This is a genomic window from Acinetobacter terrestris (assembly GCF_004331155.1).
Classification (GTDB): Bacteria; Pseudomonadota; Gammaproteobacteria; order Pseudomonadales; family Moraxellaceae; genus Acinetobacter; species Acinetobacter terrestris.
The window spans coordinates 57,672-115,342 of record NZ_SJNZ01000006.1 but is presented as its reverse complement, the minus strand read 5'-3'; the positions used below and the strand labels follow the sequence as shown (position 1 = coordinate 115,342).

The following is a 57,671-nucleotide window of genomic DNA, read 5'->3' as shown; positions in this document are numbered from 1 at the left end:
GCGAAAGTAAGAATGCCCCTGCGAAGATAATATTTAAAAGGACAGCTTTCAAACGAATATAAAAATCATCGCTGAGCATTAAAGTGACGCCACCAAAAATTACCGTCATAAACAACACAATCCATTGTTGTTTGTCTAAACGGAATTTTTGTATAACAAACAAAGCCCCATATACCACCAGCATGGAAATAATCAGGCCAGTGGTTGCAACCAAAATATTATTGTTATCTATACCGCCTGCAGAACCAATCAATTGAAGCAGCGGATGCTCAGTATCTTTGGGATCAACGGTTTTATATAAATAAAAGAAAATAATGAGTGGCACAAAGTCTAAAAGTGCTTTCATGTTAGAGTATCTAAATCTGATCAAATAAATGACGTAGTATAAGTGATGCAAGGCGTAGATTTACATACACACAGTAATATTTCTGATGGAACTTTGTCTCCAGAACAACTTGTGCATGCAGCCGTTGAAAAAGGTATTCATACCCTTGCGCTGACTGACCACGATACTATGGATGGCTTAAAATTAGCTGAAAAAGTTGCATTAGATTTACCATTGAACATTATTTCGGGTGTGGAAATTTCTAGTCAATGGTCACGGCCGGCAACTCAAAAAAGTTACGGGGTACATATTGTTGCCTTAAATATGCAAAATCCAGAGCCTTTGCAGATTTTACTGGAACAACAAAAACAGATTCGCGCCATTCGCGCAAAACAGATTTGTGATTTGCTCATTCCTTTAATAGGTCAGGATATTTATGCAGATGTGATTGCCAAAGTGGATGGTATTGCAGACCGTATTACCCGAACGCATATTGCCAAAACCTTAGTCGAAAAAAAGATTGTGAACCGCCCGCAACAGGCTTTTGATAAATATATTAAAGAAGGCAAAAAAGCCTACGTGAAATTTGATGGCTTGGGTTTAGAAGAAACCATCAAGGTGATTCATGCAAGCCAAGGCTATGCTGTGCTGGCACACCCAACCAAATATGATTTATCCGCCACCAATATTCGTTACCTCATTGAGATATTCGCCAAATTTGGTGGAGATGCCGTAGAACTTCCCCCTGCAATTGAACCCGCCTCTACACGTCAGATGGTGGATCGCATGATTGAGGAATTTAATTTAAAGGTTTCTGTGGGCAGCGATTTTCATGGCGACCATATGCCGTGGATTCGATTGGGCAATATTCCACGCCTTAAAGAAGGGCAAGTCGGGATCTGGGAGAGTTTTGTTGTTTAATATTTTAACCTCTCCCTAACCCTCTCCTGAAAGGAGAGGGAATTTCTCTCTTTTAAAGGCAGCAGTACTGCTGCGCAAGGAAGGATTCTATAGGAGGGAGGGGATTATAAAAGATTATTATCCTGCGCCTGAATAGGTGGAGGAGTCGGTTTACCGAGTGTTCCCAACAATTCAATTTCGATGGTACGAACCATGGCATCGAGCGGTAAGTCATTACTCTGCGTACCAAACGGTTCTTCAATTTCTGAACTTAAGGCATCTAAGCCCAAAAAGGTATAAGCCAAAATACCGACCATTAACGGTGTCGCCAAGCCTAGGGTCGAACCCAAACTAAAAGGCAGCATGAAACAGAAGAAATACACGGTGCGATTGAGCAGAACCGAATAGGCAAACGGCAAAGGGGTGGTCGCAATACGGTCGCAACCGGTTTGAACCAGACTCAGTTCAGCGACATGCTGGTTCATCTGCATATAAATAATATCGGAAATTTCACCGTCTTTCAGGGCTTGCATCAATTCCCACTGAATCAAACTCAAGGTGTATTGCGGTGCATTGGCCTGCTGGTAAAGTTGGGTTACAGCCTGCTGGCTCATGCCGCTGGTTTCAACCAATGCCAGGGGGTTCGCCGTTTGATGACGTAAACGGTCACGCAGGACATTGGCAAAGACAATGACGTGCTGGATCACACGTTCACGGCGGCCATGACTGAGCATACGGCAGTCGCGGTCAAAATGTCGGGCATTGGCAATCAGCATGCCCCAAAGTTTACGCGCTTCCCACCAGCGGTCATAACACGCCGTATTTTTAAATCCCAGAAAAATGGATAAAACGACACCAATTAAAGTAAAGCCAACCAGGGGAAGTTCTGGAAAATGAAAATACCCAATATAAGAGAGTCCGCCAATCAATGCGGAGATCAACATGACGACCCCTAAAGGCGGCAAAACCTTGGGCAGAATGGTTCCACGCCAAGAAAATAGCAGCTTGAATACACTAGGTTGATCACGAACAATCATGTTATTAGTATCATCAAAATTTTTATTGATCTTCAGTGTTAGCAGCACTGTTGTCAATATTTGTTACATTTATTATTGAGGCTGAATCAGCCCATGTTCAGCAAATGAACAGCTCCCTTCTGGGGAAATAATGCAATGGTCAGTCAGGTGGATTTCTAGTAAATCACAGGCCGTTAAAATACGCTGGGTTAGCTGAATATCTGCATTGGAAGGCAGTGGCATACCAAAAGGATGGTTATGGGCAATCACGATGCTACTGGCATGTTGATGAATGGCGTGGCGCAGCAATTGATTAATCGAAATTTCACACGAATTTAAGGAACCATAGAACATTTTTTTAAAGCTTATTTTTCTTAAATGGACATCCAGGCAAAGCACGGCAAAAACTTCTTGGGTTTCACCCAGCAGTTCAAATTTCAAAAAATCCAATAAAGCTTTTGAGTTGCTCAATTCAACTTTTTCCTGTTTTAAATATTGCGCGCTATAGCGCCGCCCCAGTTCCTTGACTGCCATCAGCTGGGCATATTTGCTTGCGCCAATACCATGAAACTGGTTTAAATCCTGAAGTCTGGCATCAAAAATAGGATTTAATCCACCAAAATGCTGCAGCAATATACGTGACAGTTCAACCGCTGAATGTTGTCTGGAACCGGAACGTAAAAAGATCGCCAGCAGTTCGGCATCTGACAAACTGGATGCACCCTGCTGAATCAGTCTTTCGCGTGGACGTTCTTGTTCTGGCCAATGTTTAATCGATGAATTCATTGTTGTTAGACTTTTTTATTATTAGTGAGAGTGATTAGGCCTAAGTGCTGACTTGGGCATGAGTTTATTTAATGATATTGTGAGCGCCACTGCAACACAAAGGTAGCCTGTTTGTGAGCTTCGATTTGAGTGTGATTCCAAATAAAAACATTGTTTTAGCTGTAACTGGCGGTATCGCGGCCTATAAAAGTGCCATTTTAGTTCGTCGTTTAAAAGATGTGGGCTTTAATGTCCGTGTGGTGATGACGCAAGGTGCGCAAGCTTTTATTACACCGCTAACATTCCAAGCCTTGTCGGGAAATCCGGTACACACTGAATTACTTAATCCTGAAGCCGAAGCGGGGATGGGGCATATTGAGTTGGCGCGTTGGGCCGATTTATTGCTGGTTGCACCTGCAAGCTGTAACACTTTAGCGAAATTTGCTGCAGGTTTGGCAGATGACTTGTTAAGCACTTTATATCTGGCGACTAAATCTCCGGTTTGGGTTGCCCCTGCCATGAATCAGCAAATGTGGGCCGCCAAAGCCACACAGCGTAATTTAAATACGCTGGTTCAAGATGGCGTACATGTGATTATGCCGGATGCCGGCTCTCAAGCCTGTGGTGATGTCGGTTTGGGCCGTATGCCTGAGCCGGAAGATCTGGCACGCCAAGTGACAGAATATTTCCATAAAGCACAACGTGCCATTGCCGAAAAATTTGGCATGCTGGCTGGCAAGCATGTGGTGGTGACTGCAGGACCGACCCGTGAAGCGATGGATCCAGTCCGTTATATTTCCAACCATAGTACCGGCAAGATGGGCTTTGCCTTGGCTGCGGCCTGTTATGCGGCTGGTGCGAAAGTGACATTGATTGCAGGACCGGTCAGCCTAGATACACCGAATGGTGTACGCAGAATGAATGTTTCCTCTGCGGTGCAAATGCTGGACATCAGCATGCAGATGCTGGATGAAGGTTGCGATATCTTTATTGCTACAGCAGCGGTGGCGGATTATCGCGTGGCTGAAGTTGCGGAACATAAAATCAAGAAAGCCGGTGATGAGCTGAATGTTTCGTTAATTAAAAATCCAGATATTGTGGCGACCATTGCACAGCAACAAAAACGTCCCTTTATGGTCGGATTTGCCGCAGAAACCCGTAATGTCGAAGAATATGCAGCCGGTAAACTGGTTGCGAAAAAACTCGACATGATTGCCTGTAATGATGTATCACGTGCTGACATCGGTTTTGCCTCTGATGAAAATGCCATGATTGTGTTCTTTGCCGAGCAGTATCACATGCAGAAGCGTGATCTGGAAAAAGCATCCAAACAAGAAATTGCGCAGCAACTGGTCGAAGCGATTCATGATGCCTTGCACCATGAAATAGAACCGGTTTAAAAAAGCTGAAGCCATTGATTAAAATGCAACGAATCCGTTGCATTTTTTATGGAATTTACATTATGTTTAATGCTTAAAATCAAATATTCAGAACAATTAAACCGCAACAATAACAACTGAACAGTAACCCCTGTAATAATAACCACTGAACAATAATCACAATTTTTAAATGGATCTTTAAAAGGACATCAACATGATCAAAAAAACTTTAACCACAGTGACACTGTCTGTCGCTTTATCGTTCAGCAGCCTGAGTTTTTCAGCCAAGCTTGAACAGAATATGAATACCCTTGCCAAAAACTTTAAAATGTTTAACAAGGCAGAAAATCAGAACGATGCTATGAAAGCGCTGGATCAAATGAAAGCTGCAGCTTTAGATGCAAAACGAGTGAAATTGAAAAACCATGATGCAAGCGCACCGACCTCAGATGCTTTATATGATCAATTGCTGGCAGAGATTGAGGAAACCAGATTATTGGTCCAAGACGGCAAATTAGATCAGGCCAAAGTGGAAGGCAAGAAAATTGCAGCGGTTAAAGAACAGGGACATGCTGTTTATAATCATCACTGATTTTATCCATATTTATTGTTCAGAATTAAGAAGGGTGAAAATCTAGATTAAGCTAAGCCAACAGTTTTTTTACTGATTGTCATAGCAAGCTGTATCAAACTTCTTTAATCAGCAGAATATAAAGGCAGCGCCTGAATCAAGATTCAAAAAAAATGCCAGCCCATTTCTAAATGGACTGGCATTGTTGCTCATGAATATATTCAATTAATTTGAAACCAGATCAGCCTGATTTTCTTTTAAATAATCTTCAGTGCGTTGCATGGCTTCCTGAATATTGATTAATGCCGTTTCCACATCTTTTAAAGTTTTGGCATTGCCGCCACTTAAAGCCTGACGCCATTTACGTGCACCCGGCAAGTTCTGGAACAAACCTAAAATATGACGGCTAATAATCGAAAGCGGTGCGCCTTCTTGCATGCGCTTGGCAATATACGGCATCATTTGCGCCATAATGTCAAAACGGTCTGGCGCTTCTAAATTCCAGAGTTGCCCCAGTTCAGCCAACAGGTAAGGGTTGTGATAGGCTTCACGACCAATCATCACGCCATCAACATGTTTTAAGTGTTCTTGAGTTTCAGCTAAGGTTTTGATTCCGCCGTTAATCTCAATCAGCAGGTTGGGACGTTCCTGTTTTAAACGGTAGACATCTTCATAACGCAACGGCGGAACATCGCGGTTTTCCTTAGGCGATAAACCCTGCAGCAGGGCAATACGGGCATGCACGATAAAGTTGTTGCAACCGGTTTTGGCCACGGTGTCGACAAAATGCAGCATTTCTTCATAAGACTGCATGTCGTCAATCCCGATCCGGTGTTTCACCGTCACCGGAATATCCACAGCATTACGCATTTCAGCAATACATTCCGCAACCAGGTCTGGCTCTGCCATTAAACACGCGCCAATTTTATTGTTCTGCACGCGATCACTTGGACAGCCGACATTCAGGTTGACTTCATCATAACCCCAGTCTTGCGCCATCTTGCTACAGGTGGCTAAATCCTGTGGATTTGAGCCGCCAAGCTGTAACACAATCGGATGTTCTTGATGATTAAAGTCCAGATGACGTTTAGCATCACCATGAATGATGGCGCCCGTGGTCACCATTTCGGTATACATAATGATGTTTGGATTAAACAGACGGGCAAAAAAGCGATAGTCACGAGTTGTCCAATCCATCATCGGCGCGACAGAAATGCGGGGCTGTAAAGATTGGAGAGCAGTCATGGCGTAAACCTGAAATGATGAAAAACCGAAGCGCGGATTATACGTGCTTTGTGATCAAAGCAACAACACAGCATAAAGGATAGGCGATACGCTATTTTTTTGTATATAGATTATCCAATATAAAACAATAAAGTATCTGAGTTCTTATCTTGTAAATTTTACAAAATTGAGTATGTTTAATTATGAGAAGAATAAAGTATGAGAACAACACATGATGCTTTTGGAAGAAATCTTTAAAAGTAAAAAAGCAGAACATTCAGATTACTTTAATCTAAGAATTCATCGTGGGTTAAGCTGGTTAAAAAAATCAATTGAACTTGATAGCGATCTTGATCTTAAATTTATGAGTCTCTGGATCTCGTTTAATGCCATTTATGCGCAGGATGTTGCCATTACCCAAGACAAACAGTCATTACGCCAGTTCTTATATTTAATCTGCCAAAAAGATCAGGAATTTAAAATTTATAATATTCTCTGGGATAAATTTAGCCATCCGATTCGCCTGCTATTGGAAAATCCTTACGTGTATCAAGGATTCTGGGATTTTCAAAATCAAAAAATCAGTCAGGTCACCTGGAAAGAAGATTTCGAGCAGGAAAAAAAGAAGGTACATCGGGCCTTACAGGAAAAAGCTTCGGTCGATATTCTGTTCGTGATTTTTAATCGTCTTTATACCTTACGCAACCAGATGATCCATGGCGGGGCGACTTATAATAGCTCGGTGAACCGTAAACAGCTTCAGGATGCCTGTAATATTCTGGCGGCATTGTTACCGATGTTTATATTGGTCTTGCTTGAAAATGCCCAGACGCTAGATTTGGGCAAACCGTTTTATCCGATGGTGCAAGTGTCTTAATGACTGATCTAAAACAATGAAAAGTTTAATTCACGCTGAGTAAGAGTCTCTTTAATAAGAGACTTTTTTAATCAGAGCAGCTGGACTTTGGCGTGATAACGCATATCCAGTAAAGCAAACAAGGCGGAACAGATCACCAGGCAGAGTCCTGCGATACAGGTCATGCTCCATCCACCATGGTGCCAGGTATAAACACCAAGTGCAGAACCGCAGGCACCGCCAATAAAATACAAGGTCATATAAAGTGAATTGACCCGGGATTTGGCATCCGGGCGTAAGCGAAAAATCACGTTCTGGTTACAGCTATGCGTGATTGCCAAGCCCAAATTAATCAGCCCATAGCCCAGAATATAACTCAGTAAAGACACTGCACCGAAATATAGAAACAGCCAGCTACCAATCAGGATAGAACAACCGATCCAGCTCAGTGTTTTGATATGGCCGCGATCGGCCCATTTACCAATCACCTGAGTCGAAAGCGCACCAAACACGCCGACCAGCGTGACCAGACCGACCATGACATCAGAAAGCTGAAAGGGTTTTTGGGTGAGCAACAGGGCAATGGTAGAAAACAGCATACTCATGGCAGCAAAAGCGCAGGCTCCTGTAAGCGAGCGCAACACCAGGCGTGGTTCCTGTTTTAATAATATGGCCATGGATTTAAAAATAGCTGCATAGCTTATTCTCAGACGTGGCAGACTCGGCAATTTACCTTTTAAATAGAAACTTAAGCCCAGCATGGCGATGCCACTGACCACATAGATCATTTTCCAGTGAAACAGGTCGGACAATAATCCTGCAATACTGGTCGAAAGCAGAATGCCGACCAGCAAACCGCTCATCAGGAAGCCGACCACTTCTCCGGTTTTTTCCGGTTTCACCGCCATGGTGGCCAAGGGAATCAGGATCTGTGCAGCCACAGAAAAAAGTCCCGCAATAATGGTTCCAATCCAAAGCATCGGCAGATTCACGGCACTGGCACAAATAAATAAGCCCACGGCTGCACCCAGCATCAGAAAGGGAATGAGTTTGCTTTTATTCAGCATGTCGCCCAAAGGCACAATAAACAGTAAACCCAATGCATAGGAGATCTGGGCAAAGGTAACGGTAAGTGCCACTTGGGATTCAGGAACCTGATAATACTGCTGGATGGATGAAATCAAAGGCTGGCAGTAATAGTTTGCTCCCGCACATAAACCACAAGCAATAGCCATTAGCCAGAGCAAAGCTTTATCTTGGCTAATGTCGAGAGAAGTGTTCATAAAAGTCCCTTGCTTAATGTGTTAGCGGCAATCAGTGGCTGCTTTATTTCAATCAGCAGGAGTATAGCAAGACACCGAACAGGAATGAGTATACAAGCAGGCGAAGCTTGATCTTTGCCATCGTATTCCATTGCCCGTATTCAAAACTGTTATTTTGCAGAAGGCTATTTGGGGAGACTATGAATATCTTCCTAAAAATTCTTAGAATTGTCGTATCCACAGCATTTTGCTGAATCCGTTTAGTGGGCGAGTTTCTTTTTCGATAAGGTAATCATCATCACACCGACAATATTCAAGCCACAGCCGAACCATTGAATTGCATTCATTTTTTCACCCAAGAAAAAGGTGGCCAAAATAATGGTCAGAATGGGACCAATTGACGCAATCATGGCAGATTGCGACGCACCTAGGCGCTCAATACTCTGCATCAATAATACGGTAGGTAAAACCGTGACCATAAAACCCAGTCCAACGCCATACCAGATGACGGCACTGGGTAACTGCGCAAGTAAGCCAATCGGATTCGGGATTGCAATCAAGTAATGGGTCAGTGTGCCAATACAGGCAATGCTCAGCGCAAGACCAGTAAAGTTCCATGAACCGAATTTCTGAATCAGTCGCGGCGTCAACAACAGGTAGCTTGCAAAGGCCACAGCACTGGCAAAAACCAGACTCGCACCCAGCCAGAAATTACTTTGATGCGGAACATTGCTTTGTTCCTGCAACATCACAATTACGGTACCGCCATAACTGAGCAAAATTGCAAACAGGCTTTTAAAGCTTAAGCGTTGTTTGTAGATGATGCTTGAAGCCAGAACCGTCATCGTAGGATATAAAAATAGAATAATCCGTTCCAGTGAAGCACTGATATACATCAGCCCGGCGAAATCCAGCCAGCTCGCCAGGTAATAACCGATCAAGCCTGCAAGGATCAGCAAGCCCCAGTCTTTACTGCTCAGGTTTTTACTCTGATGTCGGCTTAACCAGCAAATGAGCAGGAAAAAAGGCAATGCACTGGCCATTCTTAAAGCCATCAGCACGGTGCCATCCACCAGCGGGGAGAGTGCATAGGTCTGTTTAATAAAAATCGCTTTAGTACTAAACAAAAAGGCGGCACAAACAGCGAATAATGAACCTAATTGTGTTGTTGTTAGACTCAGTTTCATTTTACCTACTTGGGGCATGTTTTAAGTATCAAAGAGGCGGTGTAGAAATGTGAATTATAAAGTTTTTAACGGATGAGGTGAAATGCAAAAATATGATGGTCAAGATTCCAATTCGGAATGAATCCCTTTTTATGAATTTAATTTATTTCAACAAAGTAGCGATCACAGAAAGAGGCTGGACTCAATTAAGGCAAGATTCTTCGCAAAGATCCGATGAATGAGCTGAATGTAGTGTAGAAAAAAAGATAAAAGGCTGAAATTGGGTGGTTTTTATCAGTAGAAATAGCAATATTGGAGTAAATATCTACAATTCGCCCTAAAATGGTGCGAAAAACAGCCACTTAGTCAAAAATACGCTTAAATCATCATCAAGCGAAATGGTCAGCAAAAAAAAAATCAATATTTTTTTGATCTGATTAGACTTATGGCGAGTACAACTTGATTGACTAAAATAACAATTGAAATAAAGAACAACAGAGATTACTTGATCATTACTTTGTCGCTAATTTTTAGAAATGATCTTTTAAGAACAGACAGATTTTATGCTTAATCCGTCTGTACATTATGTCACTTTATCCAATTTTATTAAAAGTAGCGTTTAAATAGGCCGTTTTAGCCCCAAATCGGGGCATCTTCAAATCAAGGTTTTATTTAAAGAAAAAGTTTAAATTGTCAGAATGATCAATTCGAAATTTTTAAAATCATGTTAAAAAAATCGACAGCAGCGTCTAAATACAAAAAAATGGAAAGTGTTGCAATGACATTTAAGGGAATAAAAGCAGGTTTATTTAAAGCGAAACTCATAAATGCCCTATCGTATGATTATTTTTATGAATCACCAGTTCAGAATGTGGGTATTTATTAAATAAATATTGGGTGGTAATTTAAAAAAGTTCAATTAGAATCCAAAAATTCAACAAAAATGCATCTAGGGGGAAACATTGCTAAATGCAATGTTTACTTAAGAAAAATTAGCTTGAGGAAGGCTCATGCAGATCGGAATCCCAACCGAAACTGTTGTCGGTGAAAATCGTGTGGCAGCAACGCCAGAAACAGTAAAGAAGTTGATCAGTGCTGGTCATACAGTGGTCATTGAACGTAGAGCAGGTGTTAAAGCCGCTTATATTGACAGTGCATATGAACAAGTCGGTGCCAAAATTACCGATGATGCCTATACCGGCAGCCAGATTATTTTGAAAGTTCGCGCGCCTAAAGGCGAGGAAATTCAAAAACTTGCTCCAAACACCGCAGTAATCGCGATGTTTGATCCGTACCGCAATACTGAACTTGACCAATTTGCATCCACGCAGGTGTCTGCATTTGCTTTAGAGCTTTTACCCCGTACGCTTTCCCGCGCACAAAACATGGACGTATTGTCTTCGCAAGCCAACTTGGCCGGTTATAAATCGGTGCTTTTGGCTGCGGCAGAATACCAACGCATGTTCCCAATGCTGATGACTGCTGCAGGTACGGTTAAACCTGCCCGCGTGGTGATTATGGGTGTGGGTGTTGCAGGCTTGCAAGCGATTGCAACTGCGAAGCGCTTGGGTGCGGTAGTTGAGGCAACAGATTTACGTCCAACCGCTCGCGATCAGGTGGAGTCTTTAGGTGGTAAATGGTTAGACGTGCCAATGTCTGACGAAGAAAAGCAGAAAGCTGCCGATGCTGCTAAAAACGGTTATGGATGGATGCCAGGTGAACAATACATCAAAGACCAGGCAGCAATTGTTGACAAAGCCGTTTCCAATGCGGATATCGTGATTACCACTGCGCTTTTACCAGGCCGTGATGCACCGCGTTTAATCAAATCTGAAACTGTGGCCAAAATGAAACCGGGTTCAATCATCCTGGATATGGCGGTTGAATCAGGCGGTAACGTTGAAGGCTCTAAGTGCGGCGAAAATGTCGTGACCGATAATGGCGTGACCATTTTAGGCATTCCAAATATTCCGGCAACCGTGGCGACTGAAGCTTCAGCACTTTATGCACGTAATGTTTTTAATTTCCTGGAAACTCTTTTTGATCAAGACAAGAACTTTGTCATTAATCCAGAAGAAGAAATTCAGAAAGCGCTACTCGTCGCTCATGGCGGCCAAGTGCTGTTAAAGCGTGGTTAAGGAGATAGATCATGGTTGAAACGATTACAATTTTCGTCCTTGCCATCTTCGTAGGTTACTACGTAGTTTGGGGCGTAACACCCGCTTTACACACGCCACTGATGGCTGTGACCAATGCACTGTCTTCCATTATTGTGGTCGGTGCAATGATTCAAACTGTCGGCTTGCCGGTGATTGGTGTCGATGCCAACGTAGCTTTCCAAAGCATTAACATTGTGAGCATTTTAGGTGCTATCGCTGTGTTCTTGGCAAGTATCAACATTTTCGGTGGCTTTGCAGTAACTGCACGTATGCTTGAAATGTTTAAGCCGAAGCAAAAGAAAAAAGAGGGTTCATAAATGGAATTTATTCGAGACTATGCGGATTGGTTCTACTTGGTAGGCGCCGTTCTTTTTATCTTAACGCTTCGTGGCTTGTCTGGTCCTAAGACAGCGATTCAGGGTAACCGTTACGGCATGATCGCGATGGCGATTGCTGTGATCACGACATTCTTTGTTGCTGAGCATCCTGTGGTCTGGATGATTATTGGCGCGATGGTCCTTGGTGGTGTGGTCGGTATTGCACGTGCACGTACTGTTCCAATGACACAAATGCCTGAAACTGTGGCACTGATGCATTCATTGGTCGGTTTGGCAGCAGTTTTAATTGCGGTTGCCGCAATTCTACATAATAACCAGCTGACAGCATTGTTTACTCAAAATCAGACTGCTTTGGAAGCGGCTGGTGTTCAGCATGCACACATGAGCAAAGTTCATTTATTTGAATTGTTTGTGGGCTGTTTTGTGGGTGCAATTACCTTTACAGCTTCTGTATTTGCCTATGGCAAGTTGGCTGCGAAAAAATGGGCAAAAACGATTTCGGGTAGCTGGGTTAAACCGGTACAAGCGATCATTTTCCTTGCCATGCTCGGTTTCGGTGTTCAGTTCTTCTTAACGGGTGATATGACGGCATTCTGGGCAATGACGGGTCTTGCGCTCGCATTTGGTTGGGTATGGATTGCACCTGTCGGTGGCGGTGATATGCCAGTAGTGGTATCACTTTTGAACTCATTCTCGGGTTGGGCAGCAGCAGGTATTGGTTTCACGCTTGAAAATAACATGCTGATCGTTGCAGGTTCGCTGGTGGGTTCATCAGGTGCGATTCTGTCTTACATCATGTGTAAAGCGATGAACCGTTCCATCATCAACGTATTGTTTGGTGGTGCAATGGGTGGTACAGCAGTTGCAGCAGCAGATAATGGTGAAAAAGTTCAACGTAATCACCGTTCAGGTTCAGCAGATGATGCCGGCTTCCTGATGTCAAATGCAGACAGTGTTGTGATTGTACCGGGTTATGGTATGGCGCAAGGTCGTGCACAAAATGCAGTAAAAGAACTGTGCGAAATTTTGAAAGAACAAGGCGTAAAAGTCCGTTTTGCGATTCACCCAGTGGCAGGCCGTATGCCGGGTCACATGAACGTACTGCTTGCAGAAGCGGACGTGGCCTATGAAGACATCCTGGAAATGGATGAAATCAACACAGATTTCCCTGCAACTGACGTGGTTCTGGTGATTGGTGCAAATGACGTGGTTAACCCTGCGGCAAAAGATGATCCAACTTCACCAATTTACGGGATGCCAATTCTGGAAGCGCATAAAGCACGTACCATCATGGTGATCAAGCGTTCTATGGCAACGGGTTATGCAGGTTTGGATAATGACTTGTTCTATAACGAGAAGACCATGATGATCTTTGGTGATGCTAAGAAAGTTGTAGAAGATATGACCAAAGCAATTAATGGCGGCGGACACTAATTCTTAAACTTGAATGTCAAAAAACCACCTTCGGGTGGTTTTTTATTTTTTAAATGGAGAATTTTTAAAGCTATAAAGTAAATGAGAATAATGAGAGACTTCTTTAGAAATCGGTTAACTTTTCATCTTGTTTGGTGCGCTATTGCAGAAAGACATAGCTAAAATGCGTCATAACATGGCAGTTAAGTCTCTATTTTTATTTTTGATTTAAAAAAATTATGAAAGCTTATTCGCATAATGTAAAAACAACTTTAAAATTGGCCTGTTTAATAACATTTTAAAATAAAAAAATATTCCCCTTGAACTTGGCATTTCTTTTGCTAATTCGTAAATAGGTTTTAGGGGACTGTTCATGAAAATAATAAAGTATCTCGTATTGCTGTTATCGGTATTTTCATTGCCTGTATTGGCCAGTGAAGGTGCAACAAATACAGCCAATATTCAAGAAATACGGTTGTCGCTTGACAGCGTATGGGTAGTGATGGGCGGGATTCTGGTGTTCTTTATGCAGGCCGGTTTTGCGCTGATAGAAAGTGGCTCTGTTCGCAGTAAAAATACCATCAATGTTTTGATGAAGAATTATATGGATGCCTGTCTTGGGGGACTCGTGTTCTGGTTGCTTGGCTTCGGTTTGATGTTCGGGGTCAATGCTTCAGGCTGGATCGGCACCACTCATTTTGCACCCAATGTGATGGATGATTGGCATTGGAATTTATTATTCTTCCAAATGATGTTTGCTGCAACCGCAACCACCATTGCCAGTGGTGCCATGGCTGAACGAATCCATTTTGTGGCATATGTGGTCAGTGCTGCCGTGGTGAGTGGCTTGATTTATCCGGTCTTTGGCAGCTGGGCATGGGGCAGCATCTTTGAGGGTGCGGGCTGGTTAAAAGCTTTAGGTTTTATCGACTTTGCCGGTTCAACCGTAGTGCATTCAATTGGTGGCTGGGTGGCATTGGCAGGCATCATTGTGTTGGGCCCGCGTCTGGGACGTTTTGGACGTAATGGGCAAGTTCACCATTTGGCAGGACATAACATGCCCTTAGTTGCTTTAGGTGGATTTATCCTGTGGCTGGCATGGTTTGGTTTTAATGCAGCCTCAACAGTCAATGCCAATGTCAGTATAGGCCGAATTGCTTTGAATACCCATTTGGCCGCATGTGCTGGCGCTATAGCTTATATGCTCTATAGCTTAGTGCGTGGCAAGGCGATTCTCATAAAAACGACAATTAATGCCTCATTGGGTGGTTTGGTGGGAATTACAGCCGGTTGTGCAACCATGTCTCCAATCTTTGCAGTCGTGACCGGTACAATTGCAGGTTTGCTGGTAAGTATCTTGCCAACATTAATGGAAAAATTAAAACTGGATGATGTGGTCGATGCAGTGACTGTACATGGTTTTTGTGGGGCATGGGGCACTGTAGCTGCAGGCCTGTTCTTTGAAACCGATATGTTTAATTCACAAATTATTTCAATTCAGGTCTTGGGTGTAATGGTCGCATTTGCCTGGGGTTTTGGCATTGCCTTAATTGTATTCAAACTGCTGGACAAACTTCTGGGTGGTTTACGTGTCAGTACGCAGCATGAACAGCGTGGTCTGGATTATACCGAACATGCAGAATTATCTTATCCCGAATTTCAGCGCGATGTAACTTTTGAAACAGATGATATTACCAAACGCCATTAAGGAGTTTAGCCATGAGACATAAATTACTCAGTGTAATGCAAAAGAAACAAGCGATTGAACATGGTTTAAGTCCTTATATGCAAGGCACGGTACTGGACCGGGTGCTCCATTATTGGGAACAGGAATATGGAGATAAACCTTCTTTTGTACTTAACCGTTTCTTAAGTGAAATTTGTAATAGTGATGAATTGCGTTTCCATCGCAAAGAAATGCTTAAACAGGTTTTATCTGAAATGTCGGCGGTCGAAAAGCAAGTGTTACTCGATACCAAGCCGAAAGTACAAGCAGAAGTCCTAATTTCAGAAAACTTATCGGCAGCTTTTTTTGATTTTATTGATGCCGTGATGCTGACCGTGACTGATCTTAATGACTTCAATACGGAAGTTAAAGAGCAGCTGCAAGAGATGGGCTTGGCAATTATGAGTTCTGCAAAAATTAATCAGGCGGCATTTGTGGAGTTTTTGCCGCTGACCCGTTATGCGCAAGTGATTACCGTGATTTATCAATGTTATTGCGAGTTCTATGGGCCCGCCAAAGCCGATCAACTCTATGCACGGGTTAAGACCAGCATCAAGACTAAATATCCTGATGTAGATTTACATCAATTGTTATAAAAGGTGTGGACTTTAAGATATCAAGCTTCAGTCAGCTGAAATGGCTGAATCCTAAGAATAGAATGACCAAGATGAAAAAAGCGACCTTATGGTCGCTTTTTTTTGCTTTAAGCAGATTCTGGAGTAGCACGCCATAAGCTTTCAAGGTCGTAAAATTTACGCGCAGTTGGAAGCATAACGTGGACAACCACAAAACCGAGATCGATTAAGATCCATTCCGCATCACGTTCACCTTCAACGCCGATCGGGCGGAAACCCGCTTTACGTGCTTCTTCAGCAACATTATCTGCGAGGGCTTTAATGTGACGGGTTGATGTACCGCTAGCAATGACCATATAGTCTGCTACATTGCTAATCGCGCTGACATCAAGTTCAAGAATATCTTTTGCTTTTACATCTAATAGGGCTTCATGTACAACTTTTAAGCAAGCTTGTACATCTTTAGCTTGAGAATTCATTGTGTAATCGAGAGAATTAGAAGCGCTGGGCGATGGTTCTAAATTCATAAAGGGTTTTATTTCCGGACAATAACTCATCGTGTAATATAGCGGTTTTAGTGCCGAATTTCAATTCTGTTCATAATTTAACTTTGCGGATGTTTTACAAAATATTTATCTTTCCATGCAAAAGAATGGTTTGAATGCGATTGAGGGCGATATTCTGCAGCTGTATAGCCCGTATAGGTACTCTGGTTAAGCCATTGAAATATTTCTGCAAAATTAATCTGCGCCGTATCGGGTTCATGACGTCCCGGGCAGTCGGCAAATTGAATATGACCAATATCGTGAATATTTTCTTTTAACGCTTCAAATACCTCTTCACCCATCATGGCCATGTGATAACAGTCATATTGCATTTTCAGGGCAGGGTTTTGTACCGCTTCAAGCATTTCTTGCGCCTGTGCAATGTTCTGAACCAGAAAGCGCGGCATATCCGTGCCATTAATCATTTCAAATACCGGTTGAATCTGATGTTCACCCAGCATTGAACAGGCAAGTTTTAAATTTTTCGCCAAAGTATTTAAACAAGGCAAGAGGTCGGCATCAAGCGGTTGCTTGCCTGCTAAAATATTCACGCTCGGCACATTTAGTGCGGTGGCATATTGAATGGCTTGTTCTAAACCGCGATGAAACTCAAGTTCCATCCCTGGTACGCCAGCAAGACCATTGCCACCTTGCATTAAATCACCCGCAGGCACATTGATCAGGCAAAGGCTTAAGTCATGGATGGTCAGCTGGGTTTGAATTTGTTCAATGCTGAGTTCATAGGGAAACTGAATTTCCACATGTTGAAAACCTTGTGCATGAGCCAGAGCAAAGCGCTCAATCAAAGGCACTTCAGTAAAAATCATCGATAAATTTACAGCCAGCTTAATCATGCCTTACTCCTTGCTCGTTAGAACTTGCTCGTTAGAAAATGAGATGCTTAAGATTCAACAAGTTGAATTACAGTCGCAAGATCAGCTTCAGCATAGCCTTTATTTTGGTGCGTTTTCAATTGCGATAATGCCTGTTTTGCAACAGGGATATTTAAATTGAACTGTTCCGCCAGCAGAACTGCATTATTTAAATCTTTGGAGAGGGTTTGAACTTTCCATTGCACCGGTTCAAAAGTATGGGTTGCCATACGCGGGGTTAAAATCTGGAAAGGTTTCGAGTCGGCAAAACCACCGGCAAGTGCAGGGGCAAGCAATGTCGTGTCAACGCCTGCTTGCGCCGCTAAAGCCACTGCTTCGGCTATTAAAGTACTGTTGGCAGCCACAATTAACTGATTACAAATTTTGGTCGCTTGCCCAGTTCCTGTTTCGCCCATGCGGGTCACGCGTTGGGAAAGTACATTATAAATCAGCGATAAATTTTGGATGGTTTGCAGGTCACCACCGGCAAAAATGACCAAGGTTCCTTGTTCAGCACCTGCCGTTCCACCCGAAACAGGGGAGTCAATCCACTGTACCTGGCGAGTTTTTGCCTGCTCTGCCAAAGTCTTGGTTTGATCCACGGATAAACTTGAGAAATCCACAATCACTTGTCCAGTTTGTAACTGGTTCTGAATTTGGTCATAGACTGCTTGCACTGCAGCATCATCCGCCAGACAGGTCAAAATAACAGGATATTGTCCAATCTCTTGCAAGTCTAGGGCAGTGGCCCCCATATCAACCAGCACATCACAAGCTGATGCTGTTCTGTTCCAGACTGCCACTTCAAAACCGGCTTGAATCAGTCGGGTGGCCATTCGGCTGCCCATCAGTCCCATGCCTAAAAATGCAATTTTTGTATTACGATCAAAACTCATGTGTTTTTCTCTGCACAATCCTGTTATCGGGATATTTTACTTATATTGGCGCGGTAAAAACTGAACTTCCGGGTTCTTGTCTTTTTTACGCGCCAATTTACTGTTTTTACCCAACAGTAATTTCAGTTGCCAGATTTTCTCTAGGCGTAAAGATTTTTTCGGTTCATGTTCCATGGCATCGAGTACACGCTTGGCTGCAGTCAGTGCATCAGGAGAGCGTTGCAGCATTTCTTCAGCAAGGGCTTGGGCTTTGCTGATGGGCGATTCATCCAGATGCGTCACCAAACCAATGTCTTTGGCATAATTGGCATCGAAAATACGTCCGGTCAAGGTCAGCTCTTTTGCCAGATCGACATTAATAATGCCTTTAATAGATCGAGTCAGTCCCATGTCCGGCACCAGTCCCCAGCGGCTTTCCATAATCGACATTTTAGTTTCAGGATGCGCAATTCGAATATCCGCAGCCAGTGCCAATTGCATCCCGGCACCCAGGCAATATCCTTCAATCGCAGCAATCACAGGAACAGGCAGTTCCTGCCAAATCAAGAAAGCTCTTTGAAATAGGCTTTGCCCCGGTTTGATCAGTTCCCAAGCCGCATAAGCCGTGTTTTTCGGTGCATTTAAATCGGCAAGGTCAATCCCGGCGCTAAACACATGCGCTTCGCCAGTTAAAATAACGCAACGAATCGAGCGGTCTTTTTTGATGTTATTGGCCGCATTCACCAGTTCGCGTAACAAGGCAAAACTCATTGCATTGCGTTTTTCTGGACGGTTTAAAGAAACGGTTGCGATGCCATTATTTTTTTCGATGCGAAGTAACGTCATGTTGTATAGACCTGTAATTTTTTTCTATTGTTTTGAGCATAACACGGGCATTTCTTGGATACATGCCACGATCCATGACAGTAGAGTCACATCTAAAGATAGACGTGACTTCCATCATTCGAATAAGTCCGTTTAAGTATTCTGTTTGTTTAAAATCTGCTGCGATGCCTGTTCAACTTGCTGAATCACCGACTGCAATTCATCGAAATGATTCAGTGTTTCCTGAATAAAGGTTTCGTCGGCTTTACGGCGTTCTTTACGTAAAGAAGAAACAAACTGCTCAAATCCACCGGTGGCTTGTTGTAGGGTAGGCGCACCGACATAGCGGGTTGCACCATATAAACGATGCAGCACATGTTCCAGTTGCGGGAAATCTTCCATTTCAATCAACTGCTGCATCTCGCTCAGTTCTGTTGCAAAACTGTCGACCAGCATTTTCAGTAAATCGATCGCCAGATCTTCTTTGTTAGCAGCCAGTTGCAAGCTTTGTTGCCAATCTAAAATATTCGGATCAAGTGCTTCAATCAGGATGGCTTTATCAACATTCTTGGCCTTTTTAAAGGTTTCTGAGGTCAAATGAGTCAAAATTTGAGTGATCTGATCCATTTGAATCGGTTTGGTGACGTAATCATCCATACCAACCTGCAACAGCTTTTGTTTCTCATCTGCCAGTGCATGCGCCGTCAGCGCAATAATCGGCAAGCGTTTATGGTTCTCTAAAGTCGATTCTAGAGAACGGATGGCGCGAGTGGTATCTACTCCTGACATCACCGGCATTTGAATATCCATAAATATGACATCAAATGCAGGTAGCTCTTGTTCAATCCGGTTCTGAATGATTTCCAGCGCTTCTTGACCGCTTAAAGCCTTGGTGGTCTTGACATTGAGTTCACCCAAGAGTGCTTCCAACACAATCAGATTGGGTAAATGATCATCGACAGCAAGGACATGCAGGCCTTGGCCATTAAATTCTTCATGCACATCCTGCTCGAAAACCGGTTGATTGCTGAGCAGCTGGATTAAGGCACTACGGCTCAAGGGTTGATACAGCGGACGCGCGCGATATTCATTCAGCATGTTCGGATCGAGCGCCATCTGATAACCGTAAACTGCAATATTGCCATGATAACGGTTACGAATTTCTTTGAGCAAGGCTTCGCCATCGCCACTATGATCGACAATCAGCCAGGTATTTTCATCACTTTCCGAGAACTGATTCAGTTGGCTAAATAAATCCAGAATCGAGCTGGTTTCGACATGATGCACATCATAATTTTCCAGATAATGACGCAAGATATTGGCCGTTGCAGGATGGGCTAAATATGACACCACCTGCATGTTGTCGAAGTGAGGATGAACAATTTCAATCTCGTCATTTACAGCAAACCTGGCGCTAAACCAGAAGGTGGAACCTTTTTCAGTCGGTGCACGTTCCTGATTATCTTCAAAACCAATTTGCCCCTGCATCAAATGCACCAGCTGTTTGGAAATCGCCAGACCGAGTCCTGTACCTCCAAATTGACGGGTCACCGAAGCATCACCTTGCGAGAAAGATTCAAACAGTTTTTTACGGTCTGTGCCACTTAAGCCAATCCCGCTATCCTGCACGCTAAAGTGCAACAGACATTGCCCAATATCATCATGCTCCATACGGGCACGGACAATAATTTCACCGTCTGGAGTGAATTTAATCGCGTTGGAAATCAGGTTGGTCAGAATCTGTTTAAAGCGTAGCGCATCGCCAATGACTTGCGTTGGAATATTGTCGGCATAATAAAAAGCCATATCGATATGCTTTTGTGCCGCCAGAGGCGAGAGCATGTCCATCACATCGAAAATGGCTTCTTCCAGATCAAAGGGTGCAGTTTCCAGTTCCAGTTTGCCGGCATCAATTTTCGAGAAATCCAGTACATCGTTAATCAGGGCCAAAAGATGCGCCGATGATTTACGAATGGTTTGCAAATATAAATTTTGCTCGTTGCTCAGGTTGCCTTGACGCAGCAATAAATGAATAAAGCCATCAATACTGTTCAGCGGAGTCCGCAATTCATGGCTGATATTGGCCAGGAACACCGATTTGGACTGGTTGGCTGAAATCGCCTGGTCACGCGCCTGACGATAGGTAATGTTCTGAACTTCTAAAGTATCTAAGGTACGGCGTAAATCATCTTCGGTCTGTTCGGTATGTTCTTTGAGTTCTAAAAAGCTGAAGTGCAGGCGTTTGACCACATTGGCAATATCACGCTGCAGCAAACGCAACTCGCCAGTACTGTTAATGACCATGTGCTGGTCAAGCGTATCGGCATTCAAGCGTTGTAATTGCATGCGAATTTCGTACATCGGGGCAATCCAGCGACGCGAATAGAAATTCAGGCACAATAAAAGCAGCAATAAGGTCAGTAAGCCGGTTGCAATCAGCACCACCATCACCCGATAACGCGCAATTTCTAGCGGCTGGTTATCCAGTTCGATGACCAGTCGTGCAGGCGTTTGAGTGTGGTCATTAATTTTGAGCGCATAAATATTATTATCATGATACAGAATCGGGCCGACAAAAGCGGCTTTAGATTCAATCTTTGGCCAAGGCTCCTGATCCTGAAAACCAATACTTAAACGGTTTCTACCCTTTTCATCAATAATGGCGGCACGAATTAAATATTTTTCATTCAGCATGACCTGCATGGCATTACGTGCCTGATCATATTGCCATGGATAACTGCTTAATAAGTCGATTGCGGCTTCAGAGGTGAGCTGATAACGGGTCACAATGGCAATCGCCATTTGACGCTGCTGCGCACGCGATGCGTTCGAGGTTTCGGATAAAACCAGCAATGCCCCGACACATGCCAAAATCATAATCGGCACAAAAATCAGTGCAATGAGTTGTCCATATGCATGATTTAAGTGTAGACGTTTAAATAACTTTTTATTGATATTTGACATGATTAAAGCAGTTTATTTTCTATGCACGGAATATTAGCATGCTTTATTTAAAACTGACTGCGCTTTAAACACTTTCAATAAAAAGCCTGCTAAATGGGTGCAGCGGGGAGCATTTTTTCATACAATAGGTGCACCTCGATATAGGTGCAAATAATGAGTAATACCACCCCTGATTTTCAAGCAGACGAATTTTTGTTAGACCACTACGTAGGCAAAACGCCTCTGGTGCGTTTGCAACGTCTAGCAAGTCACACTCAAGCAACAGTATTGGCTAAACTTGAAGGAAATAATCCTGCAGGTTCGGTAAAAGACCGTCCAGCGTATAACATGATTATGCAAGCTGAAAAACGTGGTCAAATCAAACCAGGCGATACGTTAATTGAAGCGACAAGCGGAAATACAGGGATTGCCTTGGCTATGGTTGCCGCGATGCGTGGCTACAAAATGAAACTCATTATGCCTGCAGGTTCAAGTCAGGAACGTAAAGATGCGATGCGTGCTTACGGTGCTGAACTGATTGAATCTTCGAGCATGGAAGAAGCGCGCGATATGGCGCAGCAAATGCAAAAAGACGGTCAAGGCCTGGTTCTCAATCAGTTTGGTAATCCAGACAATGTTGAAGCACATTACCTGACCACCGGTCCTGAAATCTGGCAGCAAACCGGCGGTAAAATTACCCATTTCGTCAGTTCCATGGGAACGACCGGCACAATTATGGGGATTTCCAAATACCTGAAAGAACAAAATCCGGATATTCAAATTGTGGGTTTACAACCTGCTGAAGGTTCAAATATTGCCGGTATTCGCCGTTGGCCACAAGAATATCTTCCCACCATTTTTGACCCGAAGCGGGTTGACCGCATTATGGATATTCCGCAAATTGAAGCGGAAAAAATGGCACGTCAACTGGCGCGCAAAGAAGGCATCAGTGCTGGCACTTCATCAGGCGGTGCGGTTTGGGCTTCAGTTCAATTGGCCCAAGAAAACCCGGGTGCGGTGATTGTATGTATCATCTGTGACCGTGGCGACCGTTATCTTTCTACCGGTTTATTCTCTGTAAAAGATCCTGAATAAATCTCAATTTTTGTGAGTTAAGATGCGCTTACCTGTTTTAATTTTCGATATAGAAACCTTGACCGATTTAAAATCGGGAGCGCATTTGTATGGTCTGGATTTGCCCGAAGCAGATCTGGAACAGGCGTTGATTAAATTGCGTCGTCAAGAATCCGGCATGGACTTTCAACGCATGGCCCTGCATGAAATTGTCTGTATTTCCGGTTTATGGTTTGATGAGCAAGGCGGCATGAAGATGTTCTCATTTAGCCGGGAACAGAACACTGAAGCGGAAATTTTGAAGAAATTTCTCTCGATTTTTGACAAGCGTCATCCGACTTTGGTTAGCTGGAATGGCTCGCAATTTGATTTGCCGGTGATTCTGTTTCGCGCCATGTATCATGGGTTATCTGCACCAAGTTTATTCGATCAGGGCGAAATTGATCAGCAAAAGCGCTATAATAACTACCAGAATCGTTATCACCATCGTCATGTCGATTTAATGGATGTGATTGCGATGTTTAATGGCCGCCAATTTCAAAAGCTGGATGATGTCGCCCATTTACTCGGTTATCCGGGTAAGCGTGGTGATGGCGCCTATCATGTGCCTGAATATGTACGTCAGCAAGAATGGCAAAAACTCACCAGTTATTGCGAAGGCGATGTCATCAATACCTGGCTGATTTACCTGCGTTGGTCATTATTAAAAGGTCAGCTTTTACTCAATGATTATCGTGAGGCAGTTCAGCGCACCATCCAATTTTTATCGACTCAACCGCAACATGCAGATTTTTTAGCCGTATGGCGTGAAACTTCACAACGTACTGAATTTACCGCTACAGACTTTTTATCTCCCACACTCTAGGTATTCATGAAACATAGAACTAAGCCACGTCCAGCTCAACAGCCGATTTACACTTTTCAGGTTGAGTCACTTTCACACGAAGGACGGGGGATAGCGCACTATGGAACACATCCTGATCATCCAAGTGAGAAGCAAGGTAAAAAAGTATTTATCAGTTATGCCTTGCCTGGCGAGACTGTTAAAGCGCAAATTACCAATGTGGTCAAACGTTTAGAAGAAGCGGACAGTATTGAGCTGTTAAGCGCACCTGCTGCAACACGTATTGAACCGAAATGTCCACATTTTACCGTGTGTGGCGGTTGTAATATGCAGCACATTCAGCAAGATGAACAAATTCGCTTAAAACAGGATGTTCTAAAATCGCATTTAGAACATTTTGCCGGAATTCAACCTGAACAATGGTTAGAACCATTACGTTCGCAACGTGAAGACTACCGTCGTAAAGCCCGGATTGGAGTACGCTATATTCCAGCTAAAGACAAACTGGTGGTGGGTTTCCGTGAACGTCAAAGTAATAAATTGATTTCTATCGACCGCTGTATGGTGCTTGATCGTGAATTTGGATCGATCTCTGCGTTGAAACAGTTACTCGAAAGTCTAAAAGCCAAAGCAGCCATTGGTCATATAGAATTGGCGATGGGTGATGAAGATATTGCACTGGTGGTGCGTCATACTGAAAAATTATCAGCAGATGATGTCAACCAATTAAAACAGTTTACGTTAAACAAGCAGTGGCAATTGTATTTACAACCAGCCGGTGCAGATAGTTTACACCGTGTCGATGATCCGACTGCTGCAATGCGATTGCATTATGCTGTGGATGAATTTGATGTAAAGTTTGGCTTTAATCCGCTGGATTTTACTCAAGTGAATTCAACGATTAATCCGCAAATGCTGAAGCTGGCATGTGATTTGCTTCAGTTGCAGCAAGGTGAACGCGTTCTAGATTTATTTTGTGGTCTAGGAAACTTTTCTTTACCTCTTGCTCGTTGTGTCGGTGAAACAGGGCAAGTGGTGGCTGTTGAAGGAAGTGAAGAAATGGTTCAACGTGGTGCAGAAAATGCTAAAAATAACGCGATGACTCACGTACATTTTTATTCACAAGACTTAACAAAAGATTTTTCGCATCATTCTTGGGCAAAACAGGGATTTGATGCATTATTGATTGACCCTCCGCGCTCCGGTGCAGAGGAAATAATGCATTATGTGCCCAAATTTGGTGCAAAAAGAATCGTTTATGTGTCATGTAATCCTGCAACATTGGCACGCGATGCTGGTGTGTTGGCGAAACATGGCTATCGATTAAAAAAGGCGGGGGTGATGGATATGTTTACCCATACGGGACATGTCGAATCTATTGCCTTATTCGAAAAAGACAAAGAAATAAACGATTTAGAATATGATAAGTAAAGAGGTAGGAGAAGGGTATGGTCACAGTACGTGAACAACTTCCTGGACGTCTCAATGAGCTGTCCGAGGAAGCGACTGTAGAGCATGCCGAACAAGCTCGACACGATTTGGCGGAATGGCTGGATCGGGTTCGTGGCATATTAGATGACGCAGCGCTTAAACAACTCGAAGAAGTTGCTCATCTAACTTTACATAAAGAGTTGCAAACTACGGTTAATCATCGCTCCAATACCTTCTATACCGGTATTGAGATGGCGGATATTTTGGCGCACTTACATGTGGATGAAGACACCTTGTCCGCTGCAATGCTGTACCGAAGTGTGCGTGAAGGCGTCATGACGCTTGAAGAAGTTCAAGAACATTTTGGCGAGCAAGTGCATAGTCTGGTCCAAGGGACCTTGGCGATGGGTAAGCTTTCTGAGCTGATTGAAAAGAACAAGCGTCTGGAAGACCATTTTAATAACAATCAAAGAGAACATTTAAGCGGCATTTATAAAATGCTGATTTCCGTGACCGAAGATGTACGTGTGGTCTTGATCAAGCTGGCAGAGCGTACTTATGCCTTGCGGGAATTGACCCAGGCATCACGCGAGCGTCAGGAACGGGTTGCACGAGAAATTTTGACCATTTACTCACCTTTGGCGCACCGTTTGGGGATTGCCCAGCTGAAGTGGGAACTTGAAGATTTAGCCTTTCGTTATTTAGCCCCAGAGCGCTATAAAGAAATTGCAACCTTACTGAATGAAAAACGTTTAGAGCGTGAGCAATATATTCAGTTTGTGATTGATAAACTGAAAAATGAACTGGCAAGCTATGATATCGAAGCAGATATTACCGGACGAGTGAAACACATTTATTCGATTTATCGAAAAATGAAAAGTAAAAGTCTCAGTTTCGATCAGCTTTATGACATTCGAGCGGTTCGGGTATTGGTCAAAAACGTCCCTGAGTGCTATCACTCCCTGGGGATTGTGCATCAGATCTGGCGTCATATTCCGCATCAATTTGATGATTACATTACCAATCCTAAAGCCAATGGTTATCGCTCGTTGCACACAGCGGTCATTGCAGAGAACAAGTCACTTGAAGTGCAAATCCGTACCAAAGATATGCATAACGAGGCAGAGCTTGGGGTATGTTCGCACTTCAATTATAAAGAAGGTGCAAAAAATACCGATCACTCTTTTAACCATCGTTTACATTCCTTGCGTGCAGTACTTGAGCATTATCAAGAACGTAATGATGCCAGCGCACATAAATCAGAGGATGATTCCGAGAGTTTTGAACAGGTTCAAGATTTCGAAGGTTTTGAAAAGATCTATGTGTTTAGCCGTGATGGGGACATTAAAGAGTTACCGCGCGGTTCAACCGTCTTGGATTTTGCCTATCATGTGCACACTGAGGTCGGGAACAAGTGTTATGCAGCACGAGTAAACCAGCGCTATGTACCTTTAACCTATACCTTGAAAACTGGTGAACAGGTTGAAATCTTAACCAAAAAAGATCGTGAGCCGAATCGTGACTGGTTGGTAAACTCGCTGGGTTATATCAAGACCTCGCGTGCACGCGACAAATTACGTCACTGGTTTAGACAGCAAGATCGCAGTAAAAACCTGGAAGTTGGCCGTGAAATTCTGAATAAAGAACTTGTACGTTTAGCGATTCACCCAAAAAGTATTGATTTAAGTGATTATTGCAATCACTTTAATGTCAAGTTGGGTGAAGATATTCTGATTGGTTTGGTCAATGGCGATATTAGTCTGCATGCCTTGATCAATCAGGTCAACCGCCATATGCACATCGGTCAAGATGAACCTGAATTGGTACTCAAGCCGACATTGAATCCACGTGCCAGTCATACTTTGTCTGCACATGGCATTTTAATTGACGGTTTGGACAACGTAGAACTGCATATTGCACAATGCTGTCAACCGGTTCATGGGGAATCAATTGGCGGATATATCACGCTGAATCGTGGCGTCAGTATTCACAAGGTGGTGTGTTCGGACTATATTCGGATGATTTCCCAAGAACCTGAACGTGCTGTTGAAGCGGACTGGGAAATGCAGCCTACCCGTGGTCAAAGCGTACAGATTGTGGTGGAAGCTTATGATCGCCGTGGTCTGTTAAAAGACTTAACCCAAGTGATCTTTTCCGATCAAATCAATATTCGTCAGGTAAATACCATTTCCGAATCGGATGGTATTGCCAATATGAAGTTACTGATTGAAGTAAAAGGTCTGGCACAATTATCACGTTTGTTGGCGCGTTTAGAGCAGCAACCGGGGATTATTAGCGCACGTCGCCTGGTGCAAGGCAGCTAATTCAAGCCTTTAAATTAGTACTAAGAAACCAGCAACTTATGTTGCTGGTTTTTTTATGCAGGTAAGAATGACTTTAGTAGTTAGACTTTAAATGTATAAATAAATCAATGAAATACATTTATGTTGTTGAAAGTATACAGGATATTTTTTTGTGTAATTTTTATCACAAATGCTATAATCCGGCGAATAAAATGGCCTCCGAGCTAAACAATTTTTAGGGTATGGAATAATTCGGCGATGATTCAAATAAATGTATCACAACTGTATAACAGTCGTGCCGATGAGACCGTGCCCGCCTTAGAACAGATTCCGGCCATGCAGCGTAGACGCTTATCCGGAATTGCAAAACTGGCTTTAAATAGTGCCATTCATTCGCTGAATTCCAAATCAGTGGATTATATTGTTTGGGCATCGGAATATGGCGATGAACATAAAACCCTGAAAATTCTGGCAGATGTGCTGCAAGATCAAACGCCATCACCGACCCAGTTTTCGACTTCCGTGCATAATGCCATTGCCGGGCTGTATTCGATTTTATGTCAGGATGCGACACCATCGACCAGTCTGGCAGCATCGTGGAGTGAAGCCTTGATTGAGGCCTATGCCTGGCTCAAAACCACAGCAAAACCCAATGCACGTGTTTTAGTGGTGTATTACGATGAAGCTTTGCCAGAAATTTATCAGGAATTTCAGCCCTTCAGTGGTTTTGCCATGTCGGCGGTAATCAGCCTTGAAACGCCAAATTTAAAATTGGATATCAACGCATTAACGCATCATCGCCATAAATATCTGGATGCGCAAAATTTTTATGATTTTTGGCAGCAATCTGAACAGGATCAGGAATACCCTCAGGTTCAGGCATGGCAAAAATGTTAAAACGCGATCAAATTAAACAAAAAGCCAATTATCTGTGGCGTGTGGGCGCAACCGGTTTTAGTTTTGCCAGTTTCGGCATGGGTGGGGTAATTATTGGTGGGCTGGTTGCGCCATTGGTCAATCTATCGACCCGCAATCCGGAGTTGCGTCAGCAGCGCACGCAAAAAGCGATTAAGCATAGTTTCAAGGGTTTTACCGAAATGATGGTCAAGCTTGGAATTATGACTTATGAGATTGAAGGTCTGGAAAAATTACAGCACAGCAGGCAGGAACTGGTCATTGCCAACCATCCAACTCTGGTTGATGTGGTGGTGCTGATTGGTCTGATGGAACAGGCTAACTGCGTGGTCAAACAGGCTTTGTGGTCAAATCCATTTACCCGAGGCCCTGTGCAAAGTGCCGGTTATATTTTAAATGCAGGCTCTAAACAGTTTATTCAGGACTGCGTTGCAAAATTAAAGACAGATCAGGCTGCATCTTTACTGATTTTTCCTGAAGGTACACGTACAGCAAAAGGCGAGCTGCTGAATGAGTTTCAGCGCGGCGCGGCCAATATTGCGATTCGTGCCAATGTGCCGATTCGTCCGGTGCTGATCACCTGTACACCTTCTACTTTAACCAAGAATGAAAAGTGGTATCACATTCCTTCACGGCCCTTTCATATTCACGTGAAGGTGCTGGATGCCATTCACCTTGATGAGCTTTTAGATGATGTCACAGTCAGTCCGAAAAATGTGCGTCATCTGAACCATCAATTACACCAGTTTTTTAACCAAGAGTTATCTGAAAAATGAGCAATCTTGCTGATGAATTAAAGCAAATGATTATCGATGTTCTGGCCCTTGAGGACATCAGCATAGATGATATTGAAACCGAAGCACCGCTATTTGGCGATGGTCTGGGTCTAGATTCCATTGATGCCTTGGAACTCGGGTTGGCGCTGAAAAAACGTTACAACATTCATTTGAATGCTGAATCGGCAGAAACCAAGCAGCATTTTAAATCAATTCAAAGTCTGGTGGCTTTGGTTGAAGCACAGCAAAAGGCATAAGAGGTTGTATGTTAACTCAGGATCAAGTACTTGAAAAATTAAGAGAATGGATGGAAGATCTGTTCGAGATTAGCCCTGAAGATGTTCAGCTGAATGCGAATTTAGCCAATGATCTGGATGTGGACAGTATTGATGCAATTGACCTTGTCGTGAAAATTAAAGAGCTGACAGGTAAACAAGTGAATCCTGAAGACTTTAAAAATGTCCGTACGGTTCAGGATGTAGTGACTGTTATTCAGAACATGTCTGCTGCATGAAACTGATCTTCAAAGGGATAGTGGCAATTGGGTTAATGCTCTATCCCTTTTTAGTGGGTTATAGTCTGGCGCATGGGCAATATATCTGGGTCAGCAGTTTGCTGATTGTACTGGGCATCTTGCGCCTGTTTAGCAAGGGCAATGCCTTGCTTTGGCCACTCACCGGATTTGCGATTTTATGTGGCAGCTTGAGCCTGATTTTAAGAGATCATGCCTGGTTGAAGCTGTATCCAGTGTTGATGAGTATCGGTGCATTGATTATCTTTGCCTCGACTTTAATTCGTCCACCTTCCATGATTGAGCGTTTTGCCCGCTTGGCAGAACCCAATTTACCTGAAGCCGGAGTGATCTGGACCCGTAAAGTCACCATGGTGTGGTGTAGTTTTTTTGTGCTGAATGCCCTGATTGCATTGGCGACCGTGTTGTTTGCTCCAATGCAGGTTTGGGTGCTGTATAACGGTTTTATTTCCTATGTGCTGATGGGGCTATTACTACTGGGCGAATTTATCTTGCGTAAGCGACAGCAGCGCTTAAATCAATTTCAGGAATAAAGATAGATTATTATGTTGTGTCATTTTCAGAGCCATCTTTATTCACTGAAACCACTGTGTATTCAGTCTGATTTAAGCCAGATCCATTTTCAGGATTTTTGGCAGGATGTGATACAGCAAAGTCATGCAATTGAGTCGCTTTCACAGGAGAGTTGGGCACTTTGGGAAGCTGACAGTTACCAATTTTTAGTACTGCTATTTGCGGCACTGTTGGCAAAAAAACAGGTGCTGTTGCCACCGAACCGGGTCAGTGATCTGGAAAAAGAACTGGCTACACAAAACATATTTTTCTTACAGCGTCAGCCTGTATCTACGACCCAAAACCAGAAGATTGAACTGAATCTGGATGATGCCTTTTTAAATCAGGCACAAATCTATTTTTACACTTCCGGTTCTACCGGTCAGCCGAAGAAAATCCCGCGTACTTTGCGTCAGTTATTGAATGAAGTGCAGGGCCTGGATGCCAGTTTTCAGTTGCCTGAACAGGCGATTGCGATTGCCACGGTCAGTCACCAGCATATTTATGGCTTGCTGTTTAAGTTGTTATGGCCACTGGCGAGCGGTCGCTGTTTTTATCAGGCACAGCTGGCTTTCCCGGAAGATGTCGCCGATATTCAAAAAAAAATAGCCGCTTTCAAGATAGAAAATTATGTGATTTCCAGTCCGGCATTGTTAAAACGCTGGACTCGGGATGTGCTGTTGCAAGACTGCTTAAGCGTATATTCATCCGGTGGGAAACTGGAATCTGGTGTGCGCCCATATCTGAACCGACCCGTTACTGAAGTCTTTGGCAGTTCGGAAACCGGTGGCATCGCGCATCGAAAGCAGGATGACGCTTTATGGATTCCATTTGCCAATGTCGATATTCAGGCAGCTGAGCAGCAGGAACTTCAGGTGAGAACCAATCATGCGTTTAGTGAAGACTGGATTTTTACTGGCGATAAAGTTGAAGTAATTGATGTTGAAAATCTAAAAAGTCCATTCCGTTTGTTAGGACGTTTGGACAGGATTGTCAAACTGGAAGAAAAACGCTTGAGTCTGGATGCGATTGAACAGAAAATTGTCGAGCTGGATGATATGGTGCAATGCCATGTGCTGATTCTGGAACGGGAACATCGTCAGATTTTAGCCTGCGTTGCGGTATTGTCGGAGCAGGCCAGACAACAACTGCAAAACATCAACAAAGCCCAATATGTTGCAGCCTTAAAAAACCAATTGAAAGCCAAATTGGAAAGCATCGCCATTCCAAGACAGTGGCGGTTTTTGACACAATTACCGCAAAATGCCCAATCTAAGCTGAATAAACAATACATGAAATCCTTATTTCAACCTATGTTATTGCCTATTGTATTGGAACAACAAAATGAGTCAGATCAGGCGCTATATCGTCTAGAGTTTTCTCCCGAACTGGAATGCTTTAAAGGGCATTTTCCAGATTATCCAATTTTCCCCGGTGTGGGACAGATTAGATTTATTCAGCATTTTTCCCGTCAAAGCTGGGCAGACCTTGAGTGGTGTAATGGTTTTGAACAGCTCAAGTTTCAAGATCTGATCCAGCCTTATATGGTGTTACAGCTGAAATTGTCGAGAAAATTGCATAAAGTGAGTTTTGTATTAAGTCATGCAGATCAGACACTGGCATCTGGACGTTTGTTGTTTAAAACACAAACTGAACAGGCTTAGAAGAGGATGTATATGCAGCATTGTTTTGTGATTCCAGTTTATAACCATCCGCATTATATTGAGGCCTTGGTTGCTCATTTGGATCAGTTTCAGATGCCCATTATTCTGGTGAATGATGGCAGTGATGCCGCGTGTACAGCACTTTTACATGACATTGCAGCACAACATCCATTGGTCGAGTTGGTTGAGCATAGCCATAATCAGGGCAAAGGGCAGGCTGTGATTACCGGTTTACGTCATGCCCATGCTCTGGGTTTTAGTCATGCCTTACAGCTCGATTCTGACGGTCAGCACGACTGGCAGGATGTGGCAAAATTTTTAGAAATATCTAAACAAAATCCGGAAGCGATGGTGATTGGTCAGCCTATATTCGATGAATCGGTTCCTAAAAAACGCTTATATGGTCGTTATGCCACCCATATTTGGGTATGGATTAACAGCTTGTCTTTTGACATTAAAGACAGCATGTGTGGCTTCCGCGTTTATCCGCTTGCCAGTACGATTCAGGTACTGGATTCAGCAAAATTTCAGCCGCGTATGGGCTTTGATAGTGAAATTCTGGTGCGTTTGAAATGGGCAGATGTGCCTTTTATTAATGTACCAACCAAAGTGGTTTACCCTGAAAATGGAATTTCGCATTTCAATCTATGGCGTGACAATCTGGGCATGAGTCAGGCACATCTGCGTTTATTTGGCGGAATGCTGATTCGCTTGCCTCACTTGTTATCACAGAAAGTGAAAGGTTGATTCTGTGACTGAAGTGAACCCAATGAAATGGAATGACATCAAAGAACGGGGTGGGATGTTTTCACTGACTTTGATGTTAGCTTTCTATCGTCTCGGTGGTCGCTGGCTTTGTCGGATATTAATGTATTTTATCATTCTGTGGTTCTGGATTTTTTCAGGCACTGCACGTCAGGCTTCACAACTCTATTTAACCAAGTTGCATCATTTTGCAGGACTGAATTCCCCGTTTAAAAGCTCACCGGGTTTAAGTCATAGCTATATGCATTTAATGCAATTTGGCGAATGTATTCTGGATAAAATTGAAGGCTGGCTCGGTAAAATTCCGGAACAGCAACTGATTTTACAGGGCCATGAACATTTGCGTGACCATTATCAAAAGGGTGCGGTGATCGTGGTGTCGCATTTTGGCAATATTGAATTGCTGCGGGCGATTAAGTCGGAACATCCACAAAAAATTAATGTCTTGGTCTATCAAAAGCATGCCACCAAATTTAACCAGTTTCTAAAAAAGCTCAATGATCAAGCCGATGTCAATCTGGTTTCGGTGGATGAATTAGGTATTGAAACCGCGCTGATCCTGCAAGAAAAACTTGATCAGGGTGAATGGGTGATTGTTGCAGCAGATCGCGTACCCGTTCAATCAGATCGGGTACAGCCGATTTCATTTTTGGGTGAAGAGGCGAACTGGCCACAAGGAGCATGGATTTTAGCGAGCTTGCTGAAAGTGCCGGTACTTGCAGTGTTTTGTTATCGCGTTGCAAATAATTTTGAAGTACATATTCACGCGATTGCCGAGCAACTAAATTTCCCTCGAAAAAACCGCATACAAGTCATTCAAAATACCACACGCCAATATGTCAGCCTACTTGAGCAGCATTGTATTCGTGCGCCATATCAATGGTTTAATTTCTATAATTTCTGGAACAAAGATTAATGCAAGTGTTAGTTGTTGGGGAAACACCACTCTCGATTGAAGATGTGGTTGCGGTTGCACGTCAGGAAAAATCAGTGGCTTTGCCCGCATCTACCGCATGGCGTGATTTAATTCAACGCGGTGCAGATTTTCTGGATCAACTGTTACAAGATGAAGGCGTGATTTATGGCGTGACCACAGGCTATGGAGATTCCTGTCTGGTGGAAATTCCAGCCCATCAAGTCAATGAACTGCCTTTGCATTTATCCCGTTTTCATGGCTGTGGCTTAGGGCAGAATCTGGATTTAATCACGGCGCGTGCTGTAGTGGTGACGCGTTTATGTTCTCTGGCACGTGGCTATTCAGGTGTTTCGCATGCTTTGCTGGAACGTTTAGTGTGGATGCTGAATGAAAATGTCATCCCGGTAATTCCTTCGGAAGGTTCAGTCGGGGCGAGTGGTGATTTAACTCCGTTATCCTATATTGCTGGTGCTTTGGTTGGTGAACGTGATGTTTACTATCATGGACAAATTGTTCCAGTCAGTACGGTCTATGCTGAAAAAGGCATGCAGCCCTTAGTGTTACGTCCGAAAGAAGGACTGGCACTGATGAATGGCACAGCGGTGATGACTGCGATTGCCTGTCTGAACTATAAAAAAGCCGAACAGATCAGTTTGGCCAGTACCTGTATTACAGCCCTAAATGTATTGGCTCTGGAAGGTAATCCGAGTCATTTTGATGAAGTGCTGTTTGCACAGAAACCCCATCCGGGTCAGCAAAATATTGCCGCGCAATTGCGTGATTGGCTGAACAGTGAAGTGCAAACTGAACATCAAAGTTCACGCTTACAAGACCGTTATTCCTTACGCTGTGCGCCACATATTATTGGCGTATTTGAAGATTCTAAACCTTGGTTGCGCCAGTTTATTGAAAATGAACTGAATTCAAGTAATGACAATCCGCTGATTGATCCGGTCAATTTACGCGTGTTGCACGGTGGTCATTTCTATGGCGGACATATTGCTCAAGCCATGGACAGCCTAAAAATCATGATCGCGAATATTGCCGATTTAATGGATCGCCAATTTGCGCAATTGGTCGACTATAAAATGAATAATGGTTTGCCACGTAATCTGACCGGGGCAACAGCAGAACGTTTACCGCTGAATCATGGCTTTAAAGCCGTACAAATTGGTGTGTCGGCATGGACGGCAGAAGCCTTGAAACAAACCTTATCGGCTTCAATTTTTTCCCGTTCGACCGAATGTCATAATCAAGACAAGGTCAGTATGGGCACCATTGCTGCACGTGATGCTAGTCGTGTGATTATACTCACTGAACAGGTGATTGCAGCACTATGCTGTGCCAGTGTCCAAGCCATCCATTTAAAAGATTTAGATGAAAAATTAGCTGAAGTATTAGCTGCATTTAAAGCTTGGGTGTTGCAAACATTTGACTACGTGGTGGAAGATCGACCATTACAACACGAATTGCAGCAGCTGGTGGATCGTTTCGAAAATCTAGAATTATTAAGCAGTGAACTTGTTCGCTAAACATTTCAGGAAACAGATTATGCATGCCGATGTGATGATTGAAGTGCCATTTCATGATGTGGATGCTATGGACGTGGTGTGGCATGGGCATTATCTAAAATATTTTGAAATTGCACGCTGTAAGTTGCTGGATCAATTTCAATATAATTATATCCAGATGCGTGACTCTGGCTATGCATGGCCTGTGATTGAAAGCCACGTGCGCTATGCACATGGCATCTTGTTTGAACAGAAAATTCGGGTGCGTGCCATTTTAAAAGAATGGGAAAACCGCCTGAAAATTGAGTATCAAATTTTTGATGCGGAAACTGGAAAAAGACTCACCAAAGGCTATACCACTCAAGTGGCGGTACATATTGAAAGCCGTGAAATGTGTTTCCAGTCACCGCAAATTTTATTGGAGCGTTTAAACGCTTGGTCTGAGTTTAAGTCGGAGTAAAGCAGATGACATCGATCAATCTACAACGTGCAGTATGGCTGTTTTTAGCGAGTATGCTGTGTATCACATTTATGTTGCCGCAGCCTGTACATGCACAAAACCCGCAGCTCAGACAAATTTTTGGACAGCTCTCCGAAACTCCAACGGTACGTGCCAATTTTGAACAGCAAAAAAAACTGGCTTCAATGAATAAAACCTTTGTCTCTAAAGGCACGGTTTCATTTTCCAAATCGCAAGGGGTGATCTGGAAAATTCAAAATCCAGTCAAAGCCGACCTGATTGTGACCCCGCGTAAATTGGTGCAAAAAACTCAGCGTACGCATAGTCAGATTGAAATTGATAAATCACCTTATGGTTCGGTTGCAACCATGTTCTTGCAGCTGATGTCGGGAAATGAAGCTGCGATATCCAAAAACTTCAATATTGTTTCCGCAAGTTATACGCCAGCGCAATGGAGTGTGGCTTTAACGCCGAAAAGCAGATTGTTTAAAAAGTTATTTGTACGTGTGGATGCTCAAGGGCAGCGTTATGTCGATCGTATCGTGATTCGTGAGAAAGCCAACAACAGTACAACGATTCGCTTTAGTAAACAAACCACTCAACCCCAAACTTTAACGGCTGAGGAAAATGCGCTTTTCCAACTGGCAAAATAAATTTACCGTACTGTGGCTGATTGTGCTCAGCGTGATCGCCATCGCGCTGGGTACGGCTTGGCTGAAAAAAGATATTCACATTCAAACCAATATTTTTGCCTTATTGCCTGAAGCGAACCAAGACCCAAGGCTGGAACGGGCGCAGCAATATGTCAGTCAGCAATTGAATGACAAAGTCTTTGTGGTGCTGAATGCCAAAGATGATGCAGCCTTGACCCAAGCCACCAACAGCTTTAAACAAAGCGTGGCACAAAGTGATTTATGGCAGCCCTTAAATGCACAGCTAGACAGTGACAAGTTTGCGCAGGTGCTCTATCAGCATCGCGCTGGCTTGCTGACTGTTGATGATCAAAAACTGCTGCAACAACAGGATTATGCCTCCCTAACAGACCAAGGTTTATTGCAAATCATGAGTCCGGGGATGCCTGTGACGGCAGAGCTGTTGCAACAAGATCCGCTGCTGTTGTTCCCGCGTTATGCCATGGGCTTATCCAGTTTACAGAGCAATCCTGATATTGCGTTGGAAGACGGCTTTGCCACCATTCGAGATGATCAAGGGATTTCACGTTTATTGGTTTTAGAGCTAAAAAACAGTCCTTACAATATTGATTATCAGCAAAAAACCGCCATCTGGATTGAGCAGTTCAATGCAAAGCTAAAACAGATGCAGGTGCAGCCGCATTGGACAGGCACATTGCTGTTTGCCCAATTTGGTACGACTTCTGCTGAAAAAGAAATTTCCACCATTGGCTTAGGTTCGACCTTGGGGATTTTCCTTTTGGTGCTGTTTGGCTTCCGCTCGGTTCGTCCGATGCTGACTGAAATGATTGCCGTAGGGACCGGATGTCTGGTGGCATTTGCTATCACCCATTGGGTGTTTGGTGAAATTCACCTGATGACTTTGGTGTTTGGTGCCAGTCTGGTCGGGGTCTGTGTCGATTTTTCGTTTTACTTTATGGCGATGCAATCACAGCATCGACATCTCAACGGTTTTGCCGTATTAAAACCACTGTTGCCGAGCCTGTTTATGGGCTTGATGACTACATTGGTGGCCTATATTTTCCTCAGTTTCACCCCATTTCCCGGCTTTAAACAGATTGCAGTCTTTTCAATGGTTGGTCTGGCTGCAGCATGGATCACCAGCGTTTTATTATTGCCACGCTTACCGGCCTTAAATGCCGAACCGGCTATTCGCAGCTTAAGTTTTATTGGCAAAGCACGCAGCTTTGTACAAGCCAAAAATGGTTTGCGTTATGGCTTGATTGCGGTAATCGCAGTGGTCGCGGGCGGCAGCTTAATGTTGCTGCAAAGCAATGATGATATCCGTAATTTACAAAGTATGGATCAGAAGCTGAAGCAGGAAGATCAGTACGTACGTGAACGCTTTATGCAGCAGCAAAGCAGTGAATATTTTGTGGTACATGGCAATACGGCGCAGGAGCTTGAACAAAATGAACAGCAACTGCTGCAAAAATTGCAAGTGTTACAAAATGACGGGGCTTTAGAGACTGTTCAGGCTGTAGGACAATGGTTGCCATCTTTAGCGCAACAACAGCACAATATTCAGTTATTACAAGGCATTCCTGCCAGTGCCTTACAGGATTATGCTGCGGCTTTACAGCTCAATTCGGCCGATGTATTGGCTTGGCAAAAAAAACTCGACGAGCAGTCTTTACTCAGTCCTGCTGAAATGTCACAACATCCCTTGGCCTTTTTACAAATGAGCCCAACCGAGCGTCTGGTGCTGTTGCAAAATGTCCATGATGTTGCCGCTTTAGAACAACTGAATAGTCCGCAGGTACAACTGTTACGCCCGGTGAACCAGTTGTCTGAACTGTTTCAGCAGCACCGTATTCAGGCGCAGTGGTTATTGCTTTCAGCTTTAATTACCTTAGCCATTGGCTTGGGCATTATTTATGGCATCAAGTCAGTTTTGCCTTTGGTGCTGCCGGTAAGTCTGGCGTTGATGACCACCTTTGCCATTCAGGCCTGGCTGGGTGTTGAAATCAATCTGTTCAGCATTATGGGCACTTTCCTGATTATCGGAATTGGGGTGGACTATGCCATTTTCTACCGGCATGGACATGACCATCCGCAAGTGGTGGGCATGGCCTTATTCCTTTGTATGATGTCGACCTTGCTGGGTTTCGGGTTATTATCCTTTAGCCACACCTACGCGATTCACTGCTTTGGCTTGACGGTTTTATTTGGGGTGATTTTTTCATTTATTTACGCAACATTGTTTACATCTTCCGATGCCAAGCATGTTGTGCTTCAACAATATCAGTCAAAGAACTGAGAGATTAAGGTACAGTGCAATGAGCAGCATGCAACACACAGATGTATTGATTATCGGCGCGGGACCATCAGGCAGTTCGGCAGCAGCATTGCTGCGCCAAAAGGGCTATCAAGTTACGATTATTGAAAAACAATATTTCCCGCGCTTTTCAATTGGTGAGTCGCTGTTGCCACAATCCATGGTTTTCTTGGAAGAAGCAGGGCTGCTGGATACGGTACGTGAGCATGTTGGCGAGTTTGCCTTTCAGTTTAAAAATGGCGCGGCATTCCTAAGAGGCAAGCAGCGCAGTTTTTATGACTTTACCCAGAAGTTTAGCGAAGGTCCGGGCACTACCTGGCAGGTTCGCCGTGCCAACTTTGACCATTTACTGGCGCAACAAGCTGAAAAACAGGGCGCAGAAATTCGCTTTGGTCATGAAGTTATTGATGTTGATGTTGCGCCGGAACATCCGGTGTTGACGGTAAAAGATGAGCAGCAAAATGTTTATCAAATTCAGGCTAAATTTTTACTCGATGCCAGTGGTTTTGGCCGGATCTTGCCGAAGTTTCTAGATCTGGAAAGTCCATCCAACTTTCCGGTACGTCGTGCCGTGTTTAGCCATATTGAAGATGGCATTTTAGATGATCCCGATTTTGACCGCGAAAAAGTCCTGATTACCGTGCACGCTAAAGATCATCGTGCCTGGTACTGGGTGATTCCATTTGCGGATGGCCGTTCATCTTTTGGTGTGGTCGCAGAGCAAGATTTCTTTGCACAATATGGTTTTGATGGCAGTGCTGATCATGATCTGGAAGCCTTGTTTAAACGGATTCTGGCCGATGATGAAAGCCTGTCGCAGGTATTGCGCAATGCCAAATTTGATACGCCAGTCCGAACTTTAGTGGGCTATTCTGCCAATGTGAAACATTTGGCGGACCGTAATTATGCGCTCTTGGGCAATGCCGGTGAATTCCTCGACCCGGTATTTTCATCAGGTGTAACCATTGCCTTGAAATCTTCAAGCCTCGCGATTCCTCTAGTCGATCAAGTGCTGCAAGGGCAACAGGTCAACTGGATGGAGCAATACGAGAAACCGTTACGTGCTGGGATTCAGGTGTTCCGTGCTTATGTTGAATCGTGGTACGACGGTGAATTTCAGGATGTAGTGTTCTCGAAAAATCAGGATGAAAAAATTCGCAGTATGGTGTCATCACTGCTGGCCGGTTATGCGTGGGATACCACGAATCCGATTCATAAGAATGCCAAAAAGCGCTTAAGCACTTTGGCGGAATATTGCCGCGATCCACAGCAAACTGAAACCCTAAGCAATGGTGGCTAATATGCAACTGAAATGGACTGCAATGTTACTCACTGGAATCCTGCTCTGTGGTGGCTGCCAATCGATGCTGCCGAAAGCACAAGGCTTGGCGACTACCACTTGGGCTGCACAGAATTATCAGCGTCAGGATCAGTTAGAAGTTCAATGGAAAGAGCAGAGTTTTAGTTTTCTACTGTATCAGCAACAGCAAGGTTCCAAGCTGGAGATGTTGGCTTTAACCCTGACTGGACAGCAATTATTCAAGCTCAGTTTTGATGGTCAAAAGGTGCATGTCGAACAGCGGATCGAGCAAATGAAGCTTTTGCCTTTCGAGTTTGTAGTACGCGATATTTTATATGCGACTTATCCGAATTTTGCCCAGTTGCAGCAGCAGAATGTTCGCATTGAAACATCTGCTCAGGCACAGTCGGTTTTTATCAATCAGCAGCACGTATTAAACATCAAACATGAAAATGATGTGATTGAGTTGGACAATCTGCAAGTGCCTTATCAAATGGTGATTAGTCGCATCAATGATGGCTTGGAAAACTCAGATGTGAAAAGCACTGATGTGGAAAGCAGCGATGTGAAAAACACTGATGTGAAAAGCACTGAATAAGAGGCGATGATGATGGGTGATCAAATCAGTACACAACATCCTGCAGTCGGGATTCAGTTTAGCGTTAGTTTGTCGGCACTCGGAAATACTGCTGCACAGATCAAACAGGCGCTGACCACAGAGCAAAATCATTTGAGCCTGGTTTCAGGATTTATTCCAGAAAAACAGGTCTGGGTAGGTGCTTATCAGCAGCCTTTAATCGAATCTATTCCAGCGTTTTTACAAGATGTAGATTCGCGTAATCTACGTTTTGCCTTAACCGCTTTAAGTTCAATTGAAACTGAAATCCGAGACTATACCGCGCAATTCGATCGCAAACGTCTGGCGATTATTCTGGGTACTTCGACCTCTGGTATTGCCGATAATGAAAAGCTGCTGAAACAGTATTTTGTCAATCAGGCAGATGTCGAAGTCCAACACTGCAAACAGGAAATGGGCAGTCTGGCCAAAGGCTTGCAGATGTATCTGGACTGGGAAGGTCCGGCATACACCATTTCCACCGCCTGTTCTTCAAGTGCCAAAGCCATGGCGGCAGGACAGCGTTTAATTAATGCGGATCTTGCCGATGCGGTTCTGGTCGGTGGTGTGGATAGCTTGTGTCAGCTGACGTTAAATGGATTTAATAGCCTGGAAAGCCTGTCCAATGATCTTTGTCAGCCCTGTGGTGTGCAGCGTGACGGGATTAATATTGGTGAAGCTGCCGGACTGTTTTTATTGTCCAAAGAGACCGCACCGGTGATGTTGATGGCGGCGGGTGAATCAATGGATGCCTGGCATATCTCTGCACCGCATCCAGAAGGCAAAGGCGCTGCGGCGGCGATGCAAAAGGCGCTGGATAGCGCAGGAATTACAACCAGTGATATTGGCTATTTGAATATGCATGGCACGGCAACGCCACAAAATGATGCCATGGAAATTAAAGCCGTTCAGACAGTATTCCAGCACTATGATGTGCCGATCAGCAGTACCAAGCATAAAACAGGGCATTGTCTGGGCGCAGCAGGTGCCATTGAAGCGGTGATTTGCCAGCAAATTTTAGCAGATCAGTCATGGTTGCCTCTGCACCAATCGGGTAGCATTGACCCAGAACTGGATGAGCAAAATTATGTACTGGATGCACAGTTGCAACAGCCGATCCAGTATGTGATGAGTAATTCATTTGCTTTTGGTGGCAGTAATATCAGTCTGATTTTTGGAACAACACTGAAATGATGGATGCAGTACAGTTTATCCCGCATGAAAAGCCGATGGTCTTTGTGGATCATTTGATTGAAGCCAATGAACATTGTGCCATTGCTGAATTGGTGATTCGACCTGAACTGATGTTTTGTGAAGCTGAAGGTTTACCGACATGGACCAGTATTGAACTCATGGCACAGACCATCAGCGCCTATGCAGGCCATAAAGGTCAAATGCTCGGCTTGCCGCCAAAAATTGGTTTTTTATTGGGTACCCGTAAAATGCAGTTGCCTGTGCCTTATTTTGCTTTAGGGGAAACCGTACGGATTAAAGCGGAACAGGGCTATTTGCATGAAGGCTTGGGGCAGTTTAACTGTGAAATTGAGTATCGGGAACATCGTTTTAGTGCCATGTTGAGTGTGTTTGAACCGCCAGAAATTGAAAAAAATATTGGGAAGCCAGAGTGAGTAGAAGAATTTTAGTAACGGGTTCAAGCCGCGGAATTGGTAAAGCGGTAGCCTTGCAATTGGCGCAATCAGGTTTCGATGTCACTGTCCATGCACGATCCAGACAACAAGAAGCAGCGCAGGTGGTACAGGAAATTCAGGCTTTGGGTCAGTCCAGCCACGCGCTTTTATTTGATGTGAATGACCGCGAACATGTCATGCAATTGCTTGAACAGGATGTTGCAGAACATGGCGCATTTTATGGTGTGGTGCTAAATGCCGGTTTAACCCGAGATGCAGCCTTTCCGGCCTTAACCGACAATGACTGGGATGAAGTCATCTCTACATCTCTGGATGGTTTTTACAATGTCTTGAAGCCGCTGGTCATGCCGATGATTCGCCTGAAACAAGGCGGACGTATTGTCACCATGTCTTCTGTTTCAGGCTTGATGGGCAACCGTGGTCAGGTGAATTACAGTGCCGCAAAAGCCGGTTTAATTGGTGCGACCAAAGCTTTGGCGCTGGAACTGGCGAAACGAAAAATTACCGTGAACTGTGTGGCACCGGGTTTAATTGAAACCGAAATGGTCACCGAAGAAGTTAAAGAACATGCCTTGAAGATGATTCCATTACAACGCATGGGGCAGGTCGATGAAGTGGCCAAAGTGGTGAAATTTTTATGCAGTGATGATGCCAGTTATATCACGCGTCAGGTGATCTCTGTGAATGGAGGCTTGATTTGATGAAACGTGTTGTGGTCACAGGCATGGCCGGGATTACCTCTTTAGGTGAAACGGCAGATCAGATCTTCAGTAATTTTGAACAGGGCAAAAGTGGCATTCGCTATATGCCGGAATGGGAAGTCTACACCGACTTGCGCAGCAAACTGGGCGGTCCGGTCGAATCCTATACCATCCCTAAACATTTTAACCGTAAAGTGACCCGCGGCATGGGCCGGGTCGCCTTGATGTCGACGGTTTGTGCTGAAAAAGCCCTGGAAGATGCAGGCCTGTTGAATGATCCGATCTTGAGTAGTGGCCAGACTGGTGTGGCATTCGGCTCATCGGCGGGTAGTGTCGATGCAATTGGCGAGTTTGGCAGCATGCTGCTCGACAACAACATGAACAGAATGAATGCGACCACCTATATTCGTATGATGTCGCATACCAGTGCGGTGAACATGACCGTGTATTTTGGTTTAAAAGGTTTAACTTTACCGACCTCCAGTGCCTGTACTTCGGGTTCAATGGCGATTGGTCAGGCCTATGAAGCGATTAAATACGGCAAGCAGAGCGTGATGCTGGCAGGGGGTGCCGAGGAACTCAGTGCTGCAGGTTCAGCGGTGTTTGATGTATTGCTGGCCACCAGCGGTCAAAATGAACATCCGGAAAAAACACCGCGTCCATTCGATGCCAAACGTGATGGCTTGGTAGTGGGCGAGGGTGCAGGCTGTTTAATTTTAGAAGAATATGAACATGCCAAAGCACGTGGCGCCAAAATTTATGCAGAAGTCATCGGTTATGGCAGCAATACCGACGGTCAGCATGTGACACGTCCAGATGCTGAAATGATGGGACGTTGTATGCAATGGGCATTGTCGGATGCACAACTCCAGGCCAACCAAATTGATTATGTGAATGCGCATGGCACATCGACCGATCAAGGCGATATTGCAGAAACTCAGGCGACTGCCAAAATCTTGGGCAAGAAACCGATCAGCTCGCTAAAAAGCTTTTTCGGCCATACTTTAGGGGCTTGTGGCGCGATAGAAGCCTGGCTGAGTATTGAAATGATGCAGCGCAGCCAGTTCGTTCCCACATTAAATTTAGAAGAAATAGATCCGGCATGTGGCGATCTGGATTACATCGTCAATGATTCTAGAAAGATCAATGCTGACATCATTATGAGCAATAATTTTGCTTTTGGAGGAATTAATACCTCCCTTATTTTTAAACAGGTTTAACTACAACAAGAGGGTAAAAAACATGTTAATGAAAAAATTAACACTTACAGCAGCATTGTGTTTGGGTGGGGTCATTTCAGCTCAGGCTGCAGATACTGTGCATAATCTGGATTTTAAAAGTGCCGTTGAACGTGCCGTTGCCGATGGAACCTTGGATGGTTCTGTGAAGTTCTATCTGGCGGGAACCAAGTCTGGCGGTAAAGTGCTGCAAAAAGATGCGGTGACCAATAAAAAAACCAATGGTTTTGCCAAATCTGCAGAAACCGCCTGTGATCACGTGTTACGTTCTGCATTAATCCAGTTGCAAAATAGCGCAAAAGCGCAAGGGGCCAATTCTGTTACCAATATCGTCAGCTATTTCAAATCAAATGAAACTAAAAGCACCACGACCTATCAGTGCTTTAAAGGCATGGCAGTGGCAAGCGTTGCTTTAAAAGCGGATCTGGTTAAGTTCTAGGTTTAAGCAATGCTACTGAGCGATTGAACACAGCAAGATGGATGAATTTTCGCTACCATTTTTGATTCAATATAAAAAAGCCCATCCGAAGATGGGCTTTTTTAGGTCAGTTTAAAGCTGATCTGGTTTAGAGAAATTATTTAGGAATTTCTTCTTCTTCAAATTCAGGTTTAACCTGAACAATGAAGTCCTGACGGTTCAGACCACGCCATAGGGCGAACGCAGTACCGATATAAATTGAAGAATAAGTACCGACAAATACACCAATAAACATCGCGATAGAGAACCAGTGTAAACCATCACCTCCGAGGAACATCATCGCCAGTACAACCAGCAATAAGGTCATTGAAGTATGAATGGTACGGCGTAGGGTTTCGGTCAAAGAAATATCGATAATTTCACGCGGGTTTGCGCCACGGATCTTACGGAAGTTTTCACGGATACGATCCGATACCACGATGTTATCGTTAAGCGAGAAGCCTAAAAGTGCCAGGATGGCTGCCAAGACGGTTAAGTCAAACGGCCATTGCATCATGGCAAAAACGCCCACGGTTACAAGCACGTCGTGGAATAACGAAAGAACCGCACCGATCGCCAGCTTGAATTCGAAACGGATCGTAACGTAGACCAGCATTAATAATAATGCCAATCCAACAGCGCCCGCAGATCGAACATACAGCTCATTTCCGACCTGACCACCGACAGAGTCCACTTTGTGAACTTCAGCAGCATTGTTCGGCAATTGAGCCGCCTTGGTAATCGCGTTACTCAAGTCTTCCACTTCAAGCTCTTGAGGAGGCATACGCACCAAAAGATCCTTGTTGCTACCGAGGGTTTGCACCACCGCATCTTTAAAACCGGCTTGGTTCAAGGCTTTAATGACTTCAGTCTGGTTGGCAGGTTGTGCATAGTTTAACTCTGCAGAAACACCACCGGTAAAGTCTAAACCCAGGTTTAAGCCTTTAGTCACGATAAAGAAGATACTTACAATGGTCAGGATGATGGAGAAAATTGCCGCTGGTTTGGCAATTTTCATAAACGGAATTATGCGTTCATCATCTGGGCGACCGTATTTTTTTGAATCAGGTTGAGTCATATCAGTCATCATAGATCTCCTTAAATGCTCAACTTCTTCAAGTTACGTTTTTTGCCATAAATGAGCTGTACGATTGCACGGGTTACTGTAATTGCAGTAAACATCGAGCAAATAATACCGATCATTAAGGTTACGGCGAAGCCTTTGATTGGGCCGGTACCGATGGCAAAAAGAATAAACGCAACCAGGAACGTGGTTAAGTTGGAGTCAAAAATGGTGTTATAGGCTCGATCATAACCCGCGACAATCGCTTGTTTGGGCGAGGCTCCCCATTTCATCTCTTCCCTTATTCGCTCACATATCAGTACGTTGGCATCGACTGCCATACCAATCGTGATCACGATACCTGCAATACCCGGCAAGGTCAGCGAAGCACCAATCCACGACATGACCGTCAGGATCATCGCCAAGTTGGCAATCAGGGCAAAATTGGCAATCACACCGAACAAACGGAAGAACACCACCATCCAGATCGCAACCAGAATGAAACCGATTTGAGTCGATAACACACCTTTGTCAATATTTTCTTGACCCAGACTTGGACCAACCACACGTTCTTCAACAAAGTACATTGGCGCAGCCAAAGCACCTGCACGAAGCATCAGCGCAAGTTCAGCCGCTTCTTGTGGTGAATCCAGACCGGTAATACGGAATTGTGAACCTAAAACGGCTTGAATGGTTGCCGCATTAATTACGACAGATTCTGCATAAGGCGTACGCACTTCAGTTTGTGCACCGGTCACAGGATCGGGTACATAGCTGATTTTTTGCTTGTTCTCGATGAACAGTACCGCCATGCGTTTACCCACCGCAGTACGTGTTGCATCCGACATCAGCTTACCGCCAGCACTGTCTAAAGTAATATTTACTTCAGCACCACCACTGTCTTGGCTAAAGCCACTAGATGCGTTTTGTACACGTTCACCGGTCAGAATACGGTTACGGTTCAACAGTAATTCACGGCCACTGTCCAGAGATTCATAAGCAAAAACTTCTGTACCCGGAGGTAATGCCTGACCCGTCGATTTACCGCTATACGGATCGATATATTGGTCATTCAGATCAGAGACCAGACGGAACTCTAGGTTCGCTGTACGGCCCAAGACACGTTTTGCTTCAGCAGTGTCCTGAACACCCGGAAGTTCAACCACGATGCGGTTGCTACCCTGGGTTTGAACCAGTGCTTCCGCTACACCCAACTCGTTAATACGGTTACGTAAAGTGGTTAAGTTCTGATTCACCGCATAGGACTGAATTTCTTGCTTGCGTACATCGGTATAGTTCAGGCGTAAAGTCGAACCTGATTCAGATGCAATCGCCTGCTGAGTGAACTCATTACCATTACGGCGCAAGAAGTCCATCACCGCATCACGGTCACCGTTGCTGGCAAACTGCACAGTAATGGTGTTGTTATTCAACGCAAGGCTATTGAATTTCAGCTTGTTGTCACGCAGTTGACGGCGCAAATCAGTCGCAGATGTTTCCATGCGCTGACTGATGGCTTTGTCCATATCCACTTCAAGCAAGAAGTGCACACCACCACGTAAATCCAGACCCAATTTCATTGGTTTTGCACCAATTTTTTGTAGCCATTCAGGTGTGGTTGGCGCAAGGTTCAATGCAACAACATAATTATCGCCAAGTCCACGGCGCAATACTTCTTTGGCTTTTAACTGTGCTTCAGAAGAATCGAGACGCAAAAGGGCAGCATTATTGCTAAAGCTGTTGTCATGGCTTGGAATTTTTTCACTTTCTAATAATTGCTCTGCTTTTTGTACGATGCTTTGATCAATTTGGGTACCGGCTTTGGCACCCGAAATTTGAACAGCAGGTTCATCGGGATACAAACTAGGCAGGGCATATAATGTACTAATCATCAAAACCACGATGATCAGCAGATATTTCCATGCTGGGTAACGCATTTATTTTCTTCTTAAAATGAAAAAGTCGTGCGAGGGCACGACTTTTTTTGATTAAAGATTATTTAATGTGCCTTCAGGAAGAACCGAAATCACACTTGCACGCTGAATTTTTACTTCTACGCCACGGCTTAATTCAACCACTGCAAAATCACCTTCAAGTTTAGTGATTTTACCCATTAAACCGCCTGCAAAAACCACTTCACTACCTACACCCAGGCTTTCAACCAGGGTACGGTGTTCTTTAGCGCGTTTTGCTTGAGGACGCCAAATCAGGAAATAGAAAATTGCGACAAATACTGCAATCATCAAAAGGTTAGTAACCAAACTTGGCTGGGCTGCAGCTTCACCCGCTGCGTGAGCAGTAGAAATAAAAAGGCTCATTTCATTTTCCTAAAATAAAAAACTGTATATCAACAATATGATGATAAATAAAATAACTTGTTCTGCAATTTACATGGACTTTTTCTTCAGCGCAAATGCTGAAAAGACTAATCTTCAGGACAAGGCGGAACTTCTAGACCACGACATGCATAAAATTCTTGGACATATTGATCAAAAGTACCATTATCTAACGCATCACGGATGTCTTGTGTAAATCTTTGGTAATAACGCAGATTATGAATTGTACCAAGCATAGAACCGAGCATTTCACCGCATTTTTCCAAATGGAATAAGTACGAGCGCGTGAAATTCTGGCAGGTATAACAGTCGCATTGCGAATCAAGCGGGCTTTGGTCATGACGATATTTGGCATTACGGATACGCACCAGACCATCTGTCACAAAATAATGACCGTTACGTGCATTACGGGTTGGCATCACACAGTCAAACATATCGACGCCGCGGCGGATCGCTTCCACGATATCTTCCGGTTTGCCGACACCCATCAGGTAACGTGGTTTATCTTCAGGCATTTTCGCAGGAAGATAGTCCAGTACCTTGATCATTTCTTCTTTAGGCTCACCCACCGAAAGACCGCCAATGGCAAAACCATCAAAATCGATTTCTTTTAAACCATTGAGTGATTCATCACGAAGATCTTCATACATGCCGCCCTGGATAATACCGAACAGGGCATTTTTATTTTTGAGCACATCGTGATGCTGAGTTTTACAGCGTTTTGCCCAGCGTAGTGACAGCTGCAAGGATTTTTGTGCTTCTTCACGGGTGGCCGGGTAAGGCGTACATTCATCAAAAATCATCACGATGTCTGAATTCAAGGTATGTTGAATATCCATTGAAATTTCAGGTGACAAGAAGACTTTAGAACCATCAATCGGGGAACGGAAAGTTACGCCATCTTCTTTGATCTTGCGCATAGCACCCAGACTGAACACCTGAAAGCCGCCTGAATCGGTTAAAATCGGTTTATTCCATTTCATGAACTCGTGTAAGCCACCGTGTTCACGAATCACGTCTAAACCTGGGCGCAAGTAAAGATGGAAGGTATTACCCAAAATAATTTGCGCTTTAATGTCTTCAATATCGCGTGGGAGCATGCCTTTGACAGTACCGTAAGTCCCGACCGGCATAAATACCGGCGTTTCAATCACGCCGTGTTCAAGCGTTAAACGACCACGACGGGCACGACCCGACTGACCTAGTTTTTCAAACTTCATAAAATATCCTGAACAAGAGCAAAGCACTGCGTGCAGTGCAAGAGCGAATAAACAGTTCGCCGCTAAAAGTGGGCTATTTTCCTAGATTACGCACATAAACACCAGCGTTGTCGAATTTTAACTCGATACTTTCCTTTTCACGGTATATCGGAAAAGGGATTGGAGTTGCTTAAAGTTAGGTTTTGGCTTGCATGATAGAACTGTTCAATACGTTCTAATATTTCATTTTTTTCCAAGGCACAGCCATCTTTTATCCCACAATCCATCGCTGCAATGGTTTGAATCAGTTTCTGAATATAGGGATTGCTGTCAATAAAAGCCGATTCTAAAGTCAGCAAATAGGCTTGCTGAGCTATGTGTAAATAATCATAAGGTTCAATTTCCGTCATTTGGGCTAAATCGACCAGCAGGTCTTTATCGGCTTGGGATAGCTTTTGTTTGCTGCCTAAGTTTTGAGGCACGGCTCTGGGAGAATGATGCTGAATGAAGTCATCCATTAATGGACTGCCGCTATTGAGACACTGTGCAGAATGGATTGCCACTTGAGGCTGATGGGGAATATGAATAAAAAACACAATATTTTGGGTATCCAGACCATAAGAATGGGCAAAAGCATCCTTGGCCTGTTGAAAGGCGGCAATCACCAGATCAAGATTGTTTTGAGCATTGCCATGGTTATGCTCCAGCATCGGATGGCCAAAGGCATGGGTTTTTTTAAAATAATCTGCCAAGATTAATTTAAATTGCGCAAAACGGTTTTCTGCAGATGAGTGAGAGCGATAACGCCATTTTTTTACCTGCCATTTGTCCTGTTCTGACAGATATTGCAGCGGGTCTTCATGCTCCGCGAAGAAGCTACGGGTGGTCGATACGGCTAAATCGTCCATCCGTAAATATTCATTGAAAACCAGGGCGCATGCATAAATCTGATCTTCATTATATTGATCGTATAAGGGGTAAAAGGCTTCAATTAATGCATCTTTGAGTAGGGGAATATGTTCTAACATGAGCTTTATTCTTTTTATGAAGTTAATGTTTTTTTTATTAATTTTTTAAATAGTTTTTGGACTTCTTGCGGTTATTTATAAAGGATGAATACAAGAAGTCCCGAGTTGTTAAAAATTAGGTCGATAGTCAAAATTTTGGGTGACCATTTGATCCCGAAAGGGGCGAATGGCTTTTTTACCCATTGTCATGGTATTGACAATGTTATTCGGGAAAACCTGAATATGGTTATTGAACAGCTCTACATTACGGTTAAAAATGCTAATCGCTGCGCCGACATTTTCATTCTGTTCTTCAATTTCATTCATCATTTTCAGATAAATTTCATTGGCTTTCAGTTCGGGATAGTTTTCAACCACCACATTTAAACTACGCATCAATTCTTTATTCAAGCTTTCAATGCGCTGTAATTGCGAGACGTCGGTATTATTGATATTCAGGTTTAAAATATTCTGACGCAGTTCAGTCACTTTTTCTAAAGTGCCTTTTTCAAAACTTGAATATTGTTCAACCAAAGGTTGCAAGCCATCCAGAATTTTAATTTTCTGACGTTCATAGCTTGCGACATCCGACCAGGCGCGTATAGACGCATTGTGATGACGCACAATATTATTGCGAATCATGATACATGCCACGACCATGGCAATCATCAATAGAAAAAAAATTAACAGCCCCATTTATATGTCCCCAGAACATCAAGCGTTTTTATTTTAAAAAATGCGTTAAGTCACGCTGCAAGCTTTCTAAATAAGGTAATTTAAAAGTACGTAAGTGTCCACGTAATACAGAAATATCTTGGATTTTTTTAGCTTGGGTCGATATTTTAAATAAATCAGCAGGACCTAAAAAGCATAAGGTATGACTGGTCGGATGGAACATTAAATCGCCCTGACGCTGGGCAAAGAAATCAGCCAGTTTCAGTACGAAGGCAGGCGAGAGTAATTTCGCGGTTTGCATTTCATCACTGCCAAAAATGTTTAATTTTTCATTGGTCTGAATATCGCTGGTATGCCAGGGAAAGCTATAGGGATAATAAAAGTTCTTGCGTGCCGTGGTAATCGCAAGCCCTTGGATCTCAACATCAAAAACGAATACGCCCCATAAGTCTTTATGAACCTCTTTCACTTTGACATCATTGCCATCTTTATCACGCACGCGAACCTGATTGACAAAATGATATTGAAAAACCATGACTTGATGCTGTTTGCCGTCCTCATCTGCCCAGACCGTACTGGCATAATAGGGAATGTCATTAGAGAGCGTGCCTTGATTAAACACTGGGAACAGGCGTTTTAAATGGGCAATGAATAAAACTGGTTGCAGCGGCACAGAAATATGTTGCGGCTGTTGCAGGAAGGAGAGCTGGTATTTTTTGGCGATGGTCTGTTGTTCTAAATATTCAATCACATCATCAATCGGTTTTTTATCTTCATAGCTGATATAAGCCCAGAAAATCATAAATAGCCCAGTCACCAGACCCAGCTGTAGCCAGATATTGGTCGGGAGTATAAAAATCAGCAGCACGAAAAAAAGCCCCACCGCAGCTAAAAGTAGCGGCAAGACATTTTCAAATTTGAGAACGATCGGCGCATTCCAAGGATGCAAACCATCCAGAATATCTTGCTGGGTTTGAGCCTGCCGGCCAATCTCCCAGAGCCGCGCAATATTCTGAAAAACCCGTTCATTTTTTTTACGTCGAATATGAATCGAATGTCTAACAGTATCGAGCGGCATGGAGTGCTTCTTTTTATCGGCAAGTATTAAGGCGTAATTTTATCAATCAGCATGGCATCGCCATAACTAAAGAAGCGGTATTTGGCGTCTACAGCATGATGATAGGCATTTAAAATGTTATCACGATTCGACAATGCCGAAACCAGCATCAATAAAGTGGATTCAGGTAAATGGAAGTTGGTAATTAAACGATCCACCACTTTAAAATCATAACCTGGATAGATGAAAATTTGTGTATCACCTGTCCACGTATCTAATCTGCCGCCATGCGCTTGAGCTGCACTTTCAATGGCACGAGTTGCTGTGGTTCCGACCGAAATGACTTTATTGCCACGGGCTTTGGTTTGACGAATCAGTTCAACCGTATGTTCTGGAACATCACACCATTCGCTATGCATAATGTGGTTTTCGATATCTGTGGTGCGTACCGGCAAGAATGTACCTGCGCCGACATGTAGCGTCACAAAAGTTTTTTGAATGCCTTTGGCTTCAAGTTTTTCCAATAAGTCTTGGTCGAAGTGCAGGCTGGCTGTTGGTGCTGCGACGCTTGCCAGTTTAGTCGGGTCATTAAATACGGTCTGATAGCGTTCGGTATCAATGGCTTCGGCTTCACGGTTGAAATAAGGCGGAATTGGCAAAGCACCGTATTGATCCAAAACATCTAAAATCGGTTGTGAAAACTCGACAATAAACAAGTTTTCGTGGCGACCTTGCACCGTTACTTTTACTGCATCATCACCAATAAAAAGTTCAGCACCGGCTTTAGGCGAGTTGCTGGCTTTAATGTGGCAGTGTGCAATAAACTTGTCCTGCATCCGTTCCACTAAAACTTCTACAGCACCACCAGAGGCACGTTTACCTTTCAGGCGTGCTTTCATCACTTTGGTGTCATTTAAAATCAGCAAGTCACCAGAATCGAGTAAATCAACAATGTCGGTGAAATGACAGTCATGATATTGCCCTTGCGCATCTAAATGCAAAAGGCGTGAAGCACTACGGGTTTCTAAAGGGTAGCGGGCAATGAGTTCATCAGGGAGATCAAAGTTAAAGTCAGAAAGTTGCATCTTCAATGTATAGAAATAAGAAAAACGTCCGCATTATAGTCCTGAAAAGGGCAAACGAGATGATATCTGATGCTTTTTAAGACAAACTTTTTGGTTTTGCTATAAAAGTGATCAATTGATTGAATTAGATAATTGACAATTCGAAGTTTGATAGTAATATAGCCACCACAAGCTAATGCGCTTGTAGCCCCTTTCCCGAGGTGGTGAAATTGGTAGACGCGGCGGACTCAAAATCCGCTGTCAGAGATGACGTGTCGGTTCGAGTCCGACCCTCGGGACCAGATTCAAAAAACCCCAAGCCGGTACTAAAGGCTTGGGGTTTTTTTATTGGCCTAAGAAATTTCTACTGAGCTTTGAGTATTCGGTCAAAGGGAAAAATCCAACAAATCTACCTTAAATAGTCACATTTGTTTGTTTTATGTCTTTTTTCATTGTGCTCGCTATGTAAATTTGTTAATAAAGATAAAGGTAAGAATTATTTTTACAACAACAATAGTGATTGGATAACTCTGATATGAAAATGCAGTTGCTTGAAATAGGCTCAGAAACTGAGCAGCTTAGCGCATGTAAGCTTTCACTATTGTTAGGCGTTTTTACGCCCACGAATCAGGTTGAGCGCTTTTTAAGATTTGCACGACGCATGCTTGGAGCTGATCAAGCTGTGTTGGCATTTCATAATGAACCTTATATCTGGTATTCCTCAACTCATGGTTTCAAGGCATTCTGCTCGCCAGGTGAAACCTGTTTAAGTACTTATTTTGAAGGGCAGGCTTTTATTGATCATCAGCATGTTCAATATCCGAATCTGGTCCAGCATGTAAGTCAATTTGGTGCAGAGGCTAAACGCTATCTGGCTTTTGATTTGCGTATGAGTGATGGCGTTTCGATTGGTCAGGCACTGTTTTTTGATTTACATCAGCAATGTTTTAATCCTGAAGATATTGCAACCGTTCAAGATTTTACCAACAGCCTGACCCATATCATTGAGTTGAAAGTTGACCATGCCGATCTTAAAGAAATGTATGAACAGCAGGCTGCACTCAACTTTAGTAAAACCAAATTTTTCCAGATTATTGCCCATGATTTAAGAGCGCCATTTCACGGGTTGCTGGGCTTTTCCGAAGTGTTGGCGCAAGAGCGTGAAACACTTGATGAATCCAGTGTACAAAGCATTTCCGAATATTTATACGACACGGCACAATCGACCTATAATCTGCTGGAAAGCCTGCTGAACTGGGCGATGGCGGAAGGTGGGCGTTTTATTTATCACCCAATTAACTTTGAATTGAAACAGTCGACCAAGATTGTCTGTGATGTCTTAAACAGTCTGGCGGTAAAGAAAAATATTCAGCTCATTGACCAGATTGAAGAAGGCATTAAAGTCTGCGCTGATATCAATATGATCACCTCAGTGATACAGAATTTGGTTTCCAATGCTTTAAAATTCACCCCGACCGATGGCACGGGGCAAGTCATCATCACTGCAAGTCAGTCTGAAACGGGTGTGCACATTTCTGTTTGCGACACAGGCTTGGGCATGAGTCAAACGCAAATGGATCAGCTGTTTCAGCAGTCCGTGACTGCCAGTATTAAAGGTACGGCAGGAGAGAAAGGTACGGGTCTGGGGCTGGTCTTGTGCAAGCGATTCATTGATCTGAACCATGGTGAAATTTTTGTAGATTCCAGAGAAGGCGAAGGCACGACTTTTAATGTGACTTTACCGGCGGCGACCAGTACCCATCAGGCTTTAACTCCTGAACAACTCAAAACTGAAACATTAAAAGTATAGAAAATAAATTTTTCTTTTCCTCTATTTCCCTTCAGCTGATATAACTAGAAAAAACTCGGCTGAAGGTTTGGAAAATGAATGCGGAACAATTGCACAAAACATTACGTGCTAGCCAATACGCAGAACAAGTATTGGGAAATCATGCGATATTACTCGAACAAGATTATGCAATTGACCAATTTCTCGTTCCTTTAAGCACCACGCAAATCCAGAACTCTATTCATGCCGCTTTAGATAATATTACTGATGAAACCACATGGATGCGTGCTATTCGTGTCCTTCGCGCACGTTTAATGTTTCGCTGGATTTGGCAAGATGCCAATCAACTCACCGAGGTTGTTACCTTGACCCGTGAACTTTCAGACTTTGCCGATGCATCCATTTGCGCAGCAAAAGATTTCGCACTTGTTGCTCTGGTTGCAAAGCACGGTGAGCCGATCGGCTATAACGGTACGGTACAAGATTTAATTGTGGTCGCCATGGGCAAACTGGGCGCTCAAGAACTTAATCTTTCAAGTGACATTGATCTTATTTTTGCCTTTGGTGAGCAAGGTGAAACCAATGGCCGTAAATGCATTGATGTACAGCAGTTCTGTATTTTGTGGGGACAGAAACTGATTTATCTGCTGGATCATATCACTGCTGATGGTTTTGTATTTCGTGTCGATATGCGTTTGCGTCCATGGGGGGATGGTTCGGCACTTGCCATCAGTCATGTAGCTTTGGAAAAATACTTAAGTCAGCACGGGCGTGAGTGGGAGCGTTATGCCTGGATTAAAGCACGTATTGTCACGGGTGGAAAAGAAGGCAGTGAACTGTTGGATATGACCCGACCCTTCGTGTTCCGCAAATATGTCGACTACACCGCCTTTGAAGCCATGCGTGAAATGAAGGCAATGATTGAGCGTGAAGTACTGCGCCGTAATATTGAAGATGATATTAAGCTCGGTGCGGGTGGTATTCGTGAAGTCGAATTTATTGTGCAGGTGTTTCAACTGATTTACGGTGGCTCAAAGCTTGAATTGCAGGACCGTCAATGTTTAGTCAGCCTGCATCATTTGGGTGAGGTGGGGCTGCTAGAAATGCAAGCCGTGGCTGAACTGGAAGATGCTTATTTATTCCTGCGCCGTGTTGAACATGCCATCCAAGCCTTGCATGATCAGCAAACCCAGTCCTTGCCGAATGAACCTGACTTACGTCAGCGTATGATTGAAACTTTAGGCTTTGCGGATTGGGAGTCCTTTATTGCATTTTTGAATCAGAAACGCGCAAAAGTTATTTTTCAGTTTGAACACCTGATTAAAGAAAAAGAACCCGATCCTTTAATCGAAAGCTTTAGCCAGCTTGAAAAACAGTTAGATGCTGTTTTGGATGAAAATGCAAAAAATCTCATCCATGAATTTTGGTATGGACATGCACTGAAGAAATTACCTGCTAAAGCAGTACAGCGCTTAAAAACCTTTTGGCCACATTTGATTGAAGCAATTTTGCAGTCAGATAAACCGCAAGTCGCGCTCTTGCGTTTAATGCCCTTGGTCGAATCGGTGATGCGTCGGACCGTATATCTAGTCATGCTGATCGAGAGCAAAGGCGCTTTGCAGCGTCTGGTTAAAATGGCAACCGTGAGCCCGTGGATTTGCGAGGAACTCACCCATTATCCAGTGTTACTGGATGAATTTTTGTCGATGGATTTTGAATTGCCAAAGCGTCAAGATTTGGAAGATTCACTTAGGCAACAACTGCTCCGCATTGAAATTGATCAGGTAGAAGATCAAATGCGGGTACTGCGCTTATTCAAAAAATCCAATGTTTTGGCGGTTGCAGCCAGTGATGTCTTGGCCGAAAGTCCATTGATGAAAGTATCCGACGCACTCACAGATATTGCAGAAGTCTCGGTGAATGCAGCTTTACATTTGGCTTATCAAATGACTGCGAAAAAACATGGCTACCCGCTGGATGCAGAAGGCCAGCGTTGTTCGCTCGATCACACGGGATTTGTCGTGGCAGGTTATGGCAAAGTCGGTGGAATTGAACTGGGTTATGGTTCGGATCTGGATCTGGTGTTTATTCATTATATGAGTGAACAGGGCGATACCGACGGAACCAAGCAAATTAGCGGTTTTGAATTTGCCATGCGTGTGGCACAAAAATTTATGTCACTGATGACCACGCAAACTCTGGATGGCCGTGTCTATGAAATTGATACCCGTTTACGTCCATCCGGTGAGGCAGGCTTGTTGGTGACCAGCTTAAAAGCCTTTGAGCAATATCAGCTGAAAAGTGCTTGGGTGTGGGAGCATCAGGCTTTGGTGCGTGCACGTTCCATTGCCGGTGAACAAAGTTTACGTGAAAAATTTGAAGCATTGCGTTGCCGTATTTTGACTCAGCCACGAGATGAGGCCAAAGTGCGGGAAGAAGTTTTGAAGATGCGTCAAAAAATGAAAGACCATTTGGGCTCATCTAAAGAACAGCAAAAAGATGGAATTTTTCATTTAAAACAGGACGCAGGTGGTATCGTTGATATCGAATTTATGGCACAGTATGCGGTGTTAGCCTGGAGTGGGTCGAATCCCGATCTCGCCCATTACTCCGACAATGTACGAATCCTTGAAGATGCCGCAAAAGCAAGCCGCTTATCCAGCGACGATGCGACCGCATTGATTCAAGCTTATCTCAGTGAACGAGCCGAGAGCCACCGTTTAGCCCTTGCAAATCAATCCATGCAAGTGAATGCTGCGGACTGGCACGATACCCGCGTGATCGTTTGCAAGTTATGGCAAAGATTAATTGATCCAACTGCAAATATTTGCATTGGATAAAGATGACTGTGTATAAAAAATTGGAGAGTGCGCCATGAACTTGGCTGATCGTGATGGTTTTATTTGGCAAGATGGACAAATGGTTGATTGGCGTGAGGCTAAAATTCACGTCTTAACACATACCTTACATTATAGTATGGGTGTGTTTGAAGGTGTCCGTGCTTATGAGACTCCGAATGGAACTGCGATTTTCCGTCTTCAGGATCATACAAAACGTTTGCTCAACTCTGCA

The 57,671-nt window shown here is 43.7% G+C and carries 53 protein-coding genes, 1 tRNA gene and 1 pseudogene (2 of these 55 cut by a window edge); 36 read left to right on the top strand and 19 right to left on the bottom strand.

What is annotated here, in order from left to right:
- Positions 1-346 carry the 5' portion of a septation protein IspZ gene (locus tag E0H81_RS05250; RefSeq protein WP_131268240.1) on the bottom strand. Its footprint begins 269 nt before the window's first position, so 346 of the gene's 615 nt are visible here — the first part of the coding sequence; it begins with the start codon at positions 344-346; the stop codon falls past the left edge of the window.
- 45 nt (positions 347-391) lie between these two features.
- On the opposite strand from E0H81_RS05250, the gene E0H81_RS05245 reads away from it, so the two are divergent.
- The gene (locus tag E0H81_RS05245) at positions 392-1,246 is read left to right on the top strand and encodes a PHP domain-containing protein (RefSeq protein ID WP_131317140.1); all 855 of its coding nucleotides are present in this window, start codon (positions 392-394) and stop codon (positions 1,244-1,246) included.
- A gap of 104 nt (positions 1,247-1,350) precedes the next feature.
- Here E0H81_RS05245 and E0H81_RS05240 read toward each other — a convergent pair whose 3' ends face one another.
- Both E0H81_RS05240 and radC read right to left on the bottom strand, forming a co-directional pair.
- A complete protein-coding gene (locus E0H81_RS05240) occupies positions 1,351-2,262 on the bottom strand; it encodes a bestrophin family protein (RefSeq protein WP_131268236.1) in 912 nt (303 codons plus the stop codon).
- A gap of 72 nt (positions 2,263-2,334) precedes the next feature.
- Positions 2,335-3,027 carry a RadC family protein gene (gene radC / locus E0H81_RS05235; RefSeq protein ID WP_131317113.1) on the bottom strand — a complete coding sequence of 231 codons (693 nt, stop codon included), beginning with the start codon at positions 3,025-3,027 and terminating at the stop codon, positions 2,335-2,337.
- A 113-nt stretch (positions 3,028-3,140) separates the two neighbouring features.
- Between radC and coaBC the strand changes: the two genes are divergently transcribed.
- Both coaBC and E0H81_RS05225 read left to right on the top strand, forming a co-directional pair.
- Positions 3,141-4,406 carry a bifunctional phosphopantothenoylcysteine decarboxylase/phosphopantothenate--cysteine ligase CoaBC gene (gene coaBC, locus E0H81_RS05230; RefSeq protein ID WP_131317111.1) on the top strand — a complete coding sequence of 422 codons (1,266 nt, stop codon included), beginning with the start codon at positions 3,141-3,143 and terminating at the stop codon, positions 4,404-4,406.
- A 193-nt stretch (positions 4,407-4,599) separates the two neighbouring features.
- Positions 4,600-4,977 (top strand): cytochrome b562, encoded by a 378-nt coding sequence (locus E0H81_RS05225; RefSeq protein ID WP_131317109.1) that lies wholly within the window; start codon positions 4,600-4,602, stop codon positions 4,975-4,977.
- 204 nt (positions 4,978-5,181) lie between these two features.
- Here the strand turns inward: E0H81_RS05225 and dusA are convergent, their stop codons facing one another.
- Positions 5,182-6,201 carry a tRNA dihydrouridine(20/20a) synthase DusA gene (gene dusA, locus E0H81_RS05220; RefSeq protein ID WP_131317107.1) on the bottom strand — a complete coding sequence of 340 codons (1,020 nt, stop codon included), beginning with the start codon at positions 6,199-6,201 and terminating at the stop codon, positions 5,182-5,184.
- 211 nt (positions 6,202-6,412) lie between these two features.
- Here dusA and E0H81_RS05215 point away from each other — a divergent pair, with 211 nt between their 5' ends.
- The gene (locus E0H81_RS05215; protein ID WP_131268226.1) at positions 6,413-7,057 is read left to right on the top strand and encodes a HEPN domain-containing protein; all 645 of its coding nucleotides are present in this window, start codon (positions 6,413-6,415) and stop codon (positions 7,055-7,057) included.
- Positions 7,058-7,128: 71 nt separating this feature from the next.
- Here E0H81_RS05215 and E0H81_RS05210 read toward each other — a convergent pair whose 3' ends face one another.
- Positions 7,129-8,319 carry an MFS transporter gene (locus tag E0H81_RS05210; RefSeq protein WP_131268224.1) on the bottom strand — a complete coding sequence of 397 codons (1,191 nt, stop codon included), beginning with the start codon at positions 8,317-8,319 and terminating at the stop codon, positions 7,129-7,131.
- A 239-nt stretch (positions 8,320-8,558) separates the two neighbouring features.
- Positions 8,559-9,485, bottom strand: coding sequence for a DMT family transporter (locus tag E0H81_RS05205; RefSeq protein WP_131317106.1), 927 nt, complete (start codon positions 9,483-9,485; stop codon positions 8,559-8,561).
- Between the two features lie 989 nt (positions 9,486-10,474).
- Here E0H81_RS05205 and E0H81_RS05195 point away from each other — a divergent pair.
- The 5 genes from E0H81_RS05195 to E0H81_RS05175 all read left to right on the top strand — a co-directional run bounded on the left by E0H81_RS05195 (position 10,475) and on the right by E0H81_RS05175 (position 15,696).
- Entirely contained in the window at positions 10,475-11,602 is a 1,128-nt protein-coding gene (locus E0H81_RS05195; protein ID WP_131268220.1) for a Re/Si-specific NAD(P)(+) transhydrogenase subunit alpha, read from the top strand.
- An 11-nt stretch (positions 11,603-11,613) separates the two neighbouring features.
- On the top strand, positions 11,614-11,940 hold the full coding sequence (locus E0H81_RS05190; protein ID WP_067870431.1) for a proton-translocating transhydrogenase family protein: 327 nt from the start codon (positions 11,614-11,616) through the stop codon (positions 11,938-11,940).
- Positions 11,941-13,395, top strand: coding sequence for an NAD(P)(+) transhydrogenase (Re/Si-specific) subunit beta (locus E0H81_RS05185; RefSeq protein WP_131317104.1), 1,455 nt, complete (start codon positions 11,941-11,943; stop codon positions 13,393-13,395).
- A 352-nt stretch (positions 13,396-13,747) separates the two neighbouring features.
- On the top strand, positions 13,748-15,082 hold the full coding sequence (locus E0H81_RS05180; RefSeq protein WP_131317102.1) for an ammonium transporter: 1,335 nt from the start codon (positions 13,748-13,750) through the stop codon (positions 15,080-15,082).
- An 11-nt stretch (positions 15,083-15,093) separates the two neighbouring features.
- Complete coding sequence (locus E0H81_RS05175) at positions 15,094-15,696, top strand: hypothetical protein (protein WP_131317099.1); 603 nt, start codon at positions 15,094-15,096, stop codon at positions 15,694-15,696.
- A gap of 107 nt (positions 15,697-15,803) precedes the next feature.
- Here E0H81_RS05175 and rsfS read toward each other — a convergent pair whose 3' ends face one another.
- The 5 genes from rsfS to E0H81_RS05150 all read right to left on the bottom strand — a co-directional run bounded on the left by rsfS (position 15,804) and on the right by E0H81_RS05150 (position 21,756).
- Entirely contained in the window at positions 15,804-16,202 is a 399-nt protein-coding gene (rsfS, locus tag E0H81_RS05170; RefSeq protein WP_131317097.1) for a ribosome silencing factor, read from the bottom strand.
- 77 nt (positions 16,203-16,279) lie between these two features.
- Positions 16,280-17,074, bottom strand: coding sequence for a hydroxypyruvate isomerase family protein (locus E0H81_RS05165; RefSeq protein ID WP_131317095.1), 795 nt, complete (start codon positions 17,072-17,074; stop codon positions 16,280-16,282).
- A gap of 47 nt (positions 17,075-17,121) precedes the next feature.
- The gene (locus tag E0H81_RS05160) at positions 17,122-17,988 is read right to left on the bottom strand and encodes an NAD(P)-dependent oxidoreductase (protein ID WP_131317093.1); all 867 of its coding nucleotides are present in this window, start codon (positions 17,986-17,988) and stop codon (positions 17,122-17,124) included.
- 36 nt (positions 17,989-18,024) lie between these two features.
- The gene (locus E0H81_RS05155; RefSeq protein WP_131317091.1) at positions 18,025-18,813 is read right to left on the bottom strand and encodes a crotonase/enoyl-CoA hydratase family protein; all 789 of its coding nucleotides are present in this window, start codon (positions 18,811-18,813) and stop codon (positions 18,025-18,027) included.
- 132 nt (positions 18,814-18,945) lie between these two features.
- A complete protein-coding gene (locus E0H81_RS05150) occupies positions 18,946-21,756 on the bottom strand; it encodes a GacS-like sensor histidine kinase (RefSeq protein WP_131317089.1) in 2,811 nt (936 codons plus the stop codon).
- 153 nt (positions 21,757-21,909) lie between these two features.
- Here E0H81_RS05150 and cysM point away from each other — a divergent pair, with 153 nt between their 5' ends.
- From cysM to E0H81_RS05035, 23 genes and pseudogenes are all read left to right on the top strand, one after another.
- Entirely contained in the window at positions 21,910-22,830 is a 921-nt protein-coding gene (gene cysM, locus E0H81_RS05145; RefSeq protein ID WP_131317087.1) for a cysteine synthase CysM, read from the top strand.
- 22 nt (positions 22,831-22,852) lie between these two features.
- Positions 22,853-23,674 (top strand): 3'-5' exonuclease, encoded by an 822-nt coding sequence (locus E0H81_RS05140; protein WP_131317085.1) that lies wholly within the window; start codon positions 22,853-22,855, stop codon positions 23,672-23,674.
- A 6-nt stretch (positions 23,675-23,680) separates the two neighbouring features.
- Positions 23,681-25,084: a 23S rRNA (uracil(1939)-C(5))-methyltransferase RlmD gene (rlmD, locus tag E0H81_RS05135; RefSeq protein ID WP_131317083.1), complete on the top strand. Its 1,404-nt coding sequence runs from the start codon at positions 23,681-23,683 to the stop codon at positions 25,082-25,084.
- A 17-nt stretch (positions 25,085-25,101) separates the two neighbouring features.
- Positions 25,102-27,408 (top strand): RelA/SpoT family protein, encoded by a 2,307-nt coding sequence (locus tag E0H81_RS05130; RefSeq protein ID WP_131317081.1) that lies wholly within the window; start codon positions 25,102-25,104, stop codon positions 27,406-27,408.
- Positions 27,409-27,645: 237 nt separating this feature from the next.
- Positions 27,646-28,284 (top strand): beta-ketoacyl synthase chain length factor, encoded by a 639-nt coding sequence (locus E0H81_RS05125; protein WP_131317079.1) that lies wholly within the window; start codon positions 27,646-27,648, stop codon positions 28,282-28,284.
- A pseudogene (locus E0H81_RS05120) lies at positions 28,278-29,091 on the top strand (lysophospholipid acyltransferase family protein). The gene E0H81_RS05125 and the pseudogene E0H81_RS05120 overlap by 7 nt, the downstream one beginning before the upstream one ends.
- Positions 29,075-29,335, top strand: a complete 261-nt coding sequence (locus tag E0H81_RS05115) for a phosphopantetheine-binding protein (RefSeq protein WP_067722984.1) — start codon at positions 29,075-29,077, stop codon at positions 29,333-29,335. Before E0H81_RS05120 ends, E0H81_RS05115 begins: the two are co-directional and overlap by 17 nt.
- 8 nt (positions 29,336-29,343) lie before the next feature.
- Positions 29,344-29,592, top strand: coding sequence for an acyl carrier protein (locus E0H81_RS05110; RefSeq protein WP_131268193.1), 249 nt, complete (start codon positions 29,344-29,346; stop codon positions 29,590-29,592).
- Entirely contained in the window at positions 29,589-30,143 is a 555-nt protein-coding gene (locus tag E0H81_RS05105; protein WP_131317078.1) for a COG4648 family protein, read from the top strand. The genes E0H81_RS05110 and E0H81_RS05105 overlap by 4 nt, the downstream gene beginning before the upstream one ends.
- A 12-nt stretch (positions 30,144-30,155) precedes the next feature.
- Positions 30,156-31,826, top strand: coding sequence for an ApeI family dehydratase (locus E0H81_RS05100; protein ID WP_131317076.1), 1,671 nt, complete (start codon positions 30,156-30,158; stop codon positions 31,824-31,826).
- Between the two features lie 12 nt (positions 31,827-31,838).
- A complete protein-coding gene (locus tag E0H81_RS05095) occupies positions 31,839-32,573 on the top strand; it encodes a glycosyltransferase family 2 protein (RefSeq protein ID WP_131317074.1) in 735 nt (244 codons plus the stop codon).
- 22 nt (positions 32,574-32,595) lie between these two features.
- On the top strand, positions 32,596-33,507 hold the full coding sequence (locus E0H81_RS05090) for a lysophospholipid acyltransferase family protein (RefSeq protein WP_131317136.1): 912 nt from the start codon (positions 32,596-32,598) through the stop codon (positions 33,505-33,507).
- Entirely contained in the window at positions 33,507-35,039 is a 1,533-nt protein-coding gene (locus E0H81_RS05085; RefSeq protein WP_131317072.1) for an HAL/PAL/TAL family ammonia-lyase, read from the top strand. Before E0H81_RS05090 ends, E0H81_RS05085 begins: the two co-directional genes overlap by 1 nt.
- 19 nt (positions 35,040-35,058) lie before the next feature.
- Entirely contained in the window at positions 35,059-35,478 is a 420-nt protein-coding gene (locus E0H81_RS05080; RefSeq protein WP_131317070.1) for an acyl-CoA thioesterase, read from the top strand.
- Between the two features lie 53 nt (positions 35,479-35,531).
- Positions 35,532-36,131: a LolA family protein gene (locus E0H81_RS05075; protein WP_235942448.1), complete on the top strand. Its 600-nt coding sequence runs from the start codon at positions 35,532-35,534 to the stop codon at positions 36,129-36,131.
- The gene (locus E0H81_RS05070) at positions 36,106-38,430 is read left to right on the top strand and encodes an MMPL family transporter (protein WP_131317066.1); all 2,325 of its coding nucleotides are present in this window, start codon (positions 36,106-36,108) and stop codon (positions 38,428-38,430) included. The genes E0H81_RS05075 and E0H81_RS05070 overlap by 26 nt, the downstream gene beginning before the upstream one ends.
- A 19-nt stretch (positions 38,431-38,449) precedes the next feature.
- Complete coding sequence (locus E0H81_RS05065; RefSeq protein ID WP_131317064.1) at positions 38,450-39,748, top strand: NAD(P)/FAD-dependent oxidoreductase; 1,299 nt, start codon at positions 38,450-38,452, stop codon at positions 39,746-39,748.
- A 1-nt stretch (position 39,749) separates the two neighbouring features.
- Positions 39,750-40,346 (top strand): DUF3261 domain-containing protein, encoded by a 597-nt coding sequence (locus tag E0H81_RS05060; RefSeq protein WP_165492591.1) that lies wholly within the window; start codon positions 39,750-39,752, stop codon positions 40,344-40,346.
- A 12-nt stretch (positions 40,347-40,358) separates the two neighbouring features.
- Complete coding sequence (locus E0H81_RS05055; RefSeq protein WP_131317060.1) at positions 40,359-41,558, top strand: beta-ketoacyl-[acyl-carrier-protein] synthase family protein; 1,200 nt, start codon at positions 40,359-40,361, stop codon at positions 41,556-41,558.
- Entirely contained in the window at positions 41,555-41,992 is a 438-nt protein-coding gene (locus E0H81_RS05050) for a hotdog family protein (RefSeq protein WP_131317058.1), read from the top strand. Before E0H81_RS05055 ends, E0H81_RS05050 begins: the two co-directional genes overlap by 4 nt.
- Positions 41,989-42,714, top strand: coding sequence for a 3-ketoacyl-ACP reductase FabG2 (locus tag E0H81_RS05045; protein ID WP_131317056.1), 726 nt, complete (start codon positions 41,989-41,991; stop codon positions 42,712-42,714). The genes E0H81_RS05050 and E0H81_RS05045 overlap by 4 nt, the downstream gene beginning before the upstream one ends.
- Positions 42,714-43,934, top strand: coding sequence for a beta-ketoacyl-ACP synthase (locus E0H81_RS05040; protein WP_131317054.1), 1,221 nt, complete (start codon positions 42,714-42,716; stop codon positions 43,932-43,934). Before E0H81_RS05045 ends, E0H81_RS05040 begins: the two co-directional genes overlap by 1 nt.
- 22 nt (positions 43,935-43,956) lie before the next feature.
- Complete coding sequence (locus E0H81_RS05035; protein WP_131317052.1) at positions 43,957-44,391, top strand: excinuclease; 435 nt, start codon at positions 43,957-43,959, stop codon at positions 44,389-44,391.
- A gap of 136 nt (positions 44,392-44,527) precedes the next feature.
- Here E0H81_RS05035 and secF read toward each other — a convergent pair whose 3' ends face one another.
- The 8 genes from secF to queA form a co-directional block, all read right to left on the bottom strand.
- A complete protein-coding gene (gene secF / locus E0H81_RS05030; RefSeq protein WP_131317050.1) occupies positions 44,528-45,499 on the bottom strand; it encodes a protein translocase subunit SecF in 972 nt (323 codons plus the stop codon).
- An 8-nt stretch (positions 45,500-45,507) separates the two neighbouring features.
- Entirely contained in the window at positions 45,508-47,409 is a 1,902-nt protein-coding gene (gene secD, locus E0H81_RS05025) for a protein translocase subunit SecD (protein ID WP_131268169.1), read from the bottom strand.
- 51 nt (positions 47,410-47,460) lie between these two features.
- Complete coding sequence (yajC, locus tag E0H81_RS05020; RefSeq protein WP_131317048.1) at positions 47,461-47,790, bottom strand: preprotein translocase subunit YajC; 330 nt, start codon at positions 47,788-47,790, stop codon at positions 47,461-47,463.
- Positions 47,791-47,897: 107 nt separating this feature from the next.
- The gene (gene tgt / locus E0H81_RS05015; protein ID WP_131317046.1) at positions 47,898-49,028 is read right to left on the bottom strand and encodes a tRNA guanosine(34) transglycosylase Tgt; all 1,131 of its coding nucleotides are present in this window, start codon (positions 49,026-49,028) and stop codon (positions 47,898-47,900) included.
- Positions 49,029-49,165: 137 nt separating this feature from the next.
- A complete protein-coding gene (locus tag E0H81_RS05010) occupies positions 49,166-50,035 on the bottom strand; it encodes a DUF4303 domain-containing protein (protein WP_131317044.1) in 870 nt (289 codons plus the stop codon).
- A 108-nt stretch (positions 50,036-50,143) separates the two neighbouring features.
- Positions 50,144-50,710: a LemA family protein gene (locus E0H81_RS05005; RefSeq protein WP_131317042.1), complete on the bottom strand. Its 567-nt coding sequence runs from the start codon at positions 50,708-50,710 to the stop codon at positions 50,144-50,146.
- A 28-nt stretch (positions 50,711-50,738) separates the two neighbouring features.
- The gene (locus E0H81_RS05000) at positions 50,739-51,767 is read right to left on the bottom strand and encodes a hypothetical protein (RefSeq protein ID WP_131317040.1); all 1,029 of its coding nucleotides are present in this window, start codon (positions 51,765-51,767) and stop codon (positions 50,739-50,741) included.
- Positions 51,768-51,793: 26 nt separating this feature from the next.
- Entirely contained in the window at positions 51,794-52,831 is a 1,038-nt protein-coding gene (gene queA / locus E0H81_RS04995; RefSeq protein ID WP_131317038.1) for a tRNA preQ1(34) S-adenosylmethionine ribosyltransferase-isomerase QueA, read from the bottom strand.
- A 194-nt stretch (positions 52,832-53,025) separates the two neighbouring features.
- On the opposite strand from queA, the gene E0H81_RS04990 reads away from it, so the two are divergent.
- The 4 genes from E0H81_RS04990 to E0H81_RS04975 form a co-directional block, all read left to right on the top strand.
- Positions 53,026-53,112, top strand: a tRNA-Leu gene (locus E0H81_RS04990).
- Between the two features lie 233 nt (positions 53,113-53,345).
- Positions 53,346-54,620, top strand: coding sequence for a sensor histidine kinase (locus tag E0H81_RS04985; RefSeq protein ID WP_131317037.1), 1,275 nt, complete (start codon positions 53,346-53,348; stop codon positions 54,618-54,620).
- Positions 54,621-54,694: 74 nt separating this feature from the next.
- Positions 54,695-57,439, top strand: a complete 2,745-nt coding sequence (gene glnE / locus E0H81_RS04980; RefSeq protein ID WP_131317035.1) for a bifunctional [glutamate--ammonia ligase]-adenylyl-L-tyrosine phosphorylase/[glutamate--ammonia-ligase] adenylyltransferase — start codon at positions 54,695-54,697, stop codon at positions 57,437-57,439.
- Between the two features lie 34 nt (positions 57,440-57,473).
- A protein-coding gene (locus E0H81_RS04975) for a branched-chain amino acid transaminase (protein WP_131317033.1) crosses the window boundary here: on the top strand, positions 57,474-57,671 show its 5' end (the start). The gene runs 729 nt beyond the window's last position; 198 of the gene's 927 nt are visible here — the first part of the coding sequence; its start codon is at positions 57,474-57,476; the stop codon falls past the right edge of the window.

Excerpts from the sequence above, each read along its gene's own strand:
- E0H81_RS05245 (WP_131317140.1), top strand. The coding sequence starts at position 392 with ATGCAAGGCGTAGATTTACATACACACAGTAATATTTCTGATGGAACT.
- E0H81_RS05240 (WP_131268236.1), bottom strand. The coding sequence starts at position 2,262 with ATGATTGTTCGTGATCAACCTAGTGTATTCAAGCTGCTATTTTCTTGG.
- radC (WP_131317113.1), bottom strand. The coding sequence starts at position 3,027 with ATGAATTCATCGATTAAACATTGGCCAGAACAAGAACGTCCACGCGAA.
- E0H81_RS05225 (WP_131317109.1), top strand. The coding sequence starts at position 4,600 with ATGATCAAAAAAACTTTAACCACAGTGACACTGTCTGTCGCTTTATCG.
- dusA (WP_131317107.1), bottom strand. The coding sequence starts at position 6,201 with ATGACTGCTCTCCAATCTTTACAGCCCCGCATTTCTGTCGCGCCGATG.
- E0H81_RS05215 (WP_131268226.1), top strand. The coding sequence starts at position 6,413 with ATGATGCTTTTGGAAGAAATCTTTAAAAGTAAAAAAGCAGAACATTCA.
- E0H81_RS05210 (WP_131268224.1), bottom strand. The coding sequence starts at position 8,319 with ATGAACACTTCTCTCGACATTAGCCAAGATAAAGCTTTGCTCTGGCTA.
- E0H81_RS05205 (WP_131317106.1), bottom strand. The coding sequence starts at position 9,485 with ATGAAACTGAGTCTAACAACAACACAATTAGGTTCATTATTCGCTGTT.
- E0H81_RS05195 (WP_131268220.1), top strand. The coding sequence starts at position 10,475 with ATGCAGATCGGAATCCCAACCGAAACTGTTGTCGGTGAAAATCGTGTG.
- E0H81_RS05190 (WP_067870431.1), top strand. The coding sequence starts at position 11,614 with ATGGTTGAAACGATTACAATTTTCGTCCTTGCCATCTTCGTAGGTTAC.
- E0H81_RS05185 (WP_131317104.1), top strand. The coding sequence starts at position 11,941 with ATGGAATTTATTCGAGACTATGCGGATTGGTTCTACTTGGTAGGCGCC.
- E0H81_RS05180 (WP_131317102.1), top strand. The coding sequence starts at position 13,748 with ATGAAAATAATAAAGTATCTCGTATTGCTGTTATCGGTATTTTCATTG.
- E0H81_RS05175 (WP_131317099.1), top strand. The coding sequence starts at position 15,094 with ATGAGACATAAATTACTCAGTGTAATGCAAAAGAAACAAGCGATTGAA.
- rsfS (WP_131317097.1), bottom strand. The coding sequence starts at position 16,202 with ATGAATTTAGAACCATCGCCCAGCGCTTCTAATTCTCTCGATTACACA.
- E0H81_RS05165 (WP_131317095.1), bottom strand. The coding sequence starts at position 17,074 with ATGATTAAGCTGGCTGTAAATTTATCGATGATTTTTACTGAAGTGCCT.
- E0H81_RS05160 (WP_131317093.1), bottom strand. The coding sequence starts at position 17,988 with ATGAGTTTTGATCGTAATACAAAAATTGCATTTTTAGGCATGGGACTG.
- E0H81_RS05155 (WP_131317091.1), bottom strand. The coding sequence starts at position 18,813 with ATGACGTTACTTCGCATCGAAAAAAATAATGGCATCGCAACCGTTTCT.
- E0H81_RS05150 (WP_131317089.1), bottom strand. The coding sequence starts at position 21,756 with ATGTCAAATATCAATAAAAAGTTATTTAAACGTCTACACTTAAATCAT.
- cysM (WP_131317087.1), top strand. The coding sequence starts at position 21,910 with ATGAGTAATACCACCCCTGATTTTCAAGCAGACGAATTTTTGTTAGAC.
- E0H81_RS05140 (WP_131317085.1), top strand. The coding sequence starts at position 22,853 with ATGCGCTTACCTGTTTTAATTTTCGATATAGAAACCTTGACCGATTTA.
- rlmD (WP_131317083.1), top strand. The coding sequence starts at position 23,681 with ATGAAACATAGAACTAAGCCACGTCCAGCTCAACAGCCGATTTACACT.
- E0H81_RS05130 (WP_131317081.1), top strand. The coding sequence starts at position 25,102 with ATGGTCACAGTACGTGAACAACTTCCTGGACGTCTCAATGAGCTGTCC.
- E0H81_RS05125 (WP_131317079.1), top strand. The coding sequence starts at position 27,646 with ATGATTCAAATAAATGTATCACAACTGTATAACAGTCGTGCCGATGAG.
- E0H81_RS05115 (WP_067722984.1), top strand. The coding sequence starts at position 29,075 with ATGAGCAATCTTGCTGATGAATTAAAGCAAATGATTATCGATGTTCTG.
- E0H81_RS05110 (WP_131268193.1), top strand. The coding sequence starts at position 29,344 with ATGTTAACTCAGGATCAAGTACTTGAAAAATTAAGAGAATGGATGGAA.
- E0H81_RS05105 (WP_131317078.1), top strand. The coding sequence starts at position 29,589 with ATGAAACTGATCTTCAAAGGGATAGTGGCAATTGGGTTAATGCTCTAT.
- E0H81_RS05100 (WP_131317076.1), top strand. The coding sequence starts at position 30,156 with ATGTTGTGTCATTTTCAGAGCCATCTTTATTCACTGAAACCACTGTGT.
- E0H81_RS05095 (WP_131317074.1), top strand. The coding sequence starts at position 31,839 with ATGCAGCATTGTTTTGTGATTCCAGTTTATAACCATCCGCATTATATT.
- E0H81_RS05090 (WP_131317136.1), top strand. The coding sequence starts at position 32,596 with ATGAAATGGAATGACATCAAAGAACGGGGTGGGATGTTTTCACTGACT.
- E0H81_RS05085 (WP_131317072.1), top strand. The coding sequence starts at position 33,507 with ATGCAAGTGTTAGTTGTTGGGGAAACACCACTCTCGATTGAAGATGTG.
- E0H81_RS05080 (WP_131317070.1), top strand. The coding sequence starts at position 35,059 with ATGCATGCCGATGTGATGATTGAAGTGCCATTTCATGATGTGGATGCT.
- E0H81_RS05075 (WP_235942448.1), top strand. The coding sequence starts at position 35,532 with ATGCTGTGTATCACATTTATGTTGCCGCAGCCTGTACATGCACAAAAC.
- E0H81_RS05070 (WP_131317066.1), top strand. The coding sequence starts at position 36,106 with ATGCGCTTTTCCAACTGGCAAAATAAATTTACCGTACTGTGGCTGATT.
- E0H81_RS05065 (WP_131317064.1), top strand. The coding sequence starts at position 38,450 with ATGAGCAGCATGCAACACACAGATGTATTGATTATCGGCGCGGGACCA.
- E0H81_RS05060 (WP_165492591.1), top strand. The coding sequence starts at position 39,750 with ATGCAACTGAAATGGACTGCAATGTTACTCACTGGAATCCTGCTCTGT.
- E0H81_RS05055 (WP_131317060.1), top strand. The coding sequence starts at position 40,359 with ATGGGTGATCAAATCAGTACACAACATCCTGCAGTCGGGATTCAGTTT.
- E0H81_RS05050 (WP_131317058.1), top strand. The coding sequence starts at position 41,555 with ATGATGGATGCAGTACAGTTTATCCCGCATGAAAAGCCGATGGTCTTT.
- E0H81_RS05040 (WP_131317054.1), top strand. The coding sequence starts at position 42,714 with ATGAAACGTGTTGTGGTCACAGGCATGGCCGGGATTACCTCTTTAGGT.
- E0H81_RS05035 (WP_131317052.1), top strand. The coding sequence starts at position 43,957 with ATGTTAATGAAAAAATTAACACTTACAGCAGCATTGTGTTTGGGTGGG.
- secF (WP_131317050.1), bottom strand. The coding sequence starts at position 45,499 with ATGATGACTGATATGACTCAACCTGATTCAAAAAAATACGGTCGCCCA.
- secD (WP_131268169.1), bottom strand. The coding sequence starts at position 47,409 with ATGCGTTACCCAGCATGGAAATATCTGCTGATCATCGTGGTTTTGATG.
- yajC (WP_131317048.1), bottom strand. The coding sequence starts at position 47,790 with ATGAGCCTTTTTATTTCTACTGCTCACGCAGCGGGTGAAGCTGCAGCC.
- tgt (WP_131317046.1), bottom strand. The coding sequence starts at position 49,028 with ATGAAGTTTGAAAAACTAGGTCAGTCGGGTCGTGCCCGTCGTGGTCGT.
- E0H81_RS05010 (WP_131317044.1), bottom strand. The coding sequence starts at position 50,035 with ATGTTAGAACATATTCCCCTACTCAAAGATGCATTAATTGAAGCCTTT.
- E0H81_RS05005 (WP_131317042.1), bottom strand. The coding sequence starts at position 50,710 with ATGGGGCTGTTAATTTTTTTTCTATTGATGATTGCCATGGTCGTGGCA.
- E0H81_RS05000 (WP_131317040.1), bottom strand. The coding sequence starts at position 51,767 with ATGCCGCTCGATACTGTTAGACATTCGATTCATATTCGACGTAAAAAA.
- queA (WP_131317038.1), bottom strand. The coding sequence starts at position 52,831 with ATGCAACTTTCTGACTTTAACTTTGATCTCCCTGATGAACTCATTGCC.
- E0H81_RS04985 (WP_131317037.1), top strand. The coding sequence starts at position 53,346 with ATGAAAATGCAGTTGCTTGAAATAGGCTCAGAAACTGAGCAGCTTAGC.
- glnE (WP_131317035.1), top strand. The coding sequence starts at position 54,695 with ATGAATGCGGAACAATTGCACAAAACATTACGTGCTAGCCAATACGCA.